The organism is Exiguobacterium sp. S22-S28, assembly GCF_043359615.1.
Lineage (GTDB): Bacteria > Bacillota > Bacilli > Exiguobacteriales > Exiguobacteriaceae > Exiguobacterium_A.
In genome coordinates this window covers 1-55,893 of sequence record NZ_JBHFFC010000031.1, presented here as the reverse complement: position 1 = coordinate 55,893, position 55,893 = coordinate 1, and the positions used below count along the sequence as shown (strand labels likewise).

The window sequence follows — 55,893 nt, the reverse complement described above, 5'->3', positions numbered from 1 at the left end:
CGCCCGGTCGCGGTTAACAAGTCCGTTCCGGCTGTAAACTTCACCGTAAGCAAAATCCGTGATCCATTCACCGACGGCGGGTGCAATGTCTTTTAATGATTCAGCGATTTTTTCGTGAGTCGACTGTGCCGAATTGACATCTGTGAACTCGTTTAATTTTTTAAGTCCAACTTCGTGTCGATTGTTTAGGTGTGTAGCCATGAGTAATAACTTCCTTTCTGTTATGAACGATACAATTTATCTTAAAGGAAGAATAATCATGCTACAAATACATGGTTTTTATACTTGTTATTCATTTTTAGAATAGATCTCTTGGACGAATCGGATCCACTCGCGTGTTACGTAAGACTGATAACGTCCGGTTGGTACGGCGACACCGAGTTTCCAAGGCACCCGGGTGTCGAGCGGTATCGTCTTAACACCTTTGATGGTCATCTGTTGGGCCAAAGAACGCGGAAGAACGGTTACGGCATTACCTTCAGCGACCAGTAAACATAGAAAGTCCCACTGTGAACTGACATGGGTGACGGTCGGTTGGAAACCGGCTGTTCCACAGGCTTGTAACACGACGTCATGAAGTGAGAAGGTTTCATTAAAAAGAACAAAAGGCAGGTCAGCGACTTCTTCCAAGGCAATTGAAGACCGGTCAGCGAACGGATGATGTTCCGGTAAAAACAGATGTAATTCTTCTTCAATGAAAGGATAAACCGTTAAATGTTCATCGGCCGGAAAGACCGTCGCAATCAAATCAACTTCGCCGGCAACGACAGCCTTTTCAAGTGCGTGCCCACCGGCTTCCGTGATTTCCATCGTAATCATCGGGTACCGTTCACGGAACAGACGAAGCAGACGCGGGAAAAACAAGGAACCAATCAGAGGTGGGATACCGATTCGGATCGTTCCCTTCGTCAAATGCATGACGTCGTAGAGATGAGACGGCAGATCGGCAAGTTGATTTAATATTTTTTCGCCTTCTGCAAGCAATGTTTCACCGGCATCCGTTAAGACGATCTGCCGTTTGCTTCGATCAAATAGTTCGATCTCAAGTTCTTCCTCCAAATGACGGACCATTTTACTGAGTGTCGGTTGCGTGACATGGAGATGATCGGCAGCCCGGGTGAAGCTTTTGAAGCGGGCGACTTCCGTAAAATATTCCAATTGACGAAAATCCATCTGATTCACTCCTATTCCTTTTTGTTATATCTATCATAACAAGTATTCATTTTTATTATTCATTGTCTAAGCGTACAGTAAAAGAAACAAACGAGTAAAGAGGAGTAGATGAAGATGAAACAATTGGAAGGAAAAGTCGCATTGATCACTGGAGCAGCAAGTGGGATCGGTCTTGAAATCGCGGAAGAGTTTGCCCAAGAAGGTGCGAAAGTCGTCATCGTTGATTTGCAGGAAAATGCGGCAAAACAAGCAGCGGAAACACTTCAAAGTAAAGGATTTGAAGCTTTTGCAGTGGCGGGGGACGTCACGAGTGAAGCAGCCATCCAGTCAAGTATCGAGCAGACGATGAGTCATTATGGACGAATCGATATCGTCATCAACAACGCCGGTATGCAACACGTCTCACCCATTGAAGAGTTCTCGACTGAAAAATTCGATTTACTCCAAAGCATCATGTTACGAGCACCGTTCCTGTATACAAAATATGTTTTCCCAATCATGAAAAAACAAGGTTTCGGCCGTATTTTAAACATGTCGTCGATCAACGGATTGATCGGATTTGCCGGGAAAGCTGCATACAACAGTGCGAAACACGGTGTCATCGGTTTGACGAAAGTCGCGGCTCTGGAAGGGGCGACGTCCGGTATTACCGTCAATGCAATTTGCCCGGGCTATGTGGATACACCGCTCGTCCAAAAACAGTTGTCTTCGCTTGCCGAAACACGGAATGTACCACTCGACCGGGTACTCGAAGAAGTCATCTATCCATTAGTACCGCAACATCGTTTGCTTCAAGTCAAAGAGATTGCCGACTACGCCATTTTCCTCGCGAGTGACAAAGCAGCCGGTGTAACCGGACAAGCAGTTGTACTCGATGGCGGCTATACCGCTCAATAATAAGTAGGAATGAAAAAAATCCCTTACTCCGGTCGGAGAAAGGGATTTTTTTGTGCTTAACGGAAATTGATGAACTGAACGTCGACGGATAGTGGCAACTCACGCACGATTTGCATGACTTGTTGCAAGTCATCGCGCGATTTTCCCGTGACCCGGATTTGATCGTCTTGAATCTGCGTCTTCACTTTGAGTTTGGATTCTTTGACCGCATTGTTGATTTTTTTAGCATCATCACGGTCGATTCCGCTTTTCAGAATGACACGTTGACGGACCGTGTTTCCGGCTGCCTGCTCGACTTTTTCATACTGTAGGTTTTTCGTCGGGACTTCCCGCTTAATCAGTTTAGCGGTCAGGACGTCTTTGACTTGATCGAGTTTAAAATCGTCATCTGAGATCAGAATCAAGTCTTCTTTCTCCAATTTCATGTCGCTCTTAGAACCTTTGAAATCAAAGCGGTTCGTGATTTCCTTTAAAGCGACCTGCATCGCATTTTTGACTTCCTCGATGTTGATCTGTGACACGATGTCGAATGAATTATCTTTTGCTGCCATGTAAATCTCCCCTTTCGTTCCACAATCATTTTAGCATATTTGTCCGTAAATGCTTTGACTTCGGATTGAAGTTTTGGGAAAAGAAAAACGAAGACAGACAGTCGAATCGTTCATCTGTTTAAAATTTTGTTATAATGAAAACCATGAAATGAAAGGGGTGCATGGCTTTGAAACAAACAGCAGATATGTTGACGCTCACACCAGAGGAACTGGACGAGCGGTATGCTTATAGAGGATCGGATTTAGGAGCGACGTTTGATGAACGGACGATACGCGTCCGCTTGTGGGCACCGACCGCAGAACGTGTTGTCATTCGATTGTATCGGACCTTGCGCGCAAGAAAAGTCGAAGAACTCGAATTGATGTCAGATCAACAGGGGACTTTCCTTGTCGAACTCGATCGTGCTGTGTATGAAGGTTACTTTTATACGTTTCAAGCCAGCATCAACGGACAAAAGGTCGAAGCAGTGGATCCCTATGCGAAAGCAGTCGGAACGAACGGCAAGCGGGGAGCCTTAATCGATCCGTCCGCCATTCAACCGGATCGTTGGATTGAAGAACGTCCACTGTTCCATTCGTCACAAGAGGCAGTCATTTATGAGTTACATGTACGCGACGCGACGAGCCATCCGGCGAGTGGGGTCATTGAACGGGGGACTTTCCGTGGATTGACGGAAGCAGGGACACGAACACCGACCGGAGGGTTGACAGGACTTGATTATTTGACGGATCTTGGGGTGACACATGTTCAACTGCTCCCGATCTATGATTTTGGTTCAGTCAATGAGGCGGCACCGAATGATCCGGATAATTACAACTGGGGATATGATCCCGTCAATTATTTTGCGCCGGAAGGTTCGTATGCATCGAATCCGGATGACCCGGCAGCGCGGATTCGGGAATTAAAAGCCTTGATTCAAGCGTTACATGATCGGGGCATCCGTGTGGTGATGGACGTCGTCTTTAACCATGTCTATGACGCGGAAACAGCACCACTCGGACAATTCGTTCCGGGCTACTTTTACCGGCAGGAGGCAGACGGGACACTCTCAAACGGTAGTTTTTGTGGAAACGATACAGCATCAGAACGCTTCATGATGCGTAAATTCATTCTTGATTGCGTAACATACTGGGCAAAAGAGTATCATCTGGACGGATTCCGGTTCGATTTGATGGGATTACATGATGTCGAAACGATGAACCAAGTCCGTCATGCACTTGACCGGATTGATCCATCCATCTTGATCATCGGTGAAGGGTGGGATCTCGATACGCCACTGGCGGTCGATCAAAAAGCCAACTACTTTAATGTGCCGCAGATGCCGGGAATCGCCCACTTTAACAACGGATTGCGCGATGGTCTGAAAGGCGATGTTCAGACGCCGGCTGACCGAGGATTCGTCAGCGGAGCTTTTGATCGGACGAACGAAGTCAAACGCGGAATTGCCGGGAACGTCTCTTCTCAAGGATTTGCGGATGAACCGAATCAAGTCGTTTCTTATGTCGAAGCACATGATGATTTGACGATTTGGGACAAATTGTCCGTGTCACGACCGGAAGATACGGATGAAATCCGGCGGAAGCGACAAATGTTGGCCAATGCGATTATTTTGACCGGACAAGGCATTCCGTTTTTGCATGCGGGTCAAGAATTTTTCCGGACGAAAAACGGCATCCGTGATAGTTTTGACGCCGGAGAGGTCGTGAATCGACTGGATTATGAGCGGGCAGAAGAATTCCGTTTCGGCGTCGAGTATGTCAAAGGATTGATTGCTTTGCGCCGTCAGTATCCAATGTTCCGTCTCGAAAACACAGCAATGATCCGGAAACATCTCCGCTTCCTGGAAGAAGGAGAAGGAATCATCGCCTATGAACTAAAGCGGACGTATGAAGGATATGTTGAACGGCAGCGGATCTATCACAATGCGACGGAACAGGATGTGACAATCGAATTACCGGGCAGTGAGTTTGAAATTCTTGTCGAAGAAGGGGTCGTAAAAATCCATGCCCCTCGTCTGCATGAAGAAAAACAGCTGGTCGTTAAAGCATTATCGACGACAGTCATTGCAGAACGAAAAGCAGATTATAAAAAATATGCTGTGGCAGGCGGTGCCGCGCTGACTATTCTTGGTTTGCTGTATGCTGCAAACAAAAAACGTAAGCAGAACAAATGATGAGTTTCATCTAACAGGACACACAGAAAAATCGGAGTTCACGGATGTGGACTGCGATTTTTTTTGTGTGTCCTGACTGTCGACAACGTGACAGTCGTGTTGCAGTGTCATCGGAATGACTTGATGATTTTTTAGTTTTGCTGTTTCAATTCAATGCTTTTGGGAACATACTATAAGTAGTATTTAGAGTGCTGGTTTTTTGAAAGGATGTTTTACATGTTTGGCTTCAATGATATCTGGAAATTCTTCTTTTCGTTCTTTTTGTTGTTACCGGTCGTTACGTTAATTCATGAGATGGGTCATTACTTTTTTGCGCGTCTGTTTGGCGGCAATATGGAAATCAATATCGGATCGGGAAAATCGTTGTTACGCGTTGGTCCGATTCGTTTAAACCGCGTCTATTTCTGGGACGGTTGGTGTCAGTATGAGGCACTTCGTCATGAAAATAAATTTACGAACATCACGGTCTACGCCGGTGGAGCCATCTTTAATCTGGCGAGCATCTTGATTGTGAACGGTTTGATTTATGCAGGCGTTTTTGAAACTTCAATTTTTACGTATCAATTCGCTTATTTCTCGTTCTACTTCATTTTCTTCTCCTTATTTCCGATCGATCATCCGAACGGTTATCCGAGTGATGGAAAAGCCATCGTGAATGTCTTTCGTTACGGAAAGTCCGAATACAATCCACAAGCTTGACTATATGTAGAAAAATGCCCTTCCTCCAAAGCAATCAGCGCAAGAGAGAAGGGCATCTTTTCATTATTTGTCTTGTGAAGATGTATCCTCTGCAGATGAAGACTTGGATTGTTCGCTTTCTAACTCAACTAGTTTTTGAATTAAAATATGCCGTGGCATGTGCATTAACTGTTCGAGTGGCACATTGAGACGTTTCGAAAGTTCAACAGCTGTATCAGCAGACAGTTGTAAGGGTTTCATGGCTTGCATACCTCCTTTTTGTTTAGTTCCAGTATACAGGACGTGCTGCATGAGCGCATCGACAGTAGCTAGAAATGACGAAGGTTGATACCGTAGGAAGTAGGAAGTGATGCATATGTATAAACCAGCCGCTGAGCTGTTACTCCATGAATCTGTTTCACTGTTCGATCGATTCGGTGATGATCTGATTTTATATCGGGATCACAGCGGATTTACGAAATGTGATTTGGATTTAAGAATACGATGGGAAACAGCATGTGCGTATATTCCGTTTACTTGGTACTTTGAGCCGGACGGACACCGTGTGTTCATCGTTTTTGAAAAAACCTCGATTTTTGGATTACTTGATTTGACCGACGGACGTCTTCAGTATATGAACCGCCCCACCCTTTTTGCGGATGCATGGTTCAGTAACCTTTATGAATGGCAAGACAATCGGATCTTCATGTATTCAGCGGAGACCGATGTCGTTTGCTATGATTTTGAAAAACAAGCAGGGACTTTTTCTGATTATGACGAAGCTCCTTTATTAGGACGTCTGATTGAACGGGGCTATCACCCGCAGTACGCATTTGAACGGCTTCTGGCGCCGGCGACCATGATTTCCTATGATGTAACACAGTCCCGTTATGTCATTTGGGATGCGTTGACGGAACATGAACAATTGATTCCGTTTTCCGAGTATGACGATTATTTGCTAGTCGACAGCCGGCAACATCTGTTTTCAATTACAGATGCCAACCGATTTTATCTCTACGAAAAAGACCAACTGAAATTCAAATTTGACGGGTGCCAGTCGTCCGTCCTGTTAAAGACGGTTTTACTGGATGAAGCGGCACAGCGTCTTGCCATCGTGTCGACATCTTCAAATTTCGGAAATACGTGGCTCCAAATTTTTCGAAAAACGTAAACACATCCTTTGTCTTAGCAGGCGAAGGATGTGTTTCTTGTATACAGGGGGGGAGATGACAGATGGAACGTTTTGGTCAATACGTCGTCCGTTTTCGAAAAGGTATCAGTATTATTTGGGTGATCCTATTGCTTGTGCTTGGTTATTTTGCGGTGCAGCTCCCGGATCAGCTCAAAGGAAACGGATTTACCCGAGACGGAGAGTTTCAACAAGTCGAACGCACGTTGGAACAAGAATTTAAGCAGGATCCACATCAAATCATCGTCTTGTTTGAAGGAGAAAAGGAAGATATCCGGCAGGAGATGGAACGCCACGCGACCGCTTTCCGGACCATTAAAGGAGTAGGACAGGTCGTCGGCGTACAGGAAAATCCGGAAGCCTTAAAAGGCGATAAAGGATATATTTCAATCGGGATACCAAATATTGAACCTTCTTGGGTGGAGGCGGTCCGGGAAAAGCTGGATCCGCAAGACGGGAATACGATTCGGCTGACAGGAGAACCGTTAATCGTCGATGATTTGAATACAGCGTCGAAAAATGACTTGGTCCGGGCAGAATTGATCGGTGTACCGGCAGCATTACTTGTTTTATTTCTCGTGTTTGGAACCCCGCTCGCGGCTGTTCTACCACTCGTCATGGGACTCGTCACGTTCATCTTCGGGGCCGGGACATTGTATTTCATTGCCGATCAACAAGAATTATCGATTTTTGTCTTGAATGCCGTGGCGATGATTTCACTCGCCCTCGGAATCGATTTTTCCTTGTTGTACGTCAATCGTTTCCGGGAAGAACGAACAGCCGGACGGTCAATTACAGCAGCTGCGGAAGTATCGGTGGCGACAGCCGGACGATCGATTTTATTTTCTGGGATTTGTGTGTTTGTCGGATTGGCGGGTCTGCTCGTCATTGATGTGGATGTGTTTCAAGCGGTCGCAATCGGCACATTAGTCTCAGTGCTGGGAGCAGTCATCAGCGCCGTCACGTTGCTCCCGGCCCTGCTGGCACTGCTGGGTGGCAGTCTCGAAAAAGGGCGGATTTTTAAGGCAGACTCAGAGCAGGGTGAAGTCCGGTGGCGCAAGCTGGCACGTTTTGTCATGAAGCGTCCCGTTGCCATCACGTTATTTTCTTTGCTGTTGCTGTTGCCGTGTTTACTTCCGCTGCGCGATTTGGAACTGAACATTCCGCAAGCAAGCGCTTTGCCGGAGGATTATGAATCACGTCTCGCCTTTGAAGCGTGGGAAAAAACCTTCGGCGACGATGGTACCGATGCCGTCGTCTTGCTGAAAGCTGATTTTCAGACGGAACAGGGTGTTGAGAAACTGGAGGCATTGACGACACGCCTCGAAGCGGACGAAGGAGTCCGAGGAGTGGTTTCCGCAAGCTCGCTCGCTGAAGCGAACAAACTCGATATCACGCAGGTCGCGGCAACGGAGCAGGGGAAACAACAACTGGCCTCCCTGATCGCGTTTGAGAATGGGATTGCCCGGTTGAATGTGAATTTGACCGGGGATCCCGGCGATAAGGTGTCACAAGAATGGGTCCGTGAAATCCGGGAGCAGGGATATCAAGTCGGAGGACCTGCTGCGTTTAACCAGGAAATCTATGATGAAATCTACTCGAAAATGCCGCTTGCGTTAGGTCTTGTCTTACTGGCGACGTTTATTATCCTGTTATTTGCCTTCCAGTCGATCTTGATTCCGATCAAAGCCATCCTGATGAACCTGCTCAGCCTTGGCGCAACGTTTGGTCTGCTTGTCATTTTATTTGAATCGGGCTGGGTCTTTCCGGCGGAGACGATCGGCATCTTAACACCGGTCTTCATTTTCTCGCTCGTATTTGGATTGTCGATGGATTACGAAGTGTTCCTCGTCTCACGGATGGAAGAATACTACGATGAGACCGGAGATAATGATCTTGCGACGGAAATGGGACTGGCGAAGACCAGTAAAATCATCACCTCAGCCGCTCTAATCATGATTGTCGTCACCGGGGCGTTTGCTTTTACAGGAGTCAGTCCAATTAAACAACTCGGCGTCGGAATTGCCTTGGCGATTTTCATTGATGCGACCATCGTCCGGATGTTCCTCGTTCCGGCACTGATGAAGCTGTTCGGACATTGGAACTGGTGGTGGCCGGGCGGGCGGCGCAAACGGAAATACCGGATTGGATAAGCGGTCAGAACATCAGTGAAGCACATCATTAGTCATTTAAAGCAGAGCGGGCGTATACTGACGATATTCAAGTTAAGATTTCAGAGGAGGATATGCTTCAATGGCTAATGAAAAGATGTTTGATACGTTTACACTTCCAAACGGAGTAACATTAAAAAACCGGATTATGATGGCGCCGATGACAAATTACGCGGCAGAAGAAAACGGTGAAGTGTCGGAAGCAGAACTTGCTTATTACGCAGAACGGTCGGGTGGTGTTGGTGCAGTCATCACAGCCTGTGCCAACGTCACAGCTGACGGGCAAGGATTCCCGAATGAATTCGGAGCAGAGCGCGACGAATTGGTACCGAGCTTAAAACGTCTTGCGACAACGATTCAAGATCAAGGTGCAAAAGCGATTCTACAAATTTTCCATGCGGGTCGTATGGCACCGCCGGAACTCGTCGGCGGACAAACCGTCAGTGCGAGTGCAGTAGCTCCGGAACGTGAAGGTGCCATGACACCACGCGCTCTCGAGGCAGAAGAAGTGGACGCAATCATCGAGGCGTTTGGTCAAGCAACACGCCGGGCGATGGAAGCTGGATTTGACGGAGTAGAGATTCACGGTGCGAACACGTACTTAATTCAACAGTTCGTCTCGCCGCACTCAAACCGTCGCGATGATAAATGGGGCGGCAGTCTCGAAAAACGTTTGGCATTCCCGCTTGCGGTCGTTGATGCGGTCGAAGCAGTCGCAAAACAAGACCCGTCGTTCATCGTCGGTTACCGCTTCTCACCGGAAGAAGTCGAAAACCCGGGAATCACTCTCGATGATACGATGCAACTTGTCGACGCTCTTGCGAAAAAAGACCTCGACTACTTGCACGTTTCCGTCATGGACTTCTTTGCAGGATCGATTCGTGATCAAAACGAAACACGTTCGCCGATCAGTTTGGTGCAAGAACGTGTTGGACAACACGTTCCGGTCATCGGTGTCGGATCACTCCACACACCGGAAGAAGTCGAGCGTTCGCTTGAAGTGGTTCCACTCGTCGCGCTTGGTCGTGAACTGATCATGGAACCAAAATGGGTCGAAAAAGTTGAAGCAGGCGATACGGCTTCGATTCGGACTGAACTTGATCCGTCGGCACAAGCAGAACTTGTTGTACCGGATGCTTTATGGCAAGGAATCACAAGCCGTCCGGGCTGGTTCCCAATCAAACAAACAACGAAATAAGCAACAAACAGATAGAAAAGGAGCGGCTCACATTCTGAGCTGCTCCTTTTTCATATGAAGGGAGTTAATAAGCGACTTCACCCATCCGGACACCACAAAAACGGTGCAGTTCGACCGGATGTTCGATGTTCGTCCGGTCCAACATATCCTGCAGCAACAAGGCACAGATATAGGCATCTTCTTTCGCATCGTGGTGTTTAAAGGAAACCCCCAAAAATTCTGCCATCGTATTTAACTTGTGGTTCGGCAACCAGGGGTAGAGTTTACGTGACAACTTGACCGTACAGCCATACTGAAAAGACGGCATTTGATACAAATCATATTTTTGAATCGCTTTTTGAAGTGCGCCCATATCGAAAGAAGCGTTGTGCGCGACAATGAGTTCCGCGTTTTCAATCAGCTCGAATAAGCCGTGTGTTGCCATCGCTTCGGGTAGCGCCGGCGCATCCCAGACGTCGCTCGGACGAATGCCGTGGACACGAATGTTGCCGGCATCAAAGTCTTCCTCCGGATTGATCAAAACTTGTTGGCTTGTGATGACTTTCCCCTCAGATAAAACCGACCATCCGAAGGCACAGATGCTGCGACTGTTCCGGTTGGCTGTTTCAAAATCAATCGCCAGTGTGTAAGGTGACATATCAGCACTCCTTTTTTTAACAGCATACCGTATTTTGATTTAGAATACATGTTCGTCTTTTCTTTTCATGAAAAAAGCCCGTCTGCCGAGCGGCAGGACGGACTATCGATTATTTGGCCTGTGCAGCTTTTGTTTCCGGTTCGGCGTACTCATTGGGTTTGAAGAGCATGATCCGGTCCCGGTAGGCAAAGACGACGGCTGTCAAGACGGCCATCAAATCGGCGATCGGGAAGGCGAACCAGACCCCTTGCACCCCGAAGAAAATCGGTAAAATCAGGACGAGTGGAATCGTATACAACGTTTGTCTGGACAAAGACAGGAACAAGGCGATCCGTGCCTTTGCCAGTGATTGATACATCCCGTTGATGATCATCTGAACGCCGTAGACAAATGAGATCGCAAACAGAATCCGCATCGCCGTGGAACCATCATCCAGTAAGGTGGCATCTTCGGTAAACATCCCGACCCAGAAACGAGGGAACAGTTGAATCAACAGCCAAAGCGTGATGGATAACGTCAAACCATAACGAATCGCCAGTTTGATGGCTTGCGACATCCGGTCAAACTGTTTTGAACCGAAATTGTAGCCGACAATCGGTTGCATCCCTTGGACGATTCCCATGATCGGCATCCCGACGAGCGCCATGAATTTGTTGATGACGGCAAATGTCGCCAGTTCCGTCGTCCCACCGTACCGGACGAGCATGTGGTTGACGGTAATGAACAAAACGGATTGTGAGACTTGCATGATGAAGGAGGAAGATCCGATTTGTCCCATCCGAACAACGAGTTTCGGATCAAAGCGGAACGCTTCCCGATTAAGTACTAAACTCGTTTTTTTGGCTTTCGTAAAAAAGAATCGGAAAATCAGGATTGAACCGACGATTTGAGCGACGACCGTTCCGAGTGCCGCTCCTTGAATTCCCCAGTCGAGTCCGAAAATGAACAACGGGGTTAAGACAATGTTGATCGCGACCGTCGTCAGCATGACACGCATCTGGTAGCTTGCACGGCCTTCCGCCCGCAACATGGCGCTCGAGGCCATCGTCAGCATGAAGAACGGGGAGCCGAGCAGCAGGACACGTAAGAAATCAATACTGTACGGCATGATTTCCGGTGTCGCCCCGAATACGCGCAACAACGGTTCAACAAAGATGAACGCTGCCACGATGGCGAGCATACTGACAACAAAGACGACCATTAAAACATTCGCATACGCCCGACTGGCCCCGGCTAGATTTTTTTGACCGAGTCGTTGGGAAGCAATTGCTGCCCCGCCGATCCCAACGGAGTTGGAGATTGCCATCAAGACGAGCTGGACGGGAAACGCGATTCCGACGGCAGCAACAGCCGCCGTCCCGATGCCTTGCGCAACAAAAATCGTGTCGACGATATTGTAAAGCGCAGTCACGAGCATACCGATCATTGCCGGGAGCGACAGACCGATCAGGAGTTTATTGATGGGTGCTTCTCCCAATCGAGCCGTATTTTTATTCATCATCAGGAGAGCCTCCTTTTTTTAAAACAGGTAGATTGATTTTCATTCAGATTAGTCGCTTCGACAACCGGATGCAAGCAATCGAATCAGGCAATGTGCAAAATGAGATGTTCTCATCGAAAAAGGCATCCCGCACGTGAACAGCGGAATGCCTTTTTTTGCTTATCGATTAAGACGGAGTCGGAAGATATCCTTTAGAGTATTCGAAGGCGATAAAGAGAATCGCACCAAGTGCCAAGTAGGCAAACAATGTAATCGTCTGTTGTTTTTTCGGCATCTGATGATACTCGACCGACTTTTCCGCTTCGATCAACGGTTCGATCCGCTGGTCCAACCGACGTAACAACGCATCATAGTCATTGGCGGAGTCATATTGATAACGCAACATGTCGTCCGCATCTTTTTTTGCATCTTCGGGACTGGCACTGCGTAAATCTTGGAGATCTTGGCGGAGTGACCAGGCGATTGGATCATACGTCGCAACCGGCGTGTCGTCGGCTTCGTCGCTTGTCGATATAACGGTCTCCGTGGCCGACAACTGCTCCTGCTCGAGTTTGGCCTGAAGCACACGGCTGCGGGCTGCCCGGTAAAACATCAGGACGGATTTATTGTCCTCGTATTGTTTTGCGAACCGGTATCGTTTCCAAACGGCACTGCCGCCGAGGAACGCGATTAATAACAAAATGATGCTGAAATGCGTGATGCCGTATGCAATCAAGGCAGCAAGACCAGCGACCCAGACGACAATCGGCAGACCGGCTAAAATCCGTCCGCCGTCAAGCGGACTGACCGGCAGCAAGTTGAACAGATTCAACAAAGCACCCAAGTGGAAAATGACGAGCCAAAAATCATTTCCGGTCACGGCGTATCCAATCAAAAGCGGGATGAGGGAGAATAGTCCGGCGAGCGGACCCCCGTAAGCTAAAATCGCTTCTTGTTTCGGCGTCCGGAATGTATCCTTAATCCCGATGACAGCCCCCATGAACGGAACAAAAATCGCCGGCCCCGTTTTGAAACCAAGCCGTTTGGCAGCCGCTAAATGCCCCATCTCATGAATGAACAAAAGGTAGAGCAAACCGACGCCAAACCAGACACCAAAAATTTGCGCATAAAACAATAACGAAATGCCGAACGAGATTAACGTCCCGCCGAATTTAGAGAACTTCAAGAGAGCGAGCACGACTTTACCTTTTGAGAGCAAAAATGCTCCGGCGACGGCTAAGCCTCCCCAACGTTTTTTATCCATCGTTCATAACCTTCCTTCATCATCTGACTACTGTCTCTAGTGTACGCTAAAAGACGATGGAAAGTTTCATTTCAGGTGTCAGCCGAATGTGATGAAAAAGCAACTTCCGCCACCGGGACGGGCTTCACTGCCGACGGACAGATGATGATGTTCCGCCAATGCAGCAGCGATGGAAAGACCCAGCCCGCTGCCGGACCGATCGCGTGCTTCGTCAAGCCGGTAAAACCGATCGAACAGACGGGCGCGCTGCTCCGCCGATAAGCTGGTTCCACGATCAAGAACTTCGAGTCGGTCCGGTCGAAGACGGATTTCCGGATCTTTCGCGTATTTGATCGCATTATCGATGAAAATCGTCAAGATCCGGACAAGTGCTTCATGATTCGCTGTGACGGTACCGGTGGCATCCACCGGAATAAGGACATCGTAAGCATGGTGCATCCGGTCCGCAACTTCTGTCCCGAGCTGCTTCAAGTCGACCGTTTCCGTCGTCGTCTCGCCATATCCGAGACGGGATAACTCGAGCATCGGTTCAATCAGTCCACTCCGCATCGTATGCGTTTCGTTCAGGATATTACTGATGGATTCTTCGAGGACATCAGGATTCGTCTTGCCCCAACGTTTCAACAGTTTCGCATACCCTTCGATGACGGTCAGCGGCGTCTTCATCTCATGCGAGACATCGGCGACGAACTGTCGTTGCTGTTCCATTGTTTGATCAACCCGTCCGATCATCCGGTTAAAGACTTTTCCGAGCTGGCCGATCTCGTCATTTTGTTGTTCCGGAACGGTCTCAAGTGTGCCGGAGTCGGAAATCCGTTCCATCGTCTGACCAAGCTGGCGAAGGGGACGTAACGTCTGATAGGCGATGAAGAAACTGCTGAGAAAGGCAATGATGACTGCGACGAGCAAAACGATTGAGAAGGCAAAAATCAAGGTTGAAATCGTATCATCAACCGTATCATCTTCAAATAGATACGCTTGATCTTGGTGGACAACACCAAACCAATTACCGGATTTAAACGGTTCGTCTCTTGTCGTTGGAATGCCCGGGAGATCGCGTGCCCGGACATCGCCGTTGACGCTGGCGGAATCATCATCTTCTTCATCGTTCGCGATGACCCAGCGTCCGTCGTCACGAGACAAGACGACGGAATCTTCATGCAACGTCAACAAGGCGCGAGTCGAGGAATCATCTTCCATCAGTTCTTCTGCTTGCTCGAGCTGTGTGAAACGGGATTCAATCAAATGATCACGTACGGTATAGGTGACGACTAAAAAGGATAAGAGTAATAAAAGTGTCGTAAACAACGTCACCGATAACGCCAATTTTGTCCGTAACTTCATCCCTTCTCCTCCCTTAAGACATAACCGATCCCACGAACCGTCTGGATCAAAGGCGATTGACTACGATCGATTTTTTTACGTAAATACCGAATGTAGACGTCGACAATGTTCGTTTCGCCGAAATAGTCATATCCCCAGACCCGGTTCAGAATTTGTTCGCGCGTCAGAACGTGTTCCTTGTTCTCCATCAAGTAGGATAACAAATCGAATTCGCGTGGCGTCAAATCAAGCGGGACGTCGTTGCGAAACGCTTCATGCCGGTCCAAATCCAGTAAGACATCGGCATAATGAAGCCGATTGGTTTCGACGGTGGCACGTGTCGTCAAGCGGAGTAAGGCCCGGATACGTGCCAACAATTCTTCGATTTCAAACGGCTTCGTCACATAATCATTGGCGCCGAGATCAAGCCCTGCGACCTTGTCATAGACTTCGCCTCGTGCCGTCAATAAGATGACGGGAACCGGATCACCTTTTCCGCGAAGCCGCCGAAGCACCTCGAAGCCGCTGAGCTCCGGCATCATCACGTCGAGTAAGACGAGATCGATGTCGTTCTCAGCAGCTACTAAGCCATCTTTACCGTTGAAGGCGACCTGCGTCGCGTATCCAGCGTGGTTTAATTCCAGTTCAAGTAGGCGGGCGATTTTCGAATCGTCCTCGACGATTAAGATGGTCGGTGCCATAGAGTTCCTCCTTACGACTGTTCGTCGATTTCTGTCACTTGCTTCGATCCGTTCAACTCAAGTTCGACTTGTGAACCAACCTGTACATCATTATCCTGTTCCATGTTTTGCGCCCGTTCAAACGTTACGTTTTTACCGTTTTGTTTAATGACGACTTCTGTGTCCGTCACACGGACCAATGCACCACGGATGTCTTGATCTTCCGTTGCATCGTCTTCTTGACGGTCATCGTTCCGGTCGTCCCGATCATCCGCATCTTCCCGGTCGAGTTCCCGGACGAGACCAGCTGCTGTCAGTTCAAGTTTGACGCTGTCGCCGGCTTGCGCTTGGTCGATCTCTGCGCGCTCGATGAAGCGGTACGTTTGATCCGAACCATTCTGAGTCAAAATGATTTGTGAATTGGACAGTTCTTTGACGACACCGGTGACTTCATTGCGGTCATCGTCGGATGAATCGTCATCTCGACCATCCCGATCATCTTCACGTTCGAGTTCCCGGACAAGACCATCTTGCGTGAAATCAAGTGTAATCCAATCACCTGCCTGAGCCGGTTCGATGTAAGCTGCTGAGGCAAACGAATACGATTGATCCGAACCATTTTGTGTGAGTGTCACCGATGTGTCGGATATTTCTTTTAACGTTCCTTCCATTTCTTGATCGTCATCCCGAAATGCACTCGGAAGCGATTGCTTGACGTTACTTGAAACTTTTGTCGAAGCCGCTTCGACTTTTTGTTCAACTTGTTCTGAAGTCGTGACCGTTGAATTGACGAGAGAATGTCCCGGACCGGTGAAAAGTAAGAAGGCGCCGGCCCCCGTCAAAACGGTTCCTGTGATGGCGATTGAAGTGAGACCGCGTTTTACAAAATTCTTTTTTGGCTTATCCGTACGTTTTTCGTTTGTCATAATGATTTCCTCCTCAGTAGTGGTAGCTGCTTTTCTTATTCTTAGAATAGCGCCCGCAAGTGAGAGGAGACTGAGGATTAGATTAAAATTTGATGAGAAATCAAATCGGTTTGATGAAACGGGCCGGATTCCCGCCGACGACAGTGTTTGGGGCGACATCTTTGACGACGACACTTCCGGCCGCGATGACGGCATTGTCCCCGATTGTCACACCCGGAGTGATGACGGCACGTCCACCGATCCAGACGTTGTCCCCGATGACAACCGGTTTCCCGAATTCATAACCGCTGTTGCGTTCGACGGGATCTAACGGATGCGTCGCTGTATAAATGTGGACGCCCGGAGCGAGCATACAGTTGTCGCCGATTGTAATCGGACAAATGTCGAGCAACACACAATCGTAATTGGCATAAAACCGGGCACCAAGCATGATGTTGTAGCCATAATCACATTTAAAAGACGGTTCGATGTAAAAATCCGTTTGTTCGGTCCGTAAAAGTTGCTGCAGGAGAGATTTTCGGGCAGGCAGCTCTTCGATGCTGAGTTGGTTGAATTGATGACAAAGCATCTGCGCCCGTTTTCGGTCTGCCACGAGCTCCGCATCCCCGGCTAAATACAACTGACCTTGAATCATCTTTTCTTTTTCTGTCACATGAATCATCTCCTAAGGGTATGTATATCTTCATTAGACTAAATCGGACGGGGAGAAGCAACTGATACCAAAAAAAGCGATTTTGATGTCGCCATCAAAATCGCTTTTTACTCTAGCATTCAATTAAGCGAGTTCAATTCCGCCTGTGACACCATAAATTTGTGCCGTGACATAACTGGCATCATCTGAAGCGAGGAAGACATAGACGCTCGAAAGTTCGACCGGTTGACCACTCCGTTTAAGCGGTGTTTCTTGTCCGAATTCCGGAATGTTTTCGCTTGGTTGACCACCTGAGATTTGCAATGGTGTCCAGATTGGACCCGGTGCAACAGAATTGACGCGGATGCCTTTTGGCGCGACTTGTTTCGCAAGTCCCCGTGTAAAGCCGTTGATGGCAAATTTCGTTGACGCGTAATCAAGCAGGTTCGCACTTGGGTTGTAGCCTTGAACCGAAGTCGTCGTGATAATCGAAGCCCCTTCTTTTAACAACGGAAGGGCAGCTTTGACGACCCAGAACAGAGAAAAGACATTGATTTCATATGTTTTGCGAAGTTGTTCCGTCGACAGGTCCATGATGTCCTCGACGGCTTGCTGTTTGCCGGCGACGAGTGCCAGAATATCGATTCCGCCAAGTGATTCGTGTGCTTCTTTGACGAGTTGTTGACAGAACGTTTCATCACTGAGGTCGCCCGCCAGTAAGTGCGCTTTTTGTCCGGCAGCTTCGACAAGTGCTTTAACTTCTTCAGCGTCTTGTTGTTCTTCCGGTAGATAGTTGAGGAAAACATCTGCACCTTCACGTGCATAAGCAATGGCAGCGGCACGACCGATTCCAGAATCGCCTCCTGTGATCAAGGCCTTTTTCCCGATCAGTTTACCGGAACCTTTATAACTTTCTTCGCCACAATCCGGGATTGGCTCCATTTTTGCCTGGACAGCCGGTGCATCCTGATATTGTTTTGGGAAGTCATCATTAAAATATTGTGTAAGTGGATTGTTAGACTGGGACATGAATTGATTCCTCCTAGGTAGTGGTTTGATTTGCATAAGAAGTATGTTCCCTGTCACTTCACGTCTAAACGTCAATTGATTAATCAAGTGAAGTTTTCGTTAAGTGGAAAAGGGCACTCAATAAGGCTGTAGCAACAACTAACCGTATCGTATGAAGAACAAATAAAAAATCGAAGTCCACAAGTGTGAACTCCGATTTTGATTAAAGATAGGGTAGATGACCGATCAGACACGTGCCGATGTCAGTTCTTTCATTCCTTGTAAAGCCGCTTGATTCAGTAAGTTCCACGGTTTGTTGTAGTGCGGTTGGAAGAAGAAGTCGACGAAAGCCAGTTCTTCGAGCGTCATCTCATTTTGAATCGCCACCGACAAGGTGTTCATCGCCTGGGTGAGGTCAACTTTTGAGATGATTTGCGCACCGACGAGGCGGTGTGTCGCAGTTTCGTAGACAAGTTTCAACTGGACGTTTTCAGCTGTCGGCATGAACTCGGGACGGTAAGCATCTTGGACCGTCGTACTTGTCACTTCTAAACCGAAAAACGGGGCAGCATCTTCTGTCAGACCGGTCGAAGCAATGTTCAAGTCATACAACCGGAGACCGGACGTTCCTTGTGTGCCTTGATAGCGGATCGTCGGAGCGAGTAAGTTTTTCCCGACGAGTGTTCCCATTCGGACAGCATTTGTCGCGAGCGGAATATACGCGTGTGTCCGGGCCGGATTGTAGTAGACGGCACAGCTGTCACCGGCAGCAAAGATGTTCGGATTGCTGGTCCGCATATAGTCGTCGACGATGATGGCTCCGTTCGGCAACATATCGATTTGTCCTTTTAACAATTCCGTACTTGGTCGGAAACCGACACAGAGAATGACGAGATCCGTTTCGAACGTTCCTTTATCTGTGACGACTTGTGTGACATTACCGTCCACACCGGTAAAGCTTTGAACGGTCTGGTTCAACTCGAGGTGAATCCCGCGGTCTGTCAATTCACTTTCAATGATATCCGTGAATGAACGATCCAAGTATTTATTTAAAATCCGGTCGGCACTGTCGATGAACGTGACATCTTTGCCGTATGCTTCGAATGCTTCAACCAATTCAGCACCGATATAACCGGCACCGACAACGGTAATCCGCTGGGCATCCGTTGCTTTTTTGATGATGGTTTGCGCGTGGTGATAGTTTTTGCAGAGCTCAATTTGATTCAGTTCAATCCCAGGAAGCATCGGGATGATCGGCCATGAACCAGTCGTCATAATCAATTTATCGTACGTATCATGAACGGTTTCACCCGTTACGAGATTTTTTGCAAGAATTGTTTGGTTCGTACTGTCGATTTCCAGGACGTCATGTTTTAAGCGCATCTCGGCACCGAGTTCAGTCAGTTCATCCGGCGAAGAATAAAACAGCGACTCCGCATGCTCGACGACGCCACCGACATGAAGCGCGATTCCGCAAGAAAGGAATGAGACGTTATCGTTTCGTTCGTAAACGGTGATATCCAGTTGTTCGTGCTGTGAAGCCAACTCTTTAACTGCTGCTGTTCCTGCGTGTGTACAACCGATGACTGCTACTTTCATGAGTAAAGTCCCCTTTTCGTTTTTGTTTGTGATAAAAATCACATTCATTTGATATCCTTAGTGTATTACTTCACAATGTTGTTTTCAAGTACTTTGTTCACTGTTGAGCATAATAATGTCTAAATTGTGAATGAGTGAGCAAAAGGTGGATATCGGAATCGAGGTATCCGTTCATCTGTATCGTTTCTGTTAAAAACGTGTAAAACTGTTTTAGTTTCTGAAGTTCGGGTTATAATGAAGAAGACAACAAAACGAAAGGGTGGAAACCGATGGATACCGAGAGGATCGATCATCTATTCAGCTTACCTGATTTTTAGCAGTGCCAATCTTCATTGAACAGGAAGGTAATGGCTTGAAAAAAATCAGGGAGAGCGAAAATAGATGAATACCCAAACGGGACAACTACACCCTCTCCCATGGAAGATACGGGAGAGGACAATAACACATGAAACGAATTATAACCATCTTGGCCGGAACGCTCATTATGGCGTTTGGCTATTACACCTTGAATGAACAATTTGGATTGGCAGAAGGCGGATTTATCGGTCTGTCTTTACTCGGACGTTACTTTTTTGACATTAATCCATCGATTTCGATGATCGTACTCGACATTCCGTTTTTTATCGGAGCGTTATACTTTAAAGGAAAACGTTTTGTCAGTGAAGCACTCGTATCGGCAGGCGCATTGTCGCTGTTTTACGAAATGTGGTACCGACTGGATCTGTTTCATTTTCCGGAACAGGCATGGCCGGCAACACTGATCGCTGCTGTCGCCAGTGGAATCGTGACCGGCTATGGTCTCGGTCTCGTTCTGAAAAGTGGCGCGGCAACAGGAGGAGATGATTTGTTGTCGATGGGCCTCAGTAAGCTGACCGGCTTATCAATCGGGACAATTTTATTTGGTCTTGATGCCATCGTCCTCGTCATCTCACTCGTCTATCTGCCGTTGAGTCTAACGTTGTATACGTTGCTTGCAGTCGCGATTGCGGGACGTGTCGTCTCGGTCATGACACGCGAACCGGTCGTTGCACCGATTCCGGTAGCTGAACTGAAATGAACAAATCCCTCCTGACATCAGGAGGGATTTTGTTTTACGATAAAAGAGAGTAGAAGAAAGGGGACACATATATGATTAGACAAGCAACTGCCAATGACGCGGATCAAATCGCACCATTGATTGAACAGGCGATTCATGAAATTGCCGAGACACTGACCGGAACACAGGAGAAGGAATTGATTTTGGAGCGGCTCGCGCTGTTTGTTACGCAAACGGGAAACCGGTTAAGTCATGAAAACATTCTCGTCAAGGAGCTCGACAGGCATGTCGTCGGCATCGTCATCGCATACGCGGGCGTAGATGCGGCACAGTTGGATGAACCGATTAAACGTCAGCTGCTCAAGTGGACAGGACAAGAGGTACAGATTGATCAAGAGACGGAAGGAAACGTCTTTTACCTGGATACGTTGTCGGTGGATGCGGCATACGGTGGAAAAGGAATTGGGTCTGAGCTGTTGCAGGCAGCGGCGGACGAAGGGGAGCGACGTGGATTACGGGCGTTTACGTTAAATGCGGATCAGACGAATGCTGGTGCGCAACGCCTGTATCGGCGTCTTGGATTCGTCCCGGTCAAGACGATTGAAATCAGTGGTGGACAATTTGATTATATGGAACGACCGTATTCAACTTGAATGACGAAGCAAGTACTTCGAATTCGTTTCAAGATTCGTTGATACGCAGACAAGACTTCGCTTTCCGCGGGCGAAACGTGAGCCTCCGCGTCGCCCGCGCGACTTACGGGGTCTCACCTGTTCCGCTTTTCCCGCAGGAGTCTTCGTCTTGTCTGCTTCTCAACGACGTTTTATTAAGCTGTTAAGATCGATACACTAAGAATCTGGATTCAAAAAATCACTCGCCTCATGCGACTCCTACAGGAAAACGCGTGAAGCGAGTGATTTTTTTACGTTCAGCTTAATTAGGTGGCGATGATTTGTGATTCGTTGGAGTCGACCGGATCCATCACTTTAAAAAACGTTGTAACAGAACGGATTCGACAGGCGTAATCTGCTCTTTCAAACGAAAAGCTGCACACAACCGTAAACAAGCCTCGAATCCGGTGACTTTTCTGATGCGCTTAAAGTAACAGGCACGGTACAAATGACTGAGGATGAAGCGGGAAACGCGTTCTGCCGGATTTCGTAAAGACATACGTCCTCCGTAGCGAATCAATAAAAAAGTACGGGCGACGTCCATCAGTGGATTGCCGATGGAGGCATCCATCCAATCGATGACATAGACGTCTTCTTTGACAAGCAACAGATTATACGGGTGAAAATCACCATGACATAAAGTATGTCCCGCTACAAGTGCACTGTGAGCAGGATATCGTTCTTGAAGAAGAGGTAATCCGTCGACGGATAACGTATGAAGATACCTTTGTAAGGCGACCATGGTCGTCATGTAGCGGAGAATCCGAACGGGATGACGTTTCATCAAATCTCCGAGCGATTCCCCTTTCAAGTACTCCATGCGAATGGAATGATCAACTTGATTATAGACACGAGGTGTCATCGAAAAGTGGTTCTGGATGGACAGATGATTTTGAAATTCCTGCTGGACCGCTGCATGCGGAACATGTGCGTGAAACTGCTTTCGAACAATCGTCGCAGTTTCTTGTTGAATCGTTGCCGTGTTGCCGGTTTCGATGATATTCATCCAAATCCGCTCCTTATCGTAAGATCATCCGGTACAACCGCGCTTCCGCATCTTCCGGTTCGAACCGGGGATCACTCGTAAAGCGGAAAACTTCCGTCACTTCGATTGGTACATCTTCCGCCCGTAACCGTTTGAGCAATCGTCCGGTCAGATAGACCTCCTGTGATTTTGGTTCCGCCCGCCATTTGCTGACGGATCCAATCGGGACAATCGTAGCGTCAGGACGTGCCATCAAAAACTGACGTTCTTCTTCATCCGTAAAGATGGTCGCGGACGCCGGTAAACCGGTAATGGCTTCCGCCAGCTGAATCGTAGCCGGTTTACTAGTCGCTTGTTGATACAAGGCGATACTTCCGATCAGCAATTGAATACATAAAAACGGAACGAGCCAACGGACCGACAGACGGCGGACGAGTAAAATCACAAGCAGTAAGACGAGTGGTAAGACATGCCGCGGTTTATCGATGTTTTGGGCAAACCAGACCCAGAGAAAATAACCGGTTCCGGTAACACTCCACCAGAGAGGGAACGAACGGAAACGTTGGCAAAACAAGAACAGTCCCGATCCGAGACCAATCCAAGTGGCAAATCCAAGACCATGCCAAATCATTTGTTTGATTGTCAATCCAAGTCGTTCCAGCAGGGTGGCGTCATCCGTTTGCGCCGTGCCTCCCCAGTCCGAGAAATGACCCGTAACGAAGCTGAGTGACAACTGGGCAAAGGAAGCCGGTCCACCGACAGAGAAGGCGACCGGTAACAGCCAGGCGAGTTGAGCGAGGAGCAGAACTGCCATCTCTGACACGACTTGCCAAGCATCACGCCGTGCTTGCCACAGTAAAAATAAGAGGATGATTCCAAACGGTGCATAGGATAACCGGGTCGCCATCAACAGGCTAAACAATAGGTACGGTAAAAGACGGAACTGCCCCTGCCGTGCGCGTTCGACACTCCAGACGAACCAACAGAGAACACCAAGGGCGAGACCATCCGACATCCCGGTTGCGGACAAGACGACAAGGGAAGCCGTCGACACGACTGTAAAAGCAGCCAGCAGACGAACCGCATCGAATCGTCGGCGTTTGAACAGCAGGTACAGCGGAATCAGTCCGCTCGTGAAGCCAAGCATCGAGACAATTCCAAGGGCACGGACAGGTTCAAGCCCGAGTCGTGCGAGACCGGTCGCGAGTAAGATGAAAAACGGATACCCGGGGAAATGTGGCTGTAAATTCGCCAAGTCATACTGTCCGACCGCTAACGTGAAGTTGGCGATATCGTAGCTTGCTACAAACGGGCTGACCAGATAAAGGCGTCCGGCGGTGCACACGAGGATCAGAACGACAACCATGAAAAAAAGCGATCGTCCACGTTGTGGATGACCGCTTCGAACCGTCACGAGACCTCCTTCAGTTTCTTGACGGTTTTGGGTGCGCGATTTTGACGCATCAACATGAAGCCGGCGAAAGCGAAGTATCCCCACCAAGCGATAACTTGTTCGATGGACGGATTATGGCTGTAGCCGAACATCGCCCCCATGAACGTTCCGATTTGACCGCTGATCAATGTCGTATTGCCCGTATCACGTAAATATTGAATCTGATCGATATAGTGTTCCGGCATGAAAGCCACGATGTTATAAAGGGCGGCCGGTGTGCCGTCTGCATTCGTCAACAGACTGCCGAGCAATCCAAGATCCTGGAATCGGCCAATCGTTTGGACGAGCATGCCGGCAGCAATGAACAAGATCAAGACGCCGGTCACTTGGAAAAAGCGTTTGACGGGAATCTTCATCGTTCCGGAAACGAATAAGTAGCCGAAGATCAAGGCGAGCAGGAGACCGGAGACAGCACCGTAGCTGGTCAGAACCTTCTCGATTTCACCACCCGAAATCGCAGCGAAGAAGAAGACCGTTTCAATCCCTTCCCGGACGATGACGAGGAACGAATGGACGATCATCGTAATCGCACTGCCGGTCGAGACGGCGGCAGCGACTTTCGCTTGCGAGGCCTGCTGGTTTTCCTTTGCCTCCTTGCCCATCCAAAGCACCATATGGGTTAAGAGGAAAACAGAGATGATCATGATCCCAAGACGTAAATACGTATCGCTGCCGAAGCTTGCGAAACTCGTAAAGACGACTTGGAACAAGAAGGCGACACCTAAACTCGCGAGTAAGGCAAGTCCAACACCGGCGTAGACCCATTTTTTATATTGTGGTGCATTGAGCCGATCGAGATAACCGAGAATCAAGCCGACGATCAAGACGGCTTCGAGACATTCGCGAAGGGTGATTAAAAACGCCTGAAAATCCATGTGTCTTCCTCCTTATTGAGCGCGTCGTTTCTTACGCTGACCGATGATGACGATGACGATTAAGATGATGACAAGACTGATGGCGACCGTTTTCCAAATGTCGTCCGTCCCAAAGGATTGACCGAAAATCGAGTCCTCTTCATCAAAGACACCTGTCTTCTCTTCACCTGGCAAAACGAACAGCGGGGTGACGGTATCTTCAATCTGTTTAATGTTTTGATCAAATGTTTTTCGATCGCTCGCTTTTTTCCCGACTCCAAACAAACCGGGGTTTCCAAGCGCCGCAAGTGAATCATCAAAAGCAGTATACAATGAATCACTTGTCTTTGCACCCTCACTTTCTTTGACGTAAGGAGCGAGCACATCGTACGTGCCGCGTGCTTTAGCGAGCAACAACTTGGCCTGTCCGAAATCATCGAATTGTTCCTGTGCAAAGTGCAGACGACGTTCGATGTTTTGACGCAAAGCGACCCGGTAGGCTTGCTTGGCAGCATCAGCATCTTCCTTTTCTAACGACGCATCGATTTTTTCTTTTGCTTCCGGGAAGTAGAGTGTGAACTCCTTATCGTAGGCATCGATGGTTTCTTTGGCTAACGTGTAATCGTTTTGGTCAAGCTGTTCCTCAAACTGTTTATAAGCTTCCGCAAAAGCTTCCTTTCCTGGATCCCCGTAGCTGTAGGCGAATGCCGGCAACGGTGTAGTGAGCAGGAACAAGAAGGCGATAACGGTGATGAAAAGCGGTTTCCTCATCCGAGATGCTCCTTTCGTTCAAAACGTTCTTCAGACGACAATGGGACGATCGGGCGGCGCCATTCCCGGTAAATTGCAGGCAGGACGCGCTGGATATAGTTAAAGCGGATAAAGGACTTTCCGGCTTCCCGCACACGGTAACGAATCGGGACTTCGTGCAGCCGGAACCCTTTCCGAACAAGATTCAGTGTCAGCACTTGGGCGTAGTTATAGTCGTGGATGATTTCCGCATGTTTACACGCCGCGCGGGAAAAGGCGCGCATCCCGCTTTGTCCATCGTGAATCCGACGCTTTAATAAGAGGCACTGCAACCAAGTAAAAACGTGATTGCCGATGTACCGATATAAGCGCATCCCGTCGACCGTTCCGAGAAAACGGGAACCAAATACGTAGTCGGCCTCATCGAGAAGAATCGGTCGGACAATGTCCGGAATCTGATCCGCCGGATATTCGTTATCGGCGTCAATCATGACGGCAACAGTCGCACCATGGGCATAGGACCGGAGCAGTCCTTCCCGAACGGCAGCTCCGAGCCCGCGATTTTTAGAAAAACGATAGACATGGGCTCCGTGTTGTCGGGCAATCTCGGACGTCGCATCAGTGGATCCGTCGTCGATGACGATCGTTTCGACAGGCAGTCCATCGATTTCAGCCGGAATGCGTTTTAAGACAAGTGGCAAGGAGACTTCTTCGTTATGGGCCGGAAGAAAGACGACGATTTTTTTCATGAGAATTCCTCCTTAAAGGCTTCCGTCAGTAAGACCCCCCGGCTGTCGTGCGGGATATCGGCATCAAGCAGCTTCGTAATCGTTGGTCCAAGCGACAGGATATGCCGGTGCGTATCAACTTTCAGACCGGCATGGACGTGTTTGCCGTACATCCAAAACGGAACAAACCGTTCTCCTTCATCGAGATGACCATGACCGCCGATCCCATCGGCTTGCCCATGATCCGCCATGACGATCAGTGTTGCATCGTCGAGCTTACCGAGCCGGTCCAGTTCTTCACAAAATTCAGCCAGTAAGGCATCGGCCTCTTCAATTTTCTGGATGTATTCGGAATACAGGGTGCCGCGGCTGTGACCGGTCTGATCGGTGCCAATCAATTGAATCGCGAGTAAATCCGGATCTTCTTGCTGGACGATTTGTTTGGCGCGATCGATGATGTTGCGGTCTGCGACATCGTTATGCATGACGGCTGTCACGGTATGGACGTCTTTGGCACCGAAGGCATCGACGAGATGGGCGATTCCAAGAATCTTACCGGTTTTCCCGACGTCACGCAACCGGTCAAAGACCGTATCGGTTTTGACCCCCGTCGTATTCCAGACCATGTTCGAATGGATACCGTGTTCTTCCGGACGGGCTCCGGTGAACATGGAACTGAAACAGACGACCGTTCGAGCCGGGTAGACGGTCTCCATGTTCGTATACTCCGTTCCTTCTTGGCGGAGACGTTCGAGAAACGGCGTGTTCGCCGCCATGTAGCGATCTTTCCGCATGCCGTCGACGATCAGGACATAGACTTTCTGTGATGTCGGAATCGGTGCATCGACGGTTGACTCGGTCGGTAGTTTCGGCTTCCAGTCGAACAGGTAGTGATGCAGGATCCAGGCGAATAGGAACAGCCCAAGCGGAAACCAAAGATAGGACCAATCGAGTGTCTGTTCGATTGAAGCGGTTTGCCAATACGCGAGTAAAAGTCCGACTTTCGGCAGTTGTTCCTGGGCATTTCCGCTCGTCGAGTCACTATTTTTAAGGACCAGTTTCCAAAAACGTGTGAAGTTGAGCCAGTTGGTCCCGATCCGGAGATGGTAATAGATCGTTCCCCAGAAGAAGACGGTGAAGAAGAAATAAAGACCGGTTCCATACGCAAACAGCGGCAGGAGACGCGTGTCCGTTCCTTCGATGAACAACCAGACGATCAATGGAAGCCAAAGATAATTCCGTAAGAACAACGGAAAATCAAACTTCCAATATAAGACGAGCAGCGGCAGAGTCATCAAAAAGCCAAAGCCGACACCGCTGAGTGAGCCTTGTGTCAAAATCAGATAGCTGAGAAACACACCAATCGTAAAAATCGGTGTGAAGGGTTTGCCTTCATTCAATAAGTTCCACATCCGTGCGGCAACTTTTTCAAAACGGGAAGCACTTTTCATGCAGGTCATCCTTTCATATCGTGCTTCTTAAACTGGGTGAACAGTAATGTAACGATCGGAAAATGGCGGATAAGCACATAAACCGGCGCTAAAAATGCAAACGCATATTTAAAGAGGTGTGTCATCAAGGCGAGCTCGTACGGGTTGGAAACACCCGCAAGTTGCAAGACCGTGCCCATCGCAAGTTCATACGTTCCGAGTCCACCTGGGGTAAACTGGGCGATTCCGGACAAGACTCCGGCACTCATCGCGACGAGGACAAGCGGAAAGGTGATGTCGGCATCCGCACCTTGCAAGAGACAAAAAACAGCCACTGCTTCAAACAGCCACGCCGTCGCCCCGTATCCGATCAAGGGATATATCGTCTTGATCCATCGCCGGACCAGAAACAAGGCGAGTAGACCACCGGCAAACGCAAGCCCGGCGACCCAGACCGTCTGTCCTAATAATAACCCGGCAGCGACGAAAAGACCGAGTACGGATAGGTCGATACCGCGTTGGGCGACAAAAATCGCCGTTGTCCGCTTCATCGGACTGCCGATCGCTCGCGCCGTCAGCAGGCGAACCGCTTCTCCTACTTTGACAGGAGAGAGGTGATTAATTGCCAGACCAAGGTACAGACTCGTCAGGTAAACCGCAGTAGACGCATTTTTTTCGTCCGCCGTCCGCCAAGCGCGTGCGCGTAAATAAAAAGCGAAGGCGTAAGTGACGGTAGCGGGCACTATCCAGGGCGACGTCACCAGGGTTTGGAGATAGTCATACACAACAGGCAGTTCCAGACCGAAACGGACGAGTAAAAAAAGAGCTGCCAACGTCAGAACGACGCCCGCAGCTCCACGTATCACAGACGATCGCGATGCCATGTGATCATCCGTTCCATTCCATCAGCGAGCGTGACGGAGGGAACATAACCGAACGTCTGCCTTGCCGCATCAGTGTTACTCCATGTCATTGAGACATCTCCTGCCCGTGCGGGAGCAAATGCCACCGCTACGTCAAACCGTTTACTAAGCATCGCCGCGACGTCGCGCACCGACTCCGGACGGTTGGCACCAAGATTGAAAATACCGGTTGCCTGTACCTGCAGGGCTTGTTCCATTCCCCGTGTAATGTCGTCAATATACGTGAAGTCCCGAATCGGATCACCGAAAACGGTCAATGATTGACCGTGTAATGCCTGTTCAATGAATCGATACAAGGCCATGTCAGGTCGGCCGGCAGGACCGTAGACAGTAAAGAAGCGGAAGATCCCGATTTGTAGACCATACAGATTCTGATAAGCCTGGCAAAAGGTTTCCGCACTGTACTTGGCTGCGGCATAGGGACTCATCACTTGTCCGGTTGCTTGATGTTCCAACAATGCACCCGTTTGTTCCCCGTAGACGGAGGAGGAAGAAGCGAAGAACAGATGCGGAATGGCATATGTGCGCGCCGCTTCGAGGACGGTCACCGTCATCGCGATATCATCCTCGATGTACCGATGCGGTTCCTGTAACGAACCGGGGACACCGGGCAAGGCGGCGAGATGAAATACGGCGGCGAAGGAGTGACTGCCGAACCAAGTCGGCAAATCTTCATGCACGTTTCCTTCAAACACCTCGATCCCGTTCTGTTGCAAAAGGCGAGCCCGCTCCAGTTTCAGTTCGACGTCATAATAATCCGTGAAGGCATCGATGACACTTACGGTATGACCGCTGGCGTGAAGACGAAGCGCAAGGGCGGATCCGATGAAACCCGCGCCTCCTGTAATTCCAATCTGCATGTCGCGTTCCTCCGATTCCAATCAATTAGTTGAGTGGCTCTAACGCGTCAACGATTTTATCACCTGTCGTTTCGGCTTTCAGGTCACCTTTTTCGACAAGGGCATACCAAGCGTTGGCGTCAGACAACACCGTGCTGGCTTGTTCTTTACCGAGACGGCTCTCAAGTGTCGGTTTCATTGCGATGACGAACATGTTTGCTTCCATCGCCTCGACCCGTGCTGTATCAACATCTTTTTTCTCAAGTGCTTCTTGTGTTTCTTCGTGGTAGCCGTCAATTTTTTCCGTTAAGGCTTTGGCGAATAAGCTTTCCACTTCTTTGAACTGAACACCTTCTGGTTTTGTTTTTGAGAAGTCATAGAGGTCTTTTAATTTCGCAACCGCTTCTTCATCTCCACCGGCAAGTGATTCCTCGATGGCAAGTAAGAAACCGTATCCTTCCGCTTGCTCCATCTGTAACTCTTTTTCATCCGTTCCGGCTTTGACGCCATCTTCGATTTTTTGAGCATATCCGAGAGCAGCAAGGTAGAACGAACGGTAGATGGATTTATCCGTCAACTGTTTCGCGACATTGAAGTCCGCGACGTTCTTCGCGGTAATCGCTTCTTCTTGTGCCGTTAAGCCGGACGAGATCGCTTGGGCAATTGCATCTTCATTTTTAAAGCCGTAACTCGCGTCACGTTTTTCTGCCGTCGGGATGAAGACGGTCTCGGACATGTCTTTAATGTCTGTCAGAGCAGCTGTCGCTTCATCCGTTTTTCCGGCCGCAACGGCTTCTTCCGCTGTTGCTTGTGTCGATTTTTGGAGTTTATAGAAGTAAGACTGAATGCCTTTGTCCACGAGTTGACGGGCAACGTTCTCATCCAGTTCTTTTGATTCGACACCCGCTAATGCGGAACTGATGACTTCTTCAATTTCAGGAGCAGCCGTCGTGACGCCGCCTTTTAATTTTGAGTCATAACTCGTCGTGACCATTTTCCAGTCGATGGCTTGGCCTTCTTTTGCTTTGTCGAGCTCCGCCTTGATAGAACTGAAGATTGTCAGTTCATCTTTTAAGGTTGTCGCTGCGATCCCCGCATCTGTTTTTGTTTCAGATGTTTGCTCCGTTTTTTCTTTTTTTGGAGCTGTTGTTTCGTTATCGTTTGTCCCACAAGCAGCAAGTAACCCTGCTGTAATGAAAAGTGATGCTACCTTAATTCGCTTTTTCATAATCGATTCCCCCAGAATATATAATACGTTGATAAAAAAATGATGTCGTTTTCACAAATCTAACTATAGCGAGAATAATTCTCATTGTCAATTGAACTTCAAAATGAAAAAAATGGCTTCCGAGGTATCCCGGAAGCCATTTTAAGGTGATATTTTACTGAACTTGGTCATACAGTTTCGTGAGGTAGCTGAAGACTTCATCCGATGCTTGGAACATCATGACCGAGTGTCCGAAAATTGCTGCTGGATTAAAGCCGTGATCCAAGTCAATCGTCGAAGCGATTGTGACGTCACGATCGCTGTCGAGGACAACGCGGAAGTATTTGAATTCTTGGTTAAAGTCGTTGATGGCATTTAAGATCGGGAGATCCTCAACACCGTCTGGTACGTGTGTAATCGTCCGCGCAAACAGTTCAACGTCGGTCGCTGTTTTACTGAAGACGATCATCATCATCGGTTCAGCGCCCGCCGGCGTTTTTTCCTGTGTCATGAAGAAGACGTGTGTTTCATTCTCACGTGCTTCCATCGGAATACCTTTTTCGACTAAGAATGCTTGGAATTCTTCGAGATATTGTTGTTGCACAGCCGTTACCCCGTTTTCATTTGTTTCCGGCTGACTGTTTTGGTTGATCGGTGTGACTTTGTTATCGTTCGTGTCTTTTGAGTTACGATCCTGGTCCATGATTAAATCCCCCTTATAAATACTGTAATCTCAGTTTCAAGCATTTTAGATCGAATTGCAACTAATGTCCGTTATCCTCAAAGGAACATTTTGATTTTAAAGGAAGACATCTTTGTGAATGAACGAACAGATAACTTGAAAAGGTATACCTGAACGGGTATATTGGTACACATAGACCATAATGGATTCTACTCAAGGAGGAAGACGGAATGAAAACGATCATTGTAGGTGGAGTAGCTGGTGGGGCGACGGCGGCAGCACGGTTGCGCCGATTGGATGAAACGGCGGAAATCATCCTGTTGGAACGGGGAAAGGAAATTTCTTTTGCGAACTGCGGTCTACCGTATTACATCGGTGACATCATTAAAGACCGAAATAAACTGTTGGTTCAGACTCCTGAAGGAATGAACGCCCGGTTTAATCTGGATGTCCGAAACCTGTCTGAAGCGATTCAAATCAATCGTGAGCAGAAAACCGTGATCATTCGGAAAGTCGATACCGGAGAAGAATATGAAGAAACATACGATCAGTTGATTTTGTCACCAGGAGCAAAACCAATCCGACCGGGCATTCCGGGGCTGGAGGAAGCGGAAAACGTCTTTACGCTACGGAACATCCCGGATACCGACAAGATGCGTCAGTATGTCGATGAAGCCCGTCCGTCTCATGCAACCGTCATCGGCGGAGGATTCATCGGTCTTGAGATGGCGGAAAACTTAGTCGAGCGTGGAGCACAAGTGACACTGATTGAGATGGCGGACCAAGTCATGGCACCGGTGGATCCGGAAATGGCAGCAATCGTTCATGAGCACCTCCGGGCGAAAGGGGTCGACTTGATCTTGTCGGACGGCGTGGCCCGCTTCGAAGAGGCCGGTACACGTGTCGTGCTGACGAGTGGAAAAGTAATTCAGACGGACATGAATATCCTGTCAATCGGCGTCATGCCGGAAAGTAATCTAGCGGCAGATGCCGGACTTAAGCTCGGAATCAAACAAACGATCCAAGTCGATGAGACATTGCGGACATCGGATCCTTCGATCTTTGCGATCGGGGATGCCATCGAGGTCAAAGATTACATTACAGGCGAACCGGTCCACGTTCCGCTGGCTTGGCCGGCCAACCGTCAAGGGCGCCTCGTCGCCGATATCATCAATGGGCGAGACGTTCGGTATACAGGAACACTTGGCACGGCAGTCGCAAAAGTGTTTGATTTGACGGTCGCTGCAACCGGCGTCAATGAAAAACGTCTTCGTCAGTCCGGACGCCGGTATGAAGCGATTCATCTGCATCCCGGTTCACACGCCGGATATTATCCGGGCGCAAGTCCGATCTCGATGAAGCTGTTGTTTGATCCGGTCGATGGAACGATTTTCGGAGCACAGGCGATCGGGATGACCGGTGTCGAAAAACGAATCGATGTTTTGGCGACAGCGATCAAAGGTGGTCTGACGGTGCTCGATCTCCCGGATTTGGAATTGTCCTACGCGCCTCCGTACAGTTCAGCCAAAGATCCGGTCAACATGGCCGGTTACATTGCCTCAAATATCGTACTGGGCGACAGTGAGAACGTCCATTGGCATGAGATTGACCAGATTGTCGCGAACGGTGGTTTATTGCTGGACGTCCGGGAACCGTCTGAGAATGAACTCGGTTCGATTCCGGGATCCGTCAATATCTCCTTACCGACGTTACGTCAGTCGCTGGATGAACTGCCGAAAGATCAACCGATTTACGTGACGTGCCAAGTCGGATTACGTGGATATGTCGCGGGTCAACTGCTCAAACAGAATGGATTTACTGTCAAAAATTTGAGTGGCGGCTATAAAACATGGTCTACGGTCAACCGTGACCGTGAAGCGAGAAGCCAAGTACGGGAGGAAACAGCAGTGACGATTACGAAAAGTGAGCCGAAACGAGCAACAAAAGAGCAGATTACGTTACTGGATACATGCGGTCTCCAATGCCCGGGCCCGATTGTGGAATTAAAAACGAAGATGGATCAATTGCAAGACGGCGATCAAGTTTTCATTAAAGCATCGGATCCCGGATTCCTGCCGGATGTTCAAGCGTGGGCACATAAGCTCGGTCATACCGTCCATACGGCGGAAATGAACAAGGGAATCGTCGAAGTCTTACTTGAAAAAGGAACGGCAACAGCCGCGCCGGTCCAGTCTGATGTCACGAAAGCGGACGATGCGACGATGGTCGTCTTCAGCGGAGACCTCGATAAAGCACTGGCATCGTTTGTCATCGCGCAAGGTGCTCAGGCGATGGGCAAACAAGTAACGATGTTCTTTACGTTCTGGGGATTGAATGTCATTCGGAAACCGGACGCACCATCTGTTGAGAAGGCACCGATGGAACGGATGATGGGCATGATGATGCCGAAACATGCCGGTGATCTGCCGCTCTCGAACATGAATATGGGCGGGGCTGGTCAAAAAATGATGAAAAAAGTCATGAAGGACAAACAAGTGGATGCGCTTGAGACGATGATGGCGAAAGCGCAGACCGCAGGAGTTCGGATGATCGCCTGCACGATGTCGATGGACATCATGGGAATCAAAAAAGAAGAACTGTTGGATGGCATCGATTATGGCGGTGTCGCAAGTTATCTTGGAGCGACGGATGACGCCAACCTCAATTTGTTCATCTGATGTATTCGATTGTTAAATAAGAGAGATGTCCTCAACAAGCCTCCCCTCTGCGGAGGCTTGTTTTTTTACGTTAAACCTCACATCCAATGTGAGGTTTTGTAATCTTTTGTGCACTTGAACGACTTAAAAGAAGAAAATGAATTTGATTTTCTGAAATTATTTTCGTATCATAGAACACATGTGAAAAAAGGTTACATGATGGAACGTTTAATGAGGAGGAAGACACGTGGAAAAACAATTCATGGAGTTAGTCAGTAATATCAACGATGTATTATGGTCGAGCGTTCTCATCATTCTATTAGTCGGGTTAGGCATTTACTTTACGATTCGGATGGGATTCGTCCAATTTCGGATGATTCCGGAAATGCTTCGTCTGTTGTTCCAAGGAACAGATAAAGGAAAAGACGGTGTTTCGCCGTTCCAAGCGTTCGCCATCAGTACGGCAGCGCGCGTCGGAACCGGAAACATCGCCGGTGTCGCGACAGCGATCGCGCTTGGTGGACCCGGTGCCGTCTTCTGGATGTGGTTGATTGCTTTAATCGGATCGGCCTCTGCCTTCGTCGAAAGTACGTTGGCGCAGATCTATAAAGTGCGCGATGATAAAGCATGGCGTGGTGGTCCGGCCTATTACATGGAAAAAGCACTCGGACAACGTTGGCTCGGAGTTGTCTTCAGCGTCTTGATCACAATCGCTTTTGGATTTGTCTTTAACTCGGTGCAGTCGAATACGATTTCACTGTCACTTCAAAGTCAGTATGGCATCGATAAAACATGGATCACGGTAGGGCTTGTCGTATTGACGGCACTTGTCATCTTCGGTGGTGTTCGTAGCATCGCGACGGTCTCGGCATTTCTCGTCCCGATCATGGCGGGCGGATACATTTTAATTGCCTTGTACATCATGGTAACGAACCTTGAAGTCTTACCAAGCGTCTTCGGTTTGATTTTCCAAGAAGGGTTGCTTGAATTCAAAACGCTTGCAGGTGGAGCGATTGGAGCAGCGGTCTTAAACGGAATTCGTCGTGGTCTCTTCTCGAACGAAGCAGGGATGGGGTCAGCCCCTAACGCCGCTGCGACGGCAGAAGTATCGCACCCGGTCAAACAGGGTTTGATCCAATCGTTTGCGGTATTCGTCGACACGTTGCTGGTCTGTTCGGCAACCGCGATGATCGTCTTAGTCAGTGGTGTTGCGACAAAAGATGCGAGTGGAGAACCGGTTGCCGGAATCGATTTGGCACAAGGAGCACTTGCTTCTCAAGTGGGTACACTTGCGACGGCATTCATGGCTTTGGCTATTTTCTTGTTTGCATTCAGCTCGATTGTCGGAAATTATTACTATGGTGAGTCCAACATCAGATTCATCAATGGTGATAAAAAAATCATGACGATTTACCGTGTCATCGTTCTCGGTATGGTTGTGTTTGGTTCGCTGGTTCAAACGGCAAGTCTTGTCTGGGCTCTGGCTGACATCTTTATGGGGCTGATGGCAGTTGTCAATCTGTATGCGATTTTCCGGTTATCGAAAGTTGCTAAATTGGCACTGGATGATTACCTCGTCCAACGTCGAAACGGTCAAGATCCTCGTTTCCATAAAGATTCGATTCCGAATCTTCCGGGGAAAGAAACGCTTGAAGCGTGGCAAGAGGACGATACAAAAGAAAAAGCGATGTAACGAACTGAGGGTCAGAGCAATCTGATCCTCTTTTTTGACTTTGGATTTCAGGAATCATCATTAAACAGGTGAGAAAATGGGAATACTAAAAAAAACGGTCGGAAGGAGGGGGAGGATGGAAAATGTTCATTATGTCCGAGTCGCAGATGCCGTTTGGGATTCTTTTGGTGATGATCCGCACATCATCATGGACTGGATTTTGTTCATCCATGAAACACAGCCCGACCATGAACAGTTGTTTGCGCTCGAAGAAACAACACCGTTGTACCAATTGATGAGTCAAATCGATATCTTTATCGATCAGGAAACCCATTATAATCTCGGTCGGGCAATTGTCGGGGAAGAACTGATTGTCAATGAAGATCACGCATCCATCGTCGGTATCCTTCCCTTACCGCTCTTAATCATTTCTTCCGAGGTCATGCGGAATTTTGACCGACAGGCGCTCGAAGTGATTTATCGGGAAGCGGGGCGTCAAGGAGAGTTCGATACGATTTGGGAGCAGTTCGGTGATTTGCGCGCCTATTTCCGTCGGGCAGAAGAAGCGGAAGAGACGATTCTTGTCTATTATGTATAGCGCGGTAATGAGCGCGAAAAAAAGGAATCACTCGTTCTTTCACGCACGTTCCTCAAACGAGACATCGTGTAGGAGTTGCGTGAAGCGAGTGATTCCTGATTAACGAGAAGAGGGGTGGCAGATAAGTCTGCCACCCCTCTTCATAAAAGCAATCGTTCTAAAGCGTCAGCCTATTTTTTAACGGCAGTGCTTAAAAGTCGATTTCATCCGGATCTGGTCCAAGACGGACATCTGTTGCCAAACGATCAATCTTCTCGAGATCATCCGCATCGAGTTGGAAATCAAACACATCAAAGTTTTCCGCAATCCGTTCAGGCGTGACCGATTTCGGAAGAGCGACAATGCCGTTATCCAAATGCCAACGCAAGACGACTTGTGAAGGAGATTTACCGTGTTTTTCGGCAATTTCCTTAAAGTCATTGATTTCAAGGAATTTCCCTTGCATGAGCGGGCTCCACGCCTCGACTTGGATGCTGTGGTCCTGTAGATATTCATGCAGTTCATGTTGCGGAAGTTGCGGATGAAGTTCCACCTGGTTGATCATCGGTGTCATCAATCCTTCTTCAGCCAGTATATCGAGGTGATGTTCCTTGAAGTTCGAAACACCAATCGCTTTGATTTTTCCAGCTTCGTAAAGCTCAACCATCGCTTTCCATGCTTCAATGTACCCTTCAACCGGCCAGTGAATCAAATAGAGGTCCAGATAATCGGTCTCTAATCGCTCGAGTGACTCAGCGAAAGCTTCTTTAGTGCGTCCGGCACGAATATCATCGTTCCATACTTTAGACGTTAAGAAGAGATCTTCACGGTTCACGCCGCTTTCTTTGATTCCTTTGGCGACACCACGTTCGTTTTTGTAAACGGCAGCCGTATCAATATGACGGTAACCGACACGAATCGCTTCTGCGACGGCAGCCGGTGCTTCCGTCTCTTCGTCGACTTGCCAGACTCCGAATCCGATCTGTGGAATCGTGACACCATTTGAAAGTTTTGCGTATTGCATGTATATACTCCTCCTTCAATGAAACTAGAATATGGAATTGCTCGTTTAGTTTAGCATGAACGGACAACTACGTCCGTTTCGATGCTCAAGGAGGAAGTAAGCGGTTAGAGTGTAAAGAGATGCGGGTATCTCTATCAAAATTAGGCGAGAGTACTCCCACTTCTAAACGAAGTGAAAGTGGGAGGTGAATCGCCCCCCTCCCTTTCGGGTATAAACCTTTCAAGGAGGTGAAAATCATGTTGAAGCATAAGGCCTACAAATTCAGGATATACCCGACAAAAGAGCAGGAAATCCTGATCGCGAAGACCATGGGTTGTTCGCGCTTCGTCTTCAACTACTTCTTAGCGAAGTGGGATGAGACGTATAAAGCGACAGGCAAAGGACTGTCTTACGGTTCTTGTTCAAAAGAAATCCCGATGCTGAAGCAAGAGTTCGACTGGCTGAAAGAAGTCGATAGCCATTCGCTTCAATCGAGTGTCAAACACCTGACCGATGCGTATGACCGCTTCTTCAAGAAGCAGAACGAACGGCCTCGATTCAAATCGAAGCGCCATCCCGTCCAATCCTACAAGACCAATATCGAGAAGAAGAACCAACTTCCCGAAGTTTCAATCGTCGGCAGCAAGCTCAAACTTCCTAGGCTGAAGTGGGTGCGTTTCGCTAACTCGAGGCAGGTAGCAGGACGAATCTTGAACGCAACCATCCGGCGTAACGCTTCAGGAAAATACTTCGTCTCCCTGCTCGTCGAGCAGGAGATCCACGAACGGCCGAAGACTGGTTCATCCATCGGCGTCGATGTCGGGTTGAAGAACTTTGCCATCTTGTCGGACGGCATGGTCTACCAAAACGACCGCTACTTCCGTTCGCTCGAGAAGAAGCTGGCAAGAGAGCAACGCAAGCTCTCTCGACGTCAGCGCATGGCCTTGGACAAGAAAGTGAAACTTGTCGAGGCAAAGAACTACCAGAAGCAGAAGCGAAATGTCGCCCGCATCCACGAGAAGATTGCCAACAAGCGAACCGATTTCCTGCACAAAGTATCGACCGAGATCGTCAAAAACCACGACGTCATCGGCGTCGAGACCTTGCAAGTGAAGAACATGCAGAAGAACCGCAAGTTGAGCAAGTCCATCTCGGACGTCAGTTGGTCGACGTTCTTCCGTATGCTCGAATATAAGGCGGACTGGTGCGGGAAGACCGTCGTGAAGGTCGGGAAGACCTTTGCTTCCAGCCAACTGTGCTCCAGTTGCGGACATCAACACAAAGACGTGAAGCATCTTGGCTTGCGTGAATGGACATGCCCGAATTGCGGGATCCACCACGACCGTGATGTGAACGCAGGACTGAATCTTAAGCGAGAAGCTGAACGCATCTTGGCTTCTTCAACCGTCGGGACGACGGGGCTAGCCTGATCAGGTTTCGACCGTCCGGTCGGATAACTCAGGAATCCCCCACCTCTAAGCAAGGCGTAGGTGGGGGTAGTTCAAAGTGTCACAAGAAGCGAGGGGAGAAATCATGGCACAATCCGTCAAACAGTTGCCAAAAGGAATCTGGGTTGGTATTACGATACTGCTGACTAGCCAAGCCGTGTTACTTTTTCGCGATGCTAAAAAAACAGGTCGTAATCCGTGGGTTTGGGGCGGAGCAGGACTGGTCCAGTTTCCGCTTCCGGCGATCGCATATTTCATCTTGAACCGTCGGAATCAGAAAAAATGAAGACAAATAAGTCCGGTCGCGCTGCAGGCGGCCGGACTTATTTGTTTTACGAAATATTTTCTTTGCGGACAGCAGCGGTTTTACGGCGCGGGAATCCGAAAAGGATCGCAAGGGATCCACACACGAACAATAAAAACGGATAAAACAGATACGGAATCAGCTCGGGAGAAGCCGTTTTCGTCAACTCCGCTGCAATCAGCAACTGGGCACCGTACGGGATGACTCCCTGGATGCCGCATGAGAAGATATCGAGAATACTGGCTGATTTCTTCCGATCAATATCATACGTATCGGCGATTTCGGCTGCGAGTGGACCGGCCACGAGAATCGAAATCGTATTATTCGCTGTTGCGAGATTTGTCGCACTGACGAGTGCTGCCATACTGAACTCAGCACCGCGGCGTTGTGAGATTCGTCGCGTTAAAGTTTCTTTCAGAAAAGCGATGCCACCGTTAAAGGTGATCAGGCTGACAAGACCACCCATCAGTAATGTCAAAATCGAAATTTCCGCCATGCCCATCAATCCTTCAGACATTGACAGCACGAAGCCGCTTAAACCAAAGCTGCCGTCGAGCATACCGATGATTCCTGTCAAGGCGGTTCCGCCGATCAAGACGAGAATGACATTGACACCGAACAGGGCCAAGACGATGACCGACAGATACGGGATCAATTTATAAAACTCGAAGGTCTTCGCGTCGACGACATCTCCTGTACCCGAGACAAATGCCAAGATGATGATCGTCAGGATGGCTGCCGGAAGAACAATCAAGAAGTTCGTTCTGAATTTATCACGCATGTTAGTTTTTTGCGTCCGGACCGCTGCGATCGTCGTATCAGAAATGAACGACAAGTTGTCCCCGAACATTGCGCCCCCAACGACGGCGGCAGCTGCGATGGCAACATTGACCCCAGTCGCTTCATGAATACCAAGCGCGATCGGGGCGAGTGCCGCAATCGTACCGGTTGAAGTTCCCATCGCCATCGAGATGAAGGCAGCGATGATGAACAATCCGCTCATCAAGAGGGAAGGCGGTAAAAATGTCAGCGAAGCGTTGACGGTTGCTTCGATGGCGCCGATCGCATCCGCTGTTCCAGAAAACGCACCGGCAAGTAAGAAAATAAAGACCATGATCATGATGTCCGGGTTTCCGGCACCCGTCGCAATCCGTTCAACGGTTTGATTGATACTGCCCTTGGTCGTCACGGCAGCAAAAATCAAGGCAATCAATGCGGCAATCAGAATCGGGAACTTATAAAAGTCGTCATAAAAGATGCCGGCACCGATAAAGAGAACCAAAAAGACCAGTAATGGTAGAAGGGCCCACTTGTTTGGTGTAATCGTCTCGTTCATAAAATCACTCCATTTCTGCATGTACAAAAAAAGACTCCTTCGCAAGAAAGAAGGAGGTCTTTACTGAAAAAGACGCTCTTCTTATCTCTCAAGCCGTAGCTTGCTGGATTTGGCACAGTACGATTCAATCGTCCGCTGCCGAAACATCATTGGGCCAGTCCCTCCGTCTCTCGCGATAAAAAGAAGTCATTTAATTGTCTGAAATACGTTTTCTACCGTAACGTATCTTTTAATGCATGTCAACACTACTTCACTGCAGTGCTTTTTTGAGTGTCGTGACATTTTCATTCATCAAGTCAAAATAAGAAGCGTCCTGTTGTTCTTTTGTGACCGATTCCAAGTTATGAATCGTGATCGCTTCGGCCCCGATTTCTTGTTGGATGACCCGTGCGACTTTTGGGGAAACCGTCTCTTCAAATGCAATATATTTCAAATCGTGCAGCTTGGCTTCTTTGACGAGGGCAGCCAGTTGTTTTTGCGAAGGCTCGTCAGACGGAGAGATGCCGGCGATCGGCAGTTGAGAAAAACCGTATCGTTCCGCTAAATACCCGTAAGCGGCATGTGTCACGAGCAGTTCTTTTTTGGATCCGTCAGCAACAGCTTGCTGCAAGTTTTGATCGAGCTCATCTGCCTGCGTATTAAATTCAGCGAGTTTCTTTTCGAACGTCGCTTTTTTGTCCGGCACTTCTTTTGCCAACGCCGTCGAAATCGATTGGGCCATCAATTTGGCATTGTTCGGATCAAGCCAGACGTGCGGATCGTACTTGCCGTGATCGTGTCCTTCTTCTGCGTGCTCGTCTTCTGTGTGCTCGTCTTCATGAGCATGCTCTTCGTCGTGTGCGTCTGACTCTCCGTGAACATGCACCGTAGCACTCGCTTCAAGCAAATCGATGCCTTTGCTTGTCTCGATGAACCGGACATCGTTCCCTTTGAGACTGGCTTTAATTTTTTCTGAATACGGCTCAAGTGTGGTTCCGGTCAAGAGGAACAGATCACCTTGTGCGATTTCTGTCAGTTGTTTTGAGGTCGGCTCATACGAATGGGGATCGGCACCCGGAGGAACGATCATCTTGACATCAACATCAGCGCCGCCGATTTCTTTGGCAATCGCCGCTGTGGCGAACGTCGATGTATAGACATTGAGTTTTTGGTCGGCCGCGTCTTGATTCGAACCTGAATCAGCTGATCCGCAGGCAGCGAGGAAAGTGGCGCTGGCGAAAGCGACCGTTAAAGCGGGAATTAACTTTTTCATATGTGTAAACCTCCAAGAAGTATTAAAACGTAATTATTCCGATTTGAACCTTTTCACTATAACGAATCCAAAACAAAGCGTCAAGCACAAGAGCGGGAAGAAGTTCGACTTCTAAAAAAATGGGGTAAAAGACTAATGAGATTAAAAATCGCGAGGATGCCCGGAGGTGATGAGGTGAGACGGGAAACAGCATGGTTGATGGGAGGGGCTGCCCTTTTGACGACGGCCGCTGCCGGTGCGAGTATTTGGAACAATTACGGTGCTCTTTTACGGTGGACGGAACCGGCGCTTCCGCTTGCGGAAACCCAACTGGCTCCACGGACCGTTTTGTATAAAACGATCGGCGAGAAGGAGCTCAAACTGGATCTGTATTATCCGGTCGGTGAAGGACCGTTTCCGGTGGCGATTTATGCACATGGTGGAGCATTTGTCAGAGGAGGGCGTGATGATCTCTTTTGTTTTGCCCCGATCGTCGACCGTTTGTTAGAGCTTGGCATCGCTGTTTGCAGTATCGATTACCGACTGTTTGAAGACGGCAGCTATTTTCCGGATAATTTGGAAGACGTACGCGACGCCCTCTGTTTTTTAAATCAGGAAGCAGATAATCTGCGGATTGCGCGGGGACGAATGGTCCTTTGGGGGGATTCGGCCGGTGCGGCGTTGATGTTGACGACCGCCCTTGCGCCGATGGAGTTCATCGGTGACCGAAAAGCGGAACAACTCCCGCTGATCAGCGGCGTCATCGCCTTGTATCCACCAACGAACTTCTTATTATTTAAGTTCATTCAAACTTGGATCGCCCACATCAAATTTTATGGGGGAGGACGGGAGGAATGGCGCGCACTCATGACACGTGTCTCACCTGCAACCCATTTGACCGCCGATTCACCACCGATTATGCTGTTGCACGGGAAAAAAGATCCGATTGTTCCCTTTACGCAAGCGCTGCACTTCATTGAAAAAGGAGCCGATGTCGGGGCGGATGTCCGGTTGTTTTCGTTTCCGAACGGAACCCATTCATTGGCCAGCTTTGCGCAGACGGAAAATCCGCTCAAAATTGAACGGTTGCTCGATCGGATTGAAGCCTTCAGCTGTCAAGTCCTTGTCTTGCCACCTCGTGAGCCTCTTCACTAAGTAAAGAAACATGATACAATCAGTCATATTTCTTTTTGAAGGAGACAATGAGATGACAGAAATTTGTTTAGTGCGCCATGGTCAGACTGATTGGAATTTAAACGAACGGATTCAGGGGCGGGAAGATATTCCGCTGAACGAAACAGGGCGGTGGCAAGCCGGCTTGAGTGCCACGTATCTCGCACAGGAGAAATGGGATGTCTTGATTTCCAGCCCGTTGTCCCGGGCGGTCGAAACGGCGGAAATCATCGGCCGTGCCGTAGGGCTTGAGGTGACGGAAACGGATGACCGGTTGGTCGAGCGCGAATTTGGTTTGGCATCGGGCAAGCCGATCGCCGGAATTTATGAAGCTGTCCAGGCGAATGATACGGACCGTGTCCCGGGTCTTGAGACGGAACAGGAAATTCAGGCACGAGTCTTCGCAGCTGTCGAAGAGTTGACACAAAAACATCGAGGAAAACGTCTGTTGATCGTCTGTCATTCGCATACGATCAAAGCCGCTTTATCCTCGATTGATGACACATTCAGTTACCGGACACCGCTTAAAAATGCATGTGCCAACTATATTCGTTTTTCCGACCGGTATGAAATCGACCAAATCAATGTCGCGGACCACATCCTGGACTGGACGAAACGTCCTTAACTGATTTTCGGATTTTCTTGTAAGTACTGTTTAAACGTTTCTTTGGCGATGCTTGTAATATGGGCACCGCGTTTGGAACGGCGGTCTTTATATTCCTGAATCAACGCTTCCCCTGTGAAATGGTCTTCGACGACTTCCCGTAAGATCGATTCGGATAAGTCATTTTTCATCATCACCATTTTTCCGGTGAACAAATAAGAGGTGCCTTCGTTTAACGGTGTACATTCGAGTGGTGTGACGATCATAGCAGCGGGATCGTTGTCCGGTCGGGAAATTGTGATTTCAATCAAGGCCCGTAAATTTTTTGCAAACAGTTCATCGATGATTGGTTGATCGTGCTTTAAGACGACGATTTCAGCCACCCACTGGGCTGTCTGATCGGTGCTGACAGTTAATCCGTCTTTGATCGTGACCGGAATCGTTGTATCCCGGCCGGATTCGTCCATCAAGATACGTAGTGTGCACAGTTTAAAGGTTTTCACGAAAACTCCTCCTTGCTTGAATGTACGCAGGTTTTCTTCAGTATAACGTGACGATACAGATGATGGGAAAGTTTTAACGAGGATTTTTAAGTGAACTATGTTTAAATGAAAGTAGAAATCAGAAACAGGAGGAACGTTCATTATGCCGCAAGCATTAATAGGAGTATTAGGAATCATTGGCATCATTTTACTTGCTCATAACGTCATTACGTATTGGCATGCTGAACCAACCGATCGTCCGACGCTTGCTTATCGTATAGCGCTCCTGATTGCCTGTTTGCTTCTCATCAGTGGAAGCGATCACTTAATCAGCATTTTTTATGCGGATTCATTGGCTGAGTTTGGCCAACGCATCACGTATATCGTCTTTATCGGAGGTGCGCTCGGTTTCGCGTGGTACTTTCGTCAACAAATGGAACAAGCGTCAATCCAAATGACGTCCACACCAAATGAAACAGCCTACTTCAGCTGAAGTAGGCTGTTTTTATACGCTTATTTTAAGCCGCTTGCAGTGCGGGTGTCGCGAATCATATCGAGTTTTAGTTTCCAGAGACGGTCACTGAACGTGATGGCGTACACTTCCGGCAGCCGCAGGCGCTTGTACTCTTCCCACAGACGACCGATTTGTTGTTCGTGGAAGTGACGACTCTCTTCAATCGTCGGTACCGTATAAACCAGTTCACCGTCTTTGAAGATAGGTCTGAGTAATCGTTCGACGTGGAAGTTCTCAATCCGGTTTCGGAAAGAAGGGTCCCGGACGTCGATTAAGTCAATCGACTCCAATGCAGTCGGATCTTCATCGAGCAACGTCACATAGTCACCTTTGAACTTGTTCGTGACACGATCGACGATCCGGTACACTTCCTTAATGTGCGGTGTCGTCGTTTTGGCTTTAGAAGAAGAAACCTTGATAACAGGAATGAGTTCACCATTGGATTCACGCGCGACCAGTTTGTAGACCATACCGAGCGCCGGTTGTTCGTACGCTGTGATACCACGTGTTCCGACGAGGAACGTATTCGCTTGCGCACCTTGAATGCGTAAGTCTTGAATGACGTATTCGTCGAGATCCCCGGACAAGACGATGTCGACATACGGGAAACCGGCTTCGTCGAGCATTGTCCGCGCCCGTTTTGATAAGTACGATAAATCGCCGGAATCAATCCGGATACCACGCAACTTATGCCCGTTTTCTTCGAGTTCCTTCGCGACGATGATGGCGTTCGGCAGACCGCTTTTCAGCGTGTCATACGTATCGACGAGTAACGTCGCCTGATCCGGATAATAAGCGGCAAATGTCCGGAAAGCCGTTAATTCGTCATCGTGGAACTGGATGTCAGCATGCTCCATCGTTCCGCCGCTTGGAATTCCGAAATCCCGTCCGGCAGAGGCGAGGCTCGTGACATCGAAACCGGCTAAGTAAGAAGCGCGGGTTCCGAAGTAGGCGGCATCGATTCCTTGCGCCCGGCGTGCTCCAGCTTCTAAGAACTTCGCACCCGGCGCCGACTGGCGGATTCGGGCATACTTTGTTGCGATGAGTGATTCGTGGTTCGCAATGTTGAGGATGGCGGTTTGCAACAGCTTCGCTTCAAAAATCCGCGCCTCGATGCGGATCAACGGTTCGTTCGGGAAGACGATTTCACCTTCTTTGACACTTGAAATCGAACCGGAAAACTTGAACTTCCGTAACTCTTCTTTGAACTCGTCCGGAAAACCAATCATTTTTTGAAGATACGTAATGTCCTCTTCCGTGAAATGTAATGTTTGGACATATTCAATGATATTTTCAAGACCGGCGAAGACGACATACCCGCCCTCAAACGGATTCGTTCGATAGTAGACATCAAAAACAGCCCGCTCGTTGTGACGCCCTTCTTGCCAGTAGATGTACATCCACCGCGGCAGATACAGATCGGTATGGAGTGCGAGATTACGTTGTAACATGAAGACAGATCCCTTCTTATTCGCCGACGACGTCTGCGCCGAGCGATTGCTTGAAATGTGTAAGTGCCCAGTCATGACCGGCGGCATTAAAGCTCGCGACAGCATCGGCATGGACGACGATTTTATATCCCAGATTGTAGGCATCGACAGCTGTATGCAGGACACAGATGTCTGTACAGACTCCGACTAAATGAACTTCGTGAATCGAACGTTCACGTAACCGTAAATCAAGATCCGTTCCGGCGAAAGCACTGTAACGTGTTTTATCGATGACATGATCCGCGACCCGTGCCATTTCCGCTACTTGTCCGAATAGATCCCTGCCGTGAGTGCCGCGTATGTTATGCGGCGGGAAGAGGACGGTTTCCGGATGGAAGGTATCTCCTTCTTCATGGATATCATTTGCGATGACGACATAATCCTTAGACGAAAACTCATCCATCAGCGAAGCGATTCGTCCTTCGATGACCTGTCCGGGTTTTCCGCACGTCAACTTTCCTTCATCGGCTACAAAATCAACCGTATAATCAATCACGATCAGTGCACGCATGAGCGTCTGCCCCTTTCTTTTTGGGAGATAGTGTTCTCTTTCACATTGTACTCTATCTGTTGCGAAAGACAAAAGGAAGAAATCCGTCGAGCAGAGGTATATGAAACTGGAAAAGTAGGGTATAAGGTATAGGACGAAAACAATGGTGGAGGAGGAAAATGGCATGAAGAGGTTGAATGAGTATGAAGTGGAAGAACGTCTGGAAGGGCTGTCTGAGTGGCGCGTTGTTGAGGGCGAGATTGTCCGGATGTATACATTGGAATCTTTCCCGTCGGCACTTGATTTTGTACAAGAGGTTGGTGCGGTGGCGGAACAGTTGAACCATCATCCACGGATCATCATCGATTACAAAAAAGTCACACTTGCCGTGACGACACATGATTCCGGCGGTCTGACGGAAAAAGACTTCGAACTCGCGGAGGCCTGTGATGCCATCTAAACTTTCCATTACATTCGGTAGCGGCAATTTTGTTGATAAGATTCGATCCCGTGATCCTCAAATCCGTGCGGCAGGTGGAAGCGGAGAAGCCTTGTTATTCATTGAAACAGAGGGGAAATCCCCATTCCAAAGCGGCAGCACCTATACGTTGCTTGAAACACGGGGAAATTTTAGCGAACAAGGCAGCCTGTTTTATTGGTCGATTCCAGCTGATCAAAACAGCGGCGATTTGTTTGTCCATCATGTCATGTCCGACCCGAAAGTGTTGGGGGCGGAATACGACAGTTTTCAAGCAGTCCGGATTGCCCGTGTCGAGCGGGGGACGGATTTGGTTTTACTGATTCAGTTTAATCATGAAGCAGACGCCTCGCGCTATGCGAAATCAGTTGAACGACTGACCGTTGACCAGTATGCTGAAGAGACAGGGAAGTCGTTTGCACCTTCTCCGGTTATGAAACGGTATCAGCTTTTACAACCACTTTAATAAACAGTTCAATTAGTCTAGGGGGAAAAACAGATGAAAAAGAATTATTTTTTAGCAGCAACACTCGGTGGCGCACTGGTTGGTGCGACATTATCAATGCTTCACAAAGATACGCGTCAAGCGCAGGTCGCATCGCTCAAGCGTACATTTGGCGGAGCCGGCACACAGCTCTCAGCTGTTAAACAAGATCCAAAAGGCCGCTTTGAAGAACTTCGTGCCCTATATACAGACAACCAAGAAACCATTCATAACTTAATTGATGATATCAAAGATCTTGCGGAATCATTACGCAAATAAACATCTAAAAAAGCGGGCCCTCCAGAATTCCGAAAGTCGGAAACCGGGGGACTCGCTTTTTTTGTTGGTCTTCAAATGAATCGTGCCAGTAGACCGAAGACGGCGAAGGCGACGATGACATAAAAGATGATCCGTCCGAGTTGTCCGGAACCGCTTGTATGAACAATCCGACCGCCTGACGCAGAGCGTCTTCCGGTGTTAAACGACCGTGTAAACGGTACCGTTCCTTTTCCGAAAATGAATCCGGCGAGGAACCCGAGAACAAAACCATACAAATGACCAAAAACGGAGACGTTTGATCCGAGTAAGGTGAAGATGGCTGTGATGGCACTGAAGATATAAACGAGACGTGCATCATCCGCAGAGATCACGGTCCGTTTGAAGCGTCCGAGGTAAACATAAAAACCAAGCAAGCCTAAAATGGCCCCTGAGGCTCCGGCTTGACCGTAAAACGGTTCATTGATTTTCGTGAAATACGTCAAGACATTGGCGAACGTACCGACGAGCAGATAAAAGGACGCAAACTTCGCATGACCAATCATGCGCTCTAATGCAGGTGCGAAAATGATCAAAGCAAACGTGTTGAAGGCGATATGCCAAAAATCATAATGCAGGAACGTCGCAGTCACGACACGCCACCATTCGCCGTTTCCGATGGACAGATTGATGGCCGCTCCGTAATTAAGCGGCGAAAAACCAAAGTTGAAAAAGGCATTCAACTGTTCGATGACAAACAAAGCGACTTGGATTAAAATGAACAACGACACGACCGGATAAGAACGTGTGAACGTTTGTAAGTTTTCCGTTCGACTAAACATGACAACACCTCGCTTCCTCTTCATTCTATATGAAGATGGCGAAGAATAGAACTGTGGAGGCGTCAAGAATGATTTTCGGAATAGGACTGGATCTCGTGGAACTGAAACAAATGCAACAGACGATGGAACGTCAGCCACGAATCGTCAAGCGAATCTTGACGGCAGAAGAACAAAAACGTTTTGACACTTTGTCATCCGGACGGCAGCTGGAGTATCTCGCAGGTCGATTTGCAGCAAAAGAAGCGTTCGTCAAAGCATTCGGAACGGGTATCGGTGCCGAAGTCTCCTGGCTTGATCTTGAAGTATTGAACGAAGCATCGGGACGACCTGTCATGACCGGACCGTTTGACGGGATGATTCATCTGTCGATCACGCATTCCGATCATTATGCAGCTGCGCAAGTCTTATTAGAAAAGAGGAGTTCAGATGTATCGACCAACTTGGATAGAAATTGACCGCGATGCAATCGCGCATAACGTACGGGAAATTAAAGCGCGGATAGGGCGACAGACGATGATGGCGGTCGTCAAAGCGGATGGATATGGACATGGTGCCGTCACCGTCGCAGAAATTGCTTTGGCAAACGGAGCAGATTTGCTGGCGGTCGCTTTGCTGGAAGAAGCGATTGAACTGCGGGAAGCGGGAATTCAGGCACCGATTTTAATGCTTGAAACGCTTTTGCCGGAACATGCGCCAATCGCTTCGAACTATGATGTCGCTGTACCTGTTTTTTCAGAAGAGTGGTTGCGTGAAGCGAAACAGCACTTAACAGACGTTGATCATTTACGGATCCATATCAAAGTCGACAGCGGGATGGGACGGCTTGGCTTACAGACCCTTGAAGAGTTGGATGCCGTCTTAAAAGAACTTGACGCAGATGTGATGGAACTAGAAGGGATCTATACCCACTTCGCGACAGCGGATGAATTAAACAGTCGTTTGTTTGATGCGCAACAAACCGTATTTCTGCGTTTTGTTGAACAGGTGCCCGATATTCGTTATATCCATGCTGCCAATTCGGCAGGTGCGATTCGTCTTGTCGGACAAGAACCGTTTAATGTCGTGCGGATCGGCATCGCATTATACGGGGCCATGCCGTCAGATGAAATGATTCCATATTATGATTTTTTGAAGCCGGCTTTCTCGTTAAAAAGTCGTCTGATGCAGGTCAAACGTGTTGAACCGGGTCAAACAATCAGTTACGGAGCGACGTATACGGCACCGACGGATGAATGGATTGGAACGGTACCGATCGGATACGCGGATGGTTGGTCCCGTAAGTTTCAAGGTTATTCGTTACTCGTTGACGGTTATCCGTGCGAAATCGTCGGGCGCGTCTGCATGGACCGCTTAATGATTCGTCTGCCGCGTGACTATCCGATCGGGACGGAAGTAACGTTGATCGGTCCGGGTGCCCCAATTGATGAGGCGGCCCACTGGCTTGGAACGATCAATTATGAGGTTCTCTGCCAATTCTCCAAACGAGTGCCCCGTGTTTAGTTTTTGAAAAGACATCAATATGATGGTAAAAAAATGTTATTTGTTTGAATTTTGATTGTATTTTCTGAATTCGACTGATATATTGAAGTAGAAAGTGAGTCGTTCGTTAAGGTTTCAGTGAATCTGGAGGTGCCATTATCTTGGTCCAACAACGGGAAAAGCAATTTGTTGAACGAAATGTAGCGAAGGAGACGATTGGGATGAAGTCGAACCATACGACCGAAGAACGCAAGCGTCAGCTACGTGAGGAATTGAAACGTGGTTACGAAGAGATGGCAGCGATCAATTTATCAATCGTTGGCGAAATGTTCCAGATTGAAACGGAGGCGGAGTTCTCGCTCCTACGTCAAGTAAGCGGGGTGTAAGCTTTGATAGTCAAACGTGGCGACGTGTTTTATGCAAATTTGTCACCTGTGGTCGGATCGGAACAAGGAGGCGTTCGTCCTGTCCTTGTCCTACAAAATGATATTGGTAACCGATTCAGCCCAACTGTAATCGTAGCTGCGATTACGGCACAAATCGACAAAGCCAAACTACCGACCCATGTGGAAGTATATCGAGAGCGACACGGATTAGAACGTGATTCGGTCATCCTACTTGAGCAGGTCCGTACAATCGACAAACGCCGTCTAACGGATAAAGTCACACATCTAGATCCGGACACAATGATGAAAGTAAACAGTGCCGTCGCGATCAGCCTAGGCTTGATTGATTTTTAGGCACTTACATAGAGAAGAGAGAAGAGTCGATACATCTGTATACGACTTTTTTTGAACATTTTTTTAAAAAGCGGTTTAAAAATGTTTGAATCCGGGAATTATGTCAGAGTGACCTTTTCTTTAAGAAGGGTCGTTCCGAAAAATAGATGAAATAGATAGAGAGAACACATAGCAGATTTTCCTTGAGGAGGAACTTGAAGATGGATTTAACAATTAAAACAGAGCAACTGGATGGTCAGACACATCTCTATATCGCAGGAGAGATTGATACGTATACAGCACCGAAACTTCGTCAAGAACTTGTACCAGCCGTTGAAGCCAATGATGTCGTCGTACATTTAGATGAAATTCATTACATGGATTCAACAGGTCTCGGCGTGTTTGTTGGTGCACTTAAGGCATCAAAGAAAAACGGAACATCGTTTACACTCGTCGGTGTATCGGAACGTATTCGCCGTCTGTTCGAAATCACAGGTCTTTCTAGCATCATTACAATCGACAGTGGTGTACGAGGTGGGACGCAATGAAGAACGAACAACTTGAAATGACACTCCCGGCAAAACCGGAATATGTTGCCATCGCACGATTGACAGTTTCAGGTGTCGCAAATCGAATGGGTTACACATACGATGATATCGAAGACATCAAAATTGCTGTTTCTGAAGCATGTGCAAATGCCGTGCAACACGCATATGAAGATGAGAAAGACGGATCGATGGCACTGACATGTAATGTCTACCCGGATGACCGCCTTGAAATCATCGTTAAAGACAACGGTGTGACGTTTGATAAAGACAGCGTCAAACGCCAAAGTGAACCGATTACAGAATCACATGATTTAGACTCTCTGCACGAGGGGGGACTAGGGATCTTAATGATTGAAGCACTCATGGATCAAGTCACGATCGAGAAAGCAAACGGCGTCACTGTCCATATGACAAAATATATGAATAGAGATGAGGTGGGTCAAAGTGCCAGCAAAGTCTCAACAACGCCATCACAGTGATGACGAAGTCCTTCGACTAATTGACCTATACCAACAAGATGACCAAGATGAAGAAGTCCATGCTGCTTTACTGGCCCGTTACTCGGATCTTGTCGAGGCACTGGCTCGTAAGTTCTCACGTGGCCGTCCGATTCATGATGATCTCGTTCAAGTCGGAATGATTGGGTTGCTTGCCGCCCTGCGCCGTTTTGATAAAGAGTTTGGTCGGAGTTTTGAATCATTTGCTGTGCCGACGATCATCGGAGAAATCAAACGATTTATCCGTGATAAGACATGGAGTGTTCACGTTCCGCGTCGTATTAAGGAACTTGGACCGAAAATCAAAAAAGCCGTCGAAGAATTGACGACAGAACTGCAACGTTCACCGCGTATTGATGAGATTGCAGCTCGATTGGAAGTATCGGAAGAGGAAGTCCTCGAGACACTGGAGATGGGGAAAAGTTACCAAGCTTTGTCAGTCGATAGTTCGATTGAAGCCGATCAAGAAGGCAGTACGGTTACGTTGCTTGACCTCGTCGGTAATCAGGAAAATGGATATGATTCCGTTGACCAAAAGCTGATTCTTGAAAAAGCGTTTGCTGTTTTGACGGATCGGGAACGTTCGATTTTGGAATGTGCGTATTACCGGAACATGAGTCAAAAGGAAACCGGGGAATTACTCGGTATTTCACAGATGCATGTCTCGCGTTTGCAGCGCCGCGCTCTTCAAAAATTACGGGAAGCGATTAAAGTCGAACCAAATGAAGTATTTTCAAAAGACTGATGCGGATGCATCGGTCTTTTTTTGTGTCCCGTCCATTCTTCGGTATAATGAAACAGAGGTGAGGAAAATGGAGAAGAGAATCGCAACTGAATTGAACATTAGACCGGCACAAGTCAAAGCCGTTTTACAATTGACGGAAGACGGAGGGACAATTCCGTTTATCGCCAGATACCGTAAAGAACAAACCGGTGAACTCGATGAGGTCGAAATCAAAGCGATCCTCGACCGCCATAAAAGTATCACGCAACTGGAAACCAAACGAGAAGATGTTCTCCGAAAAATCGAAGAGCAGGGTGTTTTGACGCCTGAATTGAGCCGGGGTTTACAAGAAGCGACGACGTTGCAACAAATCGAAGACTTATACTTACCGTTTCGTCCGAAGCGGAGAACAAAAGCAGAAATTGCCCGTGAAGCAGGACTGACACCCTTTGCTGACTTTTTACGTTCACCGAAGCCATACGATGAACAGCAATTTAACCAGTATGTCGCAGCGCACGGGGAAGGCGAAGCGATTGCCGGGGCACAGGCCATCATCGCGGAAGAATGGGGCGAACAGGCGAGCGTCCGGGAGCACATCCGGAAAACCGCCTATCGTTTTTCCGATATCGTCACGAAACTAAAAAAAGACGCGGTTGATGAAAAAAGTGTTTTTGCCCAGTACTACGAATACAGTGAACGGATCCGCCAAATCGTGCCGCACCGGATATTAGCCATCAATCGTGCAGAAGCCCTAAAAATCGTCTCGGTGAAGGTTGTGTTGGAAGAACAGCAAATTCTTCCGTATCTGCTCCGTCCATTTAACCGATTGGCGGAACAAAAACGCCGCTTAGTCGAGGAAGCCGTCCACACGGGTTACAAGAAATCAGTGTTTCCGGCAATCGAACGTGAACTACGGAATGAGTTGACGGAAAAGGCGGAAAACCAAGCGATTGAAGTGTTCGGGAAAAACTTACGGCAATTGTATATGCAGCCACCGATGAAAGGGAAGGTCATGCTCGGTCTTGATCCTGCGTACCGGACCGGTTGCAAGTGGGCGGTCATTGATCCAACCGGTGAAATGAAAGAAGTTGGTGTCGTCTATCTGACGATGTCGGAGCAAAAAGCGCAAGAGGCACGTCAAGTCTTAACGAAACTTGTCAACCGTTACGGGATTGAATTGATTGCGATCGGGAACGGGACGGCTTCCCGTGAGACGGAATCGTTTGTCGCCGACTGGATCAAGGGGCACGATCAAATTGCCTTTACGATCGTTGATGAAGCGGGAGCCAGTATTTATTCGGCATCTGAAATCGCACGCACCGAGTTTCCGGATTTGCAGGTCGAGCAACGTTCGGCAATCTCTATCGCACGACGACTGCAGGATCCATTGGCGGAGCTCGTCAAAGTTGATCCGCAATCTGTTGGTGTCGGACAGTACCAACATGATGTCACGCAGACAAAGTTAAAAGAGACGCTCGACTTTGTCGTTGAGACGGTCGTTAACCAGGTCGGGGTCGATGTGAATACGGCATCAGAGTCGTTACTCGGTTATGTGGCGGGGATTACAAAAGCGACGGCGAAGAAGATCGTCGAACGCCGATCAGAACTGGGGGCTTTCGAATCACGGAAGGAATTGTTGAAAGTCCCGCGTCTCGGGGCGAAAGCGTATGAACAGGCAGCAGGCTTCTTACGAATCCCGGAAGGCAGTCATCCGCTCGACCGGACACCGATTCATCCGGAGCAGTATAAAACCGTCGAATTATTATTCAAGCAACTTGATTTATCGTTACAGACAGTCGGAACAGACAGCTTGCGCTCTCGGCTGGGGGAACTTTCTGTATCTGAGACAGCTCAATTACTTGAAGTCGGTGAACCGACGTTGCGGGATATTATTGAAGCCTTACAGCGTCCGGAACGTGATCCGCGGGAAGCACTCGATAAACCGCTTCTTCGCCAAGATGTCTTATCACTTGATATGATTCAAGTCGGAATGGAATTTCAGGGAACAGTGCGGAATGTCCTCGACTTTGGTGCATTTGTCGACATCGGGGTCAAAGAGAGTGGTCTCGTTCATATTTCGAAGCTCAGTAAAAAACGGGTCAAGCATCCGCTTGATGTCATCGCTGTCGGAGACATCGTAACGGTGTGGGTGACGAGTGTTGAGCCGGAACGCGGACGTATCGGATTGACGATGGTGAGTCCTTCATGACGAATGAACAATTACAGCAATACGTCGAGCAGCTTTCGCTCGACGTGTTTGCTTTACCTTTTGAACACAAAGCCATTTTTAACGACCGTTTAAAGACAACCGGCGGGCGCTATTTTTTGGCGGATCATCATTTGGACTTCAATCGGCAGTACCTGATGGATTTAAAAATCTTTCGGGGAATCGTTATCCATGAGCTGTGTCACTATCATTTACACTTACGCGGAATGGGGCATCGGCACCAAGATTCGGATTTTAAGGAGTGGTTGAACCGGTACGGTGGGTTACGTTACAGTCCACGTTTAAAAGAAAATGAAAAAAAGATGTATGTATATGAATGCGAAAAATGCAGGACATTATATAGAAGGAAAAGACGGATGAATACGGAACGTTATCGTTGCGGACGATGTCATGGAAAGATTTTTTACAAAAGTAGTTGACGTTCATTTCGGAGCATGATAAATTATAGAAGTCGTCAAAACGACAGCAACTAAACAACTTCTCGTCACTAAAAACTTTTTTAAAAAAGCATTGACGAAGAGAAAGAAAGTTGCTAATATAGAAAAGTGTTCTGAAACGAACGTCACGTTCCGCAATAGCTCAGTGGTAGAGCAACCGGCTGTTAACCGGTAGGTCGTAGGTTCAAATCCTACTTGCGGAGCCATTATCTTTGGAGATGTACCCAAGTGGCTATAAGGGGCGCCCCTGCTAAGGGTGTAGGCCGGGAAACTGGTGCGAGGGTTCGAATCCCTCCATCTCCGCCAGACCTCTTATGTGAATTTGTTACTTGAGAATAATTATCAGTTTTAAATGGCCCGTTGGTCAAGCGGTTAAGACACCGCCCTTTCACGGCGGTATCACGGGTTCGATTCCCGTACGGGTCACCATTTTGGAGGATTAGCTCAGCTGGGAGAGCATCTGCCTTACAAGCAGAGGGTCGGCGGTTCGATCCCGTCATCCTCCACCATTTTTAATTTCATACTTAAGTTTCACAAAAATGTGGTCCTGTGGTGTAGCGGTTAACATGCCTGCCTGTCACGCAGGAGATCGCGGGTTCGAATCCCGTCAGGACCGCCATTTTTGGGCTGTGGCCAAGTGGTAAGGCACTGGATTTTGATTCCAGCATGCGAAGGTTCGATCCCTTCCAGCCCAGTTTTTCGTGTCATTAGCTCAGTTGGTAGAGCATCTGACTTTTAATCAGAGGGTCGCAGGTTCGAATCCTGCATGACACACCATTTTTTAATTTTAAATTAACTTTATATTTGCGGTCGTGGCGGAATGGTAGACGCGCTAGGTTGAGGGCCTAGTGGTGGCAACACTGTGGAGGTTCAAGTCCTCTCGACCGCACCATATCGCACCCTTAGCTCAGCTGGATAGAGTACTTGACTACGAATCAAGGGGTCGGGAGTTCGAATCTCTCAGGGTGCACCATATTTTGTTTGCTTTTGACGGGCCTATAGCTCAGCTGGTTAGAGCGCACGCCTGATAAGCGTGAGGTCGGTGGTTCGAGTCCACTTAGGCCCACCATTTTCAAAACAAACGA

The 55,893-nt window shown here is 48.4% G+C and carries 58 protein-coding genes, 10 tRNA genes and 1 riboswitch (1 of these 69 only partly in view); of the genes, 38 read left to right on the top strand and 30 right to left on the bottom strand.

The genetic code is table 11. From position 1 onward, the window contains the following. Together ACHA8N_RS14750 and ACHA8N_RS14745 are read right to left on the bottom strand one after the other, a co-directional pair. A protein-coding gene (locus ACHA8N_RS14750) for a carboxymuconolactone decarboxylase family protein (RefSeq protein WP_147512048.1) crosses the window boundary here: on the bottom strand, positions 1–201 show its 5' portion. It extends 213 nt beyond the left edge of the window; the window shows 201 of its 414 coding nt (coding positions 1–201); its start codon is at positions 199–201; the stop codon falls past the left edge of the window. 87 nt (positions 202–288) lie between these two features. Then, positions 289–1,173, bottom strand: a complete 885-nt coding sequence (locus tag ACHA8N_RS14745) for a LysR family transcriptional regulator (protein WP_147512047.1) — start codon at positions 1,171–1,173, stop codon at positions 289–291. Between the two features lie 114 nt (positions 1,174–1,287). On the opposite strand from ACHA8N_RS14745, the gene ACHA8N_RS14740 reads away from it, so the two are divergent. Continuing rightward, the gene (locus ACHA8N_RS14740; protein WP_290828159.1) at positions 1,288–2,070 is read left to right on the top strand and encodes a 3-hydroxybutyrate dehydrogenase; all 783 of its coding nucleotides are present in this window, start codon (positions 1,288–1,290) and stop codon (positions 2,068–2,070) included. Positions 2,071–2,126: 56 nt separating this feature from the next. On the opposite strand, the gene ACHA8N_RS14735 is transcribed toward ACHA8N_RS14740, so the two are convergent. Then, positions 2,127–2,621, bottom strand: coding sequence for a YajQ family cyclic di-GMP-binding protein (locus ACHA8N_RS14735; RefSeq protein ID WP_012371716.1), 495 nt, complete (start codon positions 2,619–2,621; stop codon positions 2,127–2,129). Positions 2,622–2,782: 161 nt separating this feature from the next. Here ACHA8N_RS14735 and pulA point away from each other — a divergent pair, with 161 nt between their 5' ends. Together pulA and ACHA8N_RS14725 are read left to right on the top strand one after the other, a co-directional pair. After that, the gene (gene pulA / locus ACHA8N_RS14730; protein ID WP_393966160.1) at positions 2,783–4,795 is read left to right on the top strand and encodes a type I pullulanase; all 2,013 of its coding nucleotides are present in this window, start codon (positions 2,783–2,785) and stop codon (positions 4,793–4,795) included. 216 nt (positions 4,796–5,011) lie between these two features. Further along, positions 5,012–5,494, top strand: coding sequence for a hypothetical protein (locus tag ACHA8N_RS14725; RefSeq protein ID WP_147512044.1), 483 nt, complete (start codon positions 5,012–5,014; stop codon positions 5,492–5,494). Between the two features lie 63 nt (positions 5,495–5,557). On the opposite strand, the gene ACHA8N_RS14720 is transcribed toward ACHA8N_RS14725, so the two are convergent. After that, on the bottom strand, positions 5,558–5,734 hold the full coding sequence (locus tag ACHA8N_RS14720) for a YycC family protein (RefSeq protein ID WP_147512043.1): 177 nt from the start codon (positions 5,732–5,734) through the stop codon (positions 5,558–5,560). A 115-nt stretch (positions 5,735–5,849) separates the two neighbouring features. Here ACHA8N_RS14720 and ACHA8N_RS14715 point away from each other — a divergent pair, with 115 nt between their 5' ends. From ACHA8N_RS14715 to ACHA8N_RS14705, 3 genes are all read left to right on the top strand, one after another. Then, complete coding sequence (locus ACHA8N_RS14715) at positions 5,850–6,644, top strand: hypothetical protein (protein ID WP_393966159.1); 795 nt, start codon at positions 5,850–5,852, stop codon at positions 6,642–6,644. 62 nt (positions 6,645–6,706) lie between these two features. Continuing rightward, the gene (locus ACHA8N_RS14710; RefSeq protein ID WP_393966158.1) at positions 6,707–8,815 is read left to right on the top strand and encodes an MMPL family transporter; all 2,109 of its coding nucleotides are present in this window, start codon (positions 6,707–6,709) and stop codon (positions 8,813–8,815) included. A gap of 100 nt (positions 8,816–8,915) precedes the next feature. Continuing rightward, positions 8,916–10,031: an NADH-dependent flavin oxidoreductase gene (locus tag ACHA8N_RS14705; RefSeq protein WP_026831768.1), complete on the top strand. Its 1,116-nt coding sequence runs from the start codon at positions 8,916–8,918 to the stop codon at positions 10,029–10,031. A 64-nt stretch (positions 10,032–10,095) separates the two neighbouring features. Here ACHA8N_RS14705 and ACHA8N_RS14700 read toward each other — a convergent pair whose 3' ends face one another. The 9 genes from ACHA8N_RS14700 to ACHA8N_RS14660 all read right to left on the bottom strand — a co-directional run bounded on the left by ACHA8N_RS14700 (position 10,096) and on the right by ACHA8N_RS14660 (position 19,579). Continuing rightward, positions 10,096–10,668, bottom strand: a complete 573-nt coding sequence (locus tag ACHA8N_RS14700; protein ID WP_028105480.1) for a 3'-5' exonuclease — start codon at positions 10,666–10,668, stop codon at positions 10,096–10,098. Between the two features lie 109 nt (positions 10,669–10,777). After that, positions 10,778–12,169: an MATE family efflux transporter gene (locus tag ACHA8N_RS14695; RefSeq protein ID WP_393966157.1), complete on the bottom strand. Its 1,392-nt coding sequence runs from the start codon at positions 12,167–12,169 to the stop codon at positions 10,778–10,780. Between the two features lie 166 nt (positions 12,170–12,335). Continuing rightward, positions 12,336–13,412, bottom strand: a complete 1,077-nt coding sequence (locus ACHA8N_RS14690; protein ID WP_147512039.1) for a site-2 protease family protein — start codon at positions 13,410–13,412, stop codon at positions 12,336–12,338. 78 nt (positions 13,413–13,490) lie between these two features. Then, complete coding sequence (locus tag ACHA8N_RS14685) at positions 13,491–14,756, bottom strand: sensor histidine kinase (RefSeq protein WP_393966156.1); 1,266 nt, start codon at positions 14,754–14,756, stop codon at positions 13,491–13,493. Further along, complete coding sequence (locus tag ACHA8N_RS14680; protein WP_147512037.1) at positions 14,753–15,436, bottom strand: response regulator transcription factor; 684 nt, start codon at positions 15,434–15,436, stop codon at positions 14,753–14,755. The genes ACHA8N_RS14685 and ACHA8N_RS14680 overlap by 4 nt, the downstream gene beginning before the upstream one ends. A gap of 11 nt (positions 15,437–15,447) precedes the next feature. After that, positions 15,448–16,341, bottom strand: coding sequence for a hypothetical protein (locus ACHA8N_RS14675; protein WP_393966155.1), 894 nt, complete (start codon positions 16,339–16,341; stop codon positions 15,448–15,450). A 100-nt stretch (positions 16,342–16,441) separates the two neighbouring features. Beyond that, positions 16,442–16,993, bottom strand: a complete 552-nt coding sequence (locus ACHA8N_RS14670; protein WP_393966154.1) for a maltose acetyltransferase domain-containing protein — start codon at positions 16,991–16,993, stop codon at positions 16,442–16,444. A 123-nt stretch (positions 16,994–17,116) separates the two neighbouring features. Then, positions 17,117–18,001 (bottom strand): SDR family oxidoreductase, encoded by an 885-nt coding sequence (locus tag ACHA8N_RS14665; protein ID WP_393966153.1) that lies wholly within the window; start codon positions 17,999–18,001, stop codon positions 17,117–17,119. 225 nt (positions 18,002–18,226) lie between these two features. Beyond that, positions 18,227–19,579, bottom strand: a complete 1,353-nt coding sequence (locus tag ACHA8N_RS14660) for an FAD-dependent oxidoreductase (RefSeq protein WP_147512034.1) — start codon at positions 19,577–19,579, stop codon at positions 18,227–18,229. 445 nt (positions 19,580–20,024) lie between these two features. Here ACHA8N_RS14660 and ACHA8N_RS14655 point away from each other — a divergent pair, with 445 nt between their 5' ends. Beyond that, the gene (locus ACHA8N_RS14655; RefSeq protein WP_147512033.1) at positions 20,025–20,636 is read left to right on the top strand and encodes a YitT family protein; all 612 of its coding nucleotides are present in this window, start codon (positions 20,025–20,027) and stop codon (positions 20,634–20,636) included. 71 nt (positions 20,637–20,707) lie between these two features. Further along, positions 20,708–21,268 (top strand): GNAT family N-acetyltransferase, encoded by a 561-nt coding sequence (locus tag ACHA8N_RS14650; protein ID WP_393966152.1) that lies wholly within the window; start codon positions 20,708–20,710, stop codon positions 21,266–21,268. Positions 21,269–21,596: 328 nt separating this feature from the next. Here ACHA8N_RS14650 and ACHA8N_RS14645 read toward each other — a convergent pair whose 3' ends face one another. The 10 genes from ACHA8N_RS14645 to ACHA8N_RS14600 form a co-directional block, all read right to left on the bottom strand. Beyond that, positions 21,597–22,292 (bottom strand): phosphotransferase family protein, encoded by a 696-nt coding sequence (locus ACHA8N_RS14645; protein ID WP_393966151.1) that lies wholly within the window; start codon positions 22,290–22,292, stop codon positions 21,597–21,599. Positions 22,293–22,305: 13 nt separating this feature from the next. After that, positions 22,306–23,685, bottom strand: coding sequence for a hypothetical protein (locus tag ACHA8N_RS14640; protein WP_393966150.1), 1,380 nt, complete (start codon positions 23,683–23,685; stop codon positions 22,306–22,308). Continuing rightward, the gene (locus ACHA8N_RS14635) at positions 23,682–24,599 is read right to left on the bottom strand and encodes an FTR1 family iron permease (protein WP_147512029.1); all 918 of its coding nucleotides are present in this window, start codon (positions 24,597–24,599) and stop codon (positions 23,682–23,684) included. The genes ACHA8N_RS14640 and ACHA8N_RS14635 overlap by 4 nt, the downstream gene beginning before the upstream one ends. A 12-nt stretch (positions 24,600–24,611) precedes the next feature. Continuing rightward, positions 24,612–25,349 (bottom strand): hypothetical protein, encoded by a 738-nt coding sequence (locus tag ACHA8N_RS14630; protein ID WP_119923496.1) that lies wholly within the window; start codon positions 25,347–25,349, stop codon positions 24,612–24,614. Continuing rightward, positions 25,346–26,077 carry a glycosyltransferase family 2 protein gene (locus ACHA8N_RS14625; RefSeq protein ID WP_147512027.1) on the bottom strand — a complete coding sequence of 244 codons (732 nt, stop codon included), beginning with the start codon at positions 26,075–26,077 and terminating at the stop codon, positions 25,346–25,348. Before ACHA8N_RS14625 ends, ACHA8N_RS14630 begins: the two co-directional genes overlap by 4 nt. Next, positions 26,074–27,507 (bottom strand): alkaline phosphatase family protein, encoded by a 1,434-nt coding sequence (locus ACHA8N_RS14620; protein WP_393966149.1) that lies wholly within the window; start codon positions 27,505–27,507, stop codon positions 26,074–26,076. The genes ACHA8N_RS14625 and ACHA8N_RS14620 overlap by 4 nt, the downstream gene beginning before the upstream one ends. 5 nt (positions 27,508–27,512) lie before the next feature. Beyond that, positions 27,513–28,352, bottom strand: coding sequence for a lysylphosphatidylglycerol synthase domain-containing protein (locus ACHA8N_RS14615; RefSeq protein WP_393966148.1), 840 nt, complete (start codon positions 28,350–28,352; stop codon positions 27,513–27,515). Then, positions 28,349–29,269 (bottom strand): NAD-dependent epimerase/dehydratase family protein, encoded by a 921-nt coding sequence (locus ACHA8N_RS14610; RefSeq protein WP_393966147.1) that lies wholly within the window; start codon positions 29,267–29,269, stop codon positions 28,349–28,351. Before ACHA8N_RS14610 ends, ACHA8N_RS14615 begins: the two co-directional genes overlap by 4 nt. 25 nt (positions 29,270–29,294) lie before the next feature. Next, entirely contained in the window at positions 29,295–30,476 is a 1,182-nt protein-coding gene (locus ACHA8N_RS14605; RefSeq protein WP_393966146.1) for a hypothetical protein, read from the bottom strand. A gap of 154 nt (positions 30,477–30,630) precedes the next feature. Further along, positions 30,631–31,158: a type III secretion system chaperone family protein gene (locus tag ACHA8N_RS14600; RefSeq protein ID WP_026831788.1), complete on the bottom strand. Its 528-nt coding sequence runs from the start codon at positions 31,156–31,158 to the stop codon at positions 30,631–30,633. A gap of 209 nt (positions 31,159–31,367) precedes the next feature. On the opposite strand from ACHA8N_RS14600, the gene ACHA8N_RS14595 reads away from it, so the two are divergent. The 3 genes from ACHA8N_RS14595 to ACHA8N_RS14585 all read left to right on the top strand — a co-directional run bounded on the left by ACHA8N_RS14595 (position 31,368) and on the right by ACHA8N_RS14585 (position 36,064). Then, positions 31,368–33,815 carry a CoA-disulfide reductase gene (locus tag ACHA8N_RS14595; RefSeq protein WP_393966145.1) on the top strand — a complete coding sequence of 816 codons (2,448 nt, stop codon included), beginning with the start codon at positions 31,368–31,370 and terminating at the stop codon, positions 33,813–33,815. Positions 33,816–34,041: 226 nt separating this feature from the next. Next, positions 34,042–35,487 (top strand): alanine/glycine:cation symporter family protein, encoded by a 1,446-nt coding sequence (locus ACHA8N_RS14590; protein ID WP_393966144.1) that lies wholly within the window; start codon positions 34,042–34,044, stop codon positions 35,485–35,487. 115 nt (positions 35,488–35,602) lie between these two features. After that, positions 35,603–36,064 (top strand): hypothetical protein, encoded by a 462-nt coding sequence (locus ACHA8N_RS14585; RefSeq protein WP_147512021.1) that lies wholly within the window; start codon positions 35,603–35,605, stop codon positions 36,062–36,064. A gap of 190 nt (positions 36,065–36,254) precedes the next feature. Here ACHA8N_RS14585 and ACHA8N_RS14580 read toward each other — a convergent pair whose 3' ends face one another. After that, positions 36,255–37,067: an aldo/keto reductase gene (locus ACHA8N_RS14580; protein ID WP_393966143.1), complete on the bottom strand. Its 813-nt coding sequence runs from the start codon at positions 37,065–37,067 to the stop codon at positions 36,255–36,257. A gap of 236 nt (positions 37,068–37,303) precedes the next feature. Here ACHA8N_RS14580 and tnpB point away from each other — a divergent pair, with 236 nt between their 5' ends. Together tnpB and ACHA8N_RS14570 are read left to right on the top strand one after the other, a co-directional pair. Next, positions 37,304–38,476 carry an IS200/IS605 family element RNA-guided endonuclease TnpB gene (tnpB, locus tag ACHA8N_RS14575; protein ID WP_393966142.1) on the top strand — a complete coding sequence of 391 codons (1,173 nt, stop codon included), beginning with the start codon at positions 37,304–37,306 and terminating at the stop codon, positions 38,474–38,476. Between the two features lie 103 nt (positions 38,477–38,579). Then, positions 38,580–38,780, top strand: coding sequence for a hypothetical protein (locus ACHA8N_RS14570; protein ID WP_393966141.1), 201 nt, complete (start codon positions 38,580–38,582; stop codon positions 38,778–38,780). 46 nt (positions 38,781–38,826) lie between these two features. Here the strand turns inward: ACHA8N_RS14570 and ACHA8N_RS14565 are convergent, their stop codons facing one another. Beyond that, positions 38,827–40,134: a Na+/H+ antiporter NhaC family protein gene (locus ACHA8N_RS14565; protein WP_393966247.1), complete on the bottom strand. Its 1,308-nt coding sequence runs from the start codon at positions 40,132–40,134 to the stop codon at positions 38,827–38,829. Positions 40,135–40,212: 78 nt separating this feature from the next. After that, positions 40,213–40,316, bottom strand: a riboswitch (SAM riboswitch). Between the two features lie 68 nt (positions 40,317–40,384). Further along, the gene (locus ACHA8N_RS14560) at positions 40,385–41,386 is read right to left on the bottom strand and encodes a metal ABC transporter solute-binding protein, Zn/Mn family (protein WP_393966140.1); all 1,002 of its coding nucleotides are present in this window, start codon (positions 41,384–41,386) and stop codon (positions 40,385–40,387) included. Positions 41,387–41,560: 174 nt separating this feature from the next. On the opposite strand from ACHA8N_RS14560, the gene ACHA8N_RS14555 reads away from it, so the two are divergent. Next, complete coding sequence (locus ACHA8N_RS14555) at positions 41,561–42,520, top strand: alpha/beta hydrolase (RefSeq protein ID WP_393966139.1); 960 nt, start codon at positions 41,561–41,563, stop codon at positions 42,518–42,520. Positions 42,521–42,572: 52 nt separating this feature from the next. Continuing rightward, positions 42,573–43,163, top strand: a complete 591-nt coding sequence (locus tag ACHA8N_RS14550) for a histidine phosphatase family protein (RefSeq protein ID WP_393966138.1) — start codon at positions 42,573–42,575, stop codon at positions 43,161–43,163. On the opposite strand, the gene ACHA8N_RS14545 is transcribed toward ACHA8N_RS14550, so the two are convergent. Next, complete coding sequence (locus ACHA8N_RS14545; RefSeq protein WP_026831797.1) at positions 43,160–43,645, bottom strand: YwpF family protein; 486 nt, start codon at positions 43,643–43,645, stop codon at positions 43,160–43,162. The two genes, ACHA8N_RS14550 and ACHA8N_RS14545, sit on opposite strands and share 4 nt — an antisense overlap. Before the next feature lie 142 nt (positions 43,646–43,787). Between ACHA8N_RS14545 and ACHA8N_RS14540 the strand changes: the two genes are divergently transcribed. After that, positions 43,788–44,117, top strand: a complete 330-nt coding sequence (locus tag ACHA8N_RS14540; RefSeq protein ID WP_147512016.1) for a hypothetical protein — start codon at positions 43,788–43,790, stop codon at positions 44,115–44,117. Between the two features lie 20 nt (positions 44,118–44,137). Here ACHA8N_RS14540 and ACHA8N_RS14535 read toward each other — a convergent pair whose 3' ends face one another. Beyond that, on the bottom strand, positions 44,138–45,589 hold the full coding sequence (locus tag ACHA8N_RS14535) for a nicotinate phosphoribosyltransferase (protein ID WP_147512015.1): 1,452 nt from the start codon (positions 45,587–45,589) through the stop codon (positions 44,138–44,140). A gap of 16 nt (positions 45,590–45,605) precedes the next feature. Then, a complete protein-coding gene (locus tag ACHA8N_RS14530) occupies positions 45,606–46,139 on the bottom strand; it encodes a cysteine hydrolase family protein (RefSeq protein WP_393966137.1) in 534 nt (177 codons plus the stop codon). A gap of 163 nt (positions 46,140–46,302) precedes the next feature. Between ACHA8N_RS14530 and ACHA8N_RS14525 the strand changes: the two genes are divergently transcribed. From ACHA8N_RS14525 to ACHA8N_RS14515, 3 genes are read left to right on the top strand one after another with little or no spacing between them, the layout of a single operon-like run. Next, positions 46,303–46,578, top strand: a complete 276-nt coding sequence (locus ACHA8N_RS14525; protein WP_147512013.1) for a 4a-hydroxytetrahydrobiopterin dehydratase — start codon at positions 46,303–46,305, stop codon at positions 46,576–46,578. Then, positions 46,568–47,062 (top strand): hypothetical protein, encoded by a 495-nt coding sequence (locus ACHA8N_RS14520; RefSeq protein ID WP_393966136.1) that lies wholly within the window; start codon positions 46,568–46,570, stop codon positions 47,060–47,062. Before ACHA8N_RS14525 ends, ACHA8N_RS14520 begins: the two co-directional genes overlap by 11 nt. Positions 47,063–47,095: 33 nt before the next feature. After that, complete coding sequence (locus ACHA8N_RS14515; RefSeq protein ID WP_147512011.1) at positions 47,096–47,359, top strand: hypothetical protein; 264 nt, start codon at positions 47,096–47,098, stop codon at positions 47,357–47,359. A gap of 71 nt (positions 47,360–47,430) precedes the next feature. On the opposite strand, the gene ACHA8N_RS14510 is transcribed toward ACHA8N_RS14515, so the two are convergent. Further along, positions 47,431–48,177, bottom strand: coding sequence for a rhomboid family intramembrane serine protease (locus ACHA8N_RS14510; protein WP_393966135.1), 747 nt, complete (start codon positions 48,175–48,177; stop codon positions 47,431–47,433). A 68-nt stretch (positions 48,178–48,245) separates the two neighbouring features. Between ACHA8N_RS14510 and acpS the strand changes: the two genes are divergently transcribed. The 19 genes from acpS (at position 48,246) to ACHA8N_RS14415 (ending at position 55,877) form a co-directional block, all read left to right on the top strand. Next, positions 48,246–48,632 carry a holo-ACP synthase gene (acpS, locus tag ACHA8N_RS14505; RefSeq protein WP_393966134.1) on the top strand — a complete coding sequence of 129 codons (387 nt, stop codon included), beginning with the start codon at positions 48,246–48,248 and terminating at the stop codon, positions 48,630–48,632. Beyond that, positions 48,604–49,677 carry an alanine racemase gene (alr, locus tag ACHA8N_RS14500; RefSeq protein ID WP_393966133.1) on the top strand — a complete coding sequence of 358 codons (1,074 nt, stop codon included), beginning with the start codon at positions 48,604–48,606 and terminating at the stop codon, positions 49,675–49,677. The genes acpS and alr overlap by 29 nt, the downstream gene beginning before the upstream one ends. Positions 49,678–49,817: 140 nt before the next feature. After that, entirely contained in the window at positions 49,818–50,042 is a 225-nt protein-coding gene (locus ACHA8N_RS14495) for a hypothetical protein (RefSeq protein ID WP_012371670.1), read from the top strand. A 3-nt stretch (positions 50,043–50,045) separates the two neighbouring features. Then, positions 50,046–50,396 (top strand): type II toxin-antitoxin system PemK/MazF family toxin, encoded by a 351-nt coding sequence (locus tag ACHA8N_RS14490; protein ID WP_014971520.1) that lies wholly within the window; start codon positions 50,046–50,048, stop codon positions 50,394–50,396. A 200-nt stretch (positions 50,397–50,596) separates the two neighbouring features. After that, the gene (locus ACHA8N_RS14485; protein ID WP_026827246.1) at positions 50,597–50,923 is read left to right on the top strand and encodes an STAS domain-containing protein; all 327 of its coding nucleotides are present in this window, start codon (positions 50,597–50,599) and stop codon (positions 50,921–50,923) included. Next, on the top strand, positions 50,920–51,402 hold the full coding sequence (gene rsbW, locus ACHA8N_RS14480; RefSeq protein WP_147512007.1) for an anti-sigma B factor RsbW: 483 nt from the start codon (positions 50,920–50,922) through the stop codon (positions 51,400–51,402). Before ACHA8N_RS14485 ends, rsbW begins: the two co-directional genes overlap by 4 nt. Continuing rightward, positions 51,368–52,165: an RNA polymerase sigma factor SigB gene (sigB, locus tag ACHA8N_RS14475; RefSeq protein ID WP_012371666.1), complete on the top strand. Its 798-nt coding sequence runs from the start codon at positions 51,368–51,370 to the stop codon at positions 52,163–52,165. Before rsbW ends, sigB begins: the two co-directional genes overlap by 35 nt. Before the next feature lie 67 nt (positions 52,166–52,232). Then, complete coding sequence (locus ACHA8N_RS14470) at positions 52,233–54,353, top strand: Tex family protein (RefSeq protein ID WP_393966132.1); 2,121 nt, start codon at positions 52,233–52,235, stop codon at positions 54,351–54,353. Then, positions 54,350–54,790, top strand: coding sequence for a SprT family protein (locus tag ACHA8N_RS14465; RefSeq protein ID WP_393966131.1), 441 nt, complete (start codon positions 54,350–54,352; stop codon positions 54,788–54,790). Before ACHA8N_RS14470 ends, ACHA8N_RS14465 begins: the two co-directional genes overlap by 4 nt. A gap of 149 nt (positions 54,791–54,939) precedes the next feature. After that, positions 54,940–55,014 (top strand) — tRNA-Asn (locus ACHA8N_RS14460). Between the two features lie 8 nt (positions 55,015–55,022). After that, a tRNA-Ser gene (locus tag ACHA8N_RS14455) sits at positions 55,023–55,114 on the top strand. Between the two features lie 48 nt (positions 55,115–55,162). Continuing rightward, a tRNA-Glu gene (locus ACHA8N_RS14450) sits at positions 55,163–55,237 on the top strand. A 4-nt stretch (positions 55,238–55,241) separates the two neighbouring features. Beyond that, positions 55,242–55,317: transfer RNA gene (locus ACHA8N_RS14445), tRNA-Val, on the top strand. A gap of 34 nt (positions 55,318–55,351) precedes the next feature. Further along, positions 55,352–55,427, top strand: a tRNA-Asp gene (locus tag ACHA8N_RS14440). Between the two features lie 4 nt (positions 55,428–55,431). Continuing rightward, positions 55,432–55,503, top strand: a tRNA-Gln gene (locus ACHA8N_RS14435). A 6-nt stretch (positions 55,504–55,509) separates the two neighbouring features. Beyond that, positions 55,510–55,585, top strand: a tRNA-Lys gene (locus ACHA8N_RS14430). A 29-nt stretch (positions 55,586–55,614) separates the two neighbouring features. After that, positions 55,615–55,700 (top strand) — tRNA-Leu (locus ACHA8N_RS14425). 4 nt (positions 55,701–55,704) lie between these two features. Further along, positions 55,705–55,781 (top strand) — tRNA-Arg (locus ACHA8N_RS14420). A 19-nt stretch (positions 55,782–55,800) separates the two neighbouring features. Then, positions 55,801–55,877, top strand: a tRNA-Ile gene (locus ACHA8N_RS14415). Positions 55,878–55,893: the final 16 nt, after the last annotated feature.

What these genes read in the sequence shown, in the direction of transcription:
- ACHA8N_RS14720 (WP_147512043.1), bottom strand. Translation starts at nt 5,734, where the DNA reads ATGAAACCCTTACAACTGTCTGCTGATACAGCTGTTGAACTTTCGAAA.
- ACHA8N_RS14510 (WP_393966135.1), bottom strand. Translation starts at nt 48,177, where the DNA reads ATGTTTAGTCGAACGGAAAACTTACAAACGTTCACACGTTCTTATCCG.
- ACHA8N_RS14745 (WP_147512047.1), bottom strand. Translation starts at nt 1,173, where the DNA reads ATGGATTTTCGTCAATTGGAATATTTTACGGAAGTCGCCCGCTTCAAA.
- ACHA8N_RS14605 (WP_393966146.1), bottom strand. Translation starts at nt 30,476, where the DNA reads ATGAAAAAGCGAATTAAGGTAGCATCACTTTTCATTACAGCAGGGTTA.
- ACHA8N_RS14485 (WP_026827246.1), top strand. Translation starts at nt 50,597, where the DNA reads ATGGATTTAACAATTAAAACAGAGCAACTGGATGGTCAGACACATCTC.
- ACHA8N_RS14675 (WP_393966155.1), bottom strand. Translation starts at nt 16,341, where the DNA reads ATGACAAACGAAAAACGTACGGATAAGCCAAAAAAGAATTTTGTAAAA.
- ACHA8N_RS14520 (WP_393966136.1), top strand. Translation starts at nt 46,568, where the DNA reads ATGCCATCTAAACTTTCCATTACATTCGGTAGCGGCAATTTTGTTGAT.
- ACHA8N_RS14595 (WP_393966145.1), top strand. Translation starts at nt 31,368, where the DNA reads ATGAAAACGATCATTGTAGGTGGAGTAGCTGGTGGGGCGACGGCGGCA.
- ACHA8N_RS14700 (WP_028105480.1), bottom strand. Translation starts at nt 10,668, where the DNA reads ATGTCACCTTACACACTGGCGATTGATTTTGAAACAGCCAACCGGAAC.
- ACHA8N_RS14570 (WP_393966141.1), top strand. Translation starts at nt 38,580, where the DNA reads ATGGCACAATCCGTCAAACAGTTGCCAAAAGGAATCTGGGTTGGTATT.
- ACHA8N_RS14660 (WP_147512034.1), bottom strand. Translation starts at nt 19,579, where the DNA reads ATGAAAGTAGCAGTCATCGGTTGTACACACGCAGGAACAGCAGCAGTT.
- ACHA8N_RS14515 (WP_147512011.1), top strand. Translation starts at nt 47,096, where the DNA reads ATGAAAAAGAATTATTTTTTAGCAGCAACACTCGGTGGCGCACTGGTT.
- ACHA8N_RS14735 (WP_012371716.1), bottom strand. Translation starts at nt 2,621, where the DNA reads ATGGCAGCAAAAGATAATTCATTCGACATCGTGTCACAGATCAACATC.
- alr (WP_393966133.1), top strand. Translation starts at nt 48,604, where the DNA reads ATGTATCGACCAACTTGGATAGAAATTGACCGCGATGCAATCGCGCAT.
- ACHA8N_RS14635 (WP_147512029.1), bottom strand. Translation starts at nt 24,599, where the DNA reads ATGGATTTTCAGGCGTTTTTAATCACCCTTCGCGAATGTCTCGAAGCC.
- ACHA8N_RS14725 (WP_147512044.1), top strand. Translation starts at nt 5,012, where the DNA reads ATGTTTGGCTTCAATGATATCTGGAAATTCTTCTTTTCGTTCTTTTTG.
- ACHA8N_RS14560 (WP_393966140.1), bottom strand. Translation starts at nt 41,386, where the DNA reads ATGAAAAAGTTAATTCCCGCTTTAACGGTCGCTTTCGCCAGCGCCACT.
- ACHA8N_RS14705 (WP_026831768.1), top strand. Translation starts at nt 8,916, where the DNA reads ATGGCTAATGAAAAGATGTTTGATACGTTTACACTTCCAAACGGAGTA.
- tnpB (WP_393966142.1), top strand. Translation starts at nt 37,304, where the DNA reads ATGTTGAAGCATAAGGCCTACAAATTCAGGATATACCCGACAAAAGAG.
- ACHA8N_RS14470 (WP_393966132.1), top strand. Translation starts at nt 52,233, where the DNA reads ATGGAGAAGAGAATCGCAACTGAATTGAACATTAGACCGGCACAAGTC.
- ACHA8N_RS14655 (WP_147512033.1), top strand. Translation starts at nt 20,025, where the DNA reads ATGAAACGAATTATAACCATCTTGGCCGGAACGCTCATTATGGCGTTT.
- ACHA8N_RS14665 (WP_393966153.1), bottom strand. Translation starts at nt 18,001, where the DNA reads ATGTCCCAGTCTAACAATCCACTTACACAATATTTTAATGATGACTTC.
- ACHA8N_RS14650 (WP_393966152.1), top strand. Translation starts at nt 20,708, where the DNA reads ATGATTAGACAAGCAACTGCCAATGACGCGGATCAAATCGCACCATTG.
- pulA (WP_393966160.1), top strand. Translation starts at nt 2,783, where the DNA reads ATGGCTTTGAAACAAACAGCAGATATGTTGACGCTCACACCAGAGGAA.
- ACHA8N_RS14695 (WP_393966157.1), bottom strand. Translation starts at nt 12,169, where the DNA reads ATGATGAATAAAAATACGGCTCGATTGGGAGAAGCACCCATCAATAAA.
- ACHA8N_RS14630 (WP_119923496.1), bottom strand. Translation starts at nt 25,349, where the DNA reads ATGAGGAAACCGCTTTTCATCACCGTTATCGCCTTCTTGTTCCTGCTC.
- ACHA8N_RS14680 (WP_147512037.1), bottom strand. Translation starts at nt 15,436, where the DNA reads ATGGCACCGACCATCTTAATCGTCGAGGACGATTCGAAAATCGCCCGC.
- ACHA8N_RS14690 (WP_147512039.1), bottom strand. Translation starts at nt 13,412, where the DNA reads ATGGATAAAAAACGTTGGGGAGGCTTAGCCGTCGCCGGAGCATTTTTG.
- ACHA8N_RS14715 (WP_393966159.1), top strand. Translation starts at nt 5,850, where the DNA reads ATGTATAAACCAGCCGCTGAGCTGTTACTCCATGAATCTGTTTCACTG.
- ACHA8N_RS14535 (WP_147512015.1), bottom strand. Translation starts at nt 45,589, where the DNA reads ATGTTACAACGTAATCTCGCACTCCATACCGATCTGTATCTGCCGCGG.
- ACHA8N_RS14610 (WP_393966147.1), bottom strand. Translation starts at nt 29,269, where the DNA reads ATGCAGATTGGAATTACAGGAGGCGCGGGTTTCATCGGATCCGCCCTT.
- rsbW (WP_147512007.1), top strand. Translation starts at nt 50,920, where the DNA reads ATGAAGAACGAACAACTTGAAATGACACTCCCGGCAAAACCGGAATAT.
- ACHA8N_RS14585 (WP_147512021.1), top strand. Translation starts at nt 35,603, where the DNA reads ATGGAAAATGTTCATTATGTCCGAGTCGCAGATGCCGTTTGGGATTCT.
- ACHA8N_RS14525 (WP_147512013.1), top strand. Translation starts at nt 46,303, where the DNA reads ATGAAGAGGTTGAATGAGTATGAAGTGGAAGAACGTCTGGAAGGGCTG.
- ACHA8N_RS14540 (WP_147512016.1), top strand. Translation starts at nt 43,788, where the DNA reads ATGCCGCAAGCATTAATAGGAGTATTAGGAATCATTGGCATCATTTTA.
- ACHA8N_RS14740 (WP_290828159.1), top strand. Translation starts at nt 1,288, where the DNA reads ATGAAACAATTGGAAGGAAAAGTCGCATTGATCACTGGAGCAGCAAGT.
- ACHA8N_RS14620 (WP_393966149.1), bottom strand. Translation starts at nt 27,507, where the DNA reads ATGAAAAGTGCTTCCCGTTTTGAAAAAGTTGCCGCACGGATGTGGAAC.
- ACHA8N_RS14465 (WP_393966131.1), top strand. Translation starts at nt 54,350, where the DNA reads ATGACGAATGAACAATTACAGCAATACGTCGAGCAGCTTTCGCTCGAC.
- ACHA8N_RS14550 (WP_393966138.1), top strand. Translation starts at nt 42,573, where the DNA reads ATGACAGAAATTTGTTTAGTGCGCCATGGTCAGACTGATTGGAATTTA.
- ACHA8N_RS14625 (WP_147512027.1), bottom strand. Translation starts at nt 26,077, where the DNA reads ATGAAAAAAATCGTCGTCTTTCTTCCGGCCCATAACGAAGAAGTCTCC.
- ACHA8N_RS14565 (WP_393966247.1), bottom strand. Translation starts at nt 40,134, where the DNA reads ATGAACGAGACGATTACACCAAACAAGTGGGCCCTTCTACCATTACTG.
- acpS (WP_393966134.1), top strand. Translation starts at nt 48,246, where the DNA reads ATGATTTTCGGAATAGGACTGGATCTCGTGGAACTGAAACAAATGCAA.
- ACHA8N_RS14580 (WP_393966143.1), bottom strand. Translation starts at nt 37,067, where the DNA reads ATGCAATACGCAAAACTTTCAAATGGTGTCACGATTCCACAGATCGGA.
- ACHA8N_RS14645 (WP_393966151.1), bottom strand. Translation starts at nt 22,292, where the DNA reads ATGAATATCATCGAAACCGGCAACACGGCAACGATTCAACAAGAAACT.
- ACHA8N_RS14530 (WP_393966137.1), bottom strand. Translation starts at nt 46,139, where the DNA reads ATGCGTGCACTGATCGTGATTGATTATACGGTTGATTTTGTAGCCGAT.
- ACHA8N_RS14710 (WP_393966158.1), top strand. Translation starts at nt 6,707, where the DNA reads ATGGAACGTTTTGGTCAATACGTCGTCCGTTTTCGAAAAGGTATCAGT.
- ACHA8N_RS14685 (WP_393966156.1), bottom strand. Translation starts at nt 14,756, where the DNA reads ATGAAGTTACGGACAAAATTGGCGTTATCGGTGACGTTGTTTACGACA.
- ACHA8N_RS14600 (WP_026831788.1), bottom strand. Translation starts at nt 31,158, where the DNA reads ATGGACCAGGATCGTAACTCAAAAGACACGAACGATAACAAAGTCACA.